General features: G+C 65.1%; 53 protein-coding genes and 1 tRNA gene (2 of these 54 cut by a window edge). 33 read left to right on the top strand and 21 right to left on the bottom strand.

Going from position 1 to position 55,823, the window contains the following annotated elements; genetic code table 11:
• Together ACIPPQ_RS16605 and ACIPPQ_RS16600 are read right to left on the bottom strand one after the other, a co-directional pair.
• A protein-coding gene (locus ACIPPQ_RS16605; RefSeq protein WP_446545173.1) for a TonB-dependent receptor domain-containing protein crosses the window boundary here: on the bottom strand, nt 1-1,421 show its beginning. It extends 1,657 nt beyond the left edge of the window; 1,421 of the gene's 3,078 nt are visible here — the first part of the coding sequence; it begins with the start codon at nt 1,419-1,421; its stop codon lies beyond the left edge, outside the window.
• Between the two features lie 40 nt (nt 1,422-1,461).
• A complete protein-coding gene (locus ACIPPQ_RS16600; protein ID WP_446545172.1) occupies nt 1,462-2,802 on the bottom strand; it encodes a dicarboxylate/amino acid:cation symporter in 1,341 nt (446 codons plus the stop codon).
• A gap of 199 nt (nt 2,803-3,001) precedes the next feature.
• Here ACIPPQ_RS16600 and ACIPPQ_RS16595 point away from each other — a divergent pair, with 199 nt between their 5' ends.
• Both ACIPPQ_RS16595 and ACIPPQ_RS16590 read left to right on the top strand, forming a co-directional pair.
• Entirely contained in the window at nt 3,002-4,756 is a 1,755-nt protein-coding gene (locus ACIPPQ_RS16595; protein WP_446545171.1) for a sensor histidine kinase, read from the top strand.
• Nucleotides 4,753-6,090, top strand: coding sequence for a sigma-54-dependent transcriptional regulator (locus tag ACIPPQ_RS16590; protein ID WP_446545170.1), 1,338 nt, complete (start codon nt 4,753-4,755; stop codon nt 6,088-6,090). Before ACIPPQ_RS16595 ends, ACIPPQ_RS16590 begins: the two co-directional genes overlap by 4 nt.
• A 32-nt stretch (nt 6,091-6,122) precedes the next feature.
• On the opposite strand, the gene ACIPPQ_RS16585 is transcribed toward ACIPPQ_RS16590, so the two are convergent.
• Both ACIPPQ_RS16585 and ACIPPQ_RS16580 read right to left on the bottom strand, forming a co-directional pair.
• Nucleotides 6,123-6,198, bottom strand: a tRNA-Thr gene (locus tag ACIPPQ_RS16585).
• 77 nt (nt 6,199-6,275) lie between these two features.
• A complete protein-coding gene (locus ACIPPQ_RS16580) occupies nt 6,276-7,148 on the bottom strand; it encodes a hypothetical protein (RefSeq protein ID WP_446545169.1) in 873 nt (290 codons plus the stop codon).
• A gap of 63 nt (nt 7,149-7,211) precedes the next feature.
• Between ACIPPQ_RS16580 and ACIPPQ_RS16575 the strand changes: the two genes are divergently transcribed.
• From ACIPPQ_RS16575 to ACIPPQ_RS16535, 9 genes are all read left to right on the top strand, one after another.
• On the top strand, nt 7,212-7,784 hold the full coding sequence (locus ACIPPQ_RS16575; RefSeq protein ID WP_446545247.1) for a NifU family protein: 573 nt from the start codon (nt 7,212-7,214) through the stop codon (nt 7,782-7,784).
• Between the two features lie 26 nt (nt 7,785-7,810).
• Nucleotides 7,811-8,404: a malonic semialdehyde reductase gene (locus ACIPPQ_RS16570; RefSeq protein ID WP_446545168.1), complete on the top strand. Its 594-nt coding sequence runs from the start codon at nt 7,811-7,813 to the stop codon at nt 8,402-8,404.
• A gap of 19 nt (nt 8,405-8,423) precedes the next feature.
• Nucleotides 8,424-9,041, top strand: coding sequence for a tRNA (adenosine(37)-N6)-threonylcarbamoyltransferase complex dimerization subunit type 1 TsaB (gene tsaB, locus ACIPPQ_RS16565; protein WP_446545167.1), 618 nt, complete (start codon nt 8,424-8,426; stop codon nt 9,039-9,041).
• Nucleotides 9,038-9,520 (top strand): GNAT family N-acetyltransferase, encoded by a 483-nt coding sequence (locus ACIPPQ_RS16560; protein ID WP_446545166.1) that lies wholly within the window; start codon nt 9,038-9,040, stop codon nt 9,518-9,520. The genes tsaB and ACIPPQ_RS16560 overlap by 4 nt, the downstream gene beginning before the upstream one ends.
• A gap of 108 nt (nt 9,521-9,628) precedes the next feature.
• Complete coding sequence (locus ACIPPQ_RS16555) at nt 9,629-10,063, top strand: MucR family transcriptional regulator (protein ID WP_446545165.1); 435 nt, start codon at nt 9,629-9,631, stop codon at nt 10,061-10,063.
• A 132-nt stretch (nt 10,064-10,195) separates the two neighbouring features.
• A complete protein-coding gene (locus tag ACIPPQ_RS16550) occupies nt 10,196-10,621 on the top strand; it encodes a Fur family transcriptional regulator (RefSeq protein WP_056369183.1) in 426 nt (141 codons plus the stop codon).
• Nucleotides 10,590-11,378: a lysophospholipid acyltransferase family protein gene (locus ACIPPQ_RS16545; protein WP_446545164.1), complete on the top strand. Its 789-nt coding sequence runs from the start codon at nt 10,590-10,592 to the stop codon at nt 11,376-11,378. Before ACIPPQ_RS16550 ends, ACIPPQ_RS16545 begins: the two co-directional genes overlap by 32 nt.
• 7 nt (nt 11,379-11,385) lie before the next feature.
• Nucleotides 11,386-12,735: a tRNA (N6-isopentenyl adenosine(37)-C2)-methylthiotransferase MiaB gene (miaB, locus tag ACIPPQ_RS16540; protein WP_446545163.1), complete on the top strand. Its 1,350-nt coding sequence runs from the start codon at nt 11,386-11,388 to the stop codon at nt 12,733-12,735.
• A 130-nt stretch (nt 12,736-12,865) separates the two neighbouring features.
• Nucleotides 12,866-13,873, top strand: a complete 1,008-nt coding sequence (locus ACIPPQ_RS16535; RefSeq protein ID WP_446545162.1) for a PhoH family protein — start codon at nt 12,866-12,868, stop codon at nt 13,871-13,873.
• Nucleotides 13,874-14,225: 352 nt separating this feature from the next.
• Here ACIPPQ_RS16535 and ACIPPQ_RS16530 read toward each other — a convergent pair whose 3' ends face one another.
• Complete coding sequence (locus ACIPPQ_RS16530) at nt 14,226-14,681, bottom strand: DUF2569 family protein (protein WP_446545161.1); 456 nt, start codon at nt 14,679-14,681, stop codon at nt 14,226-14,228.
• A 326-nt stretch (nt 14,682-15,007) separates the two neighbouring features.
• On the opposite strand from ACIPPQ_RS16530, the gene ACIPPQ_RS16525 reads away from it, so the two are divergent.
• Entirely contained in the window at nt 15,008-17,263 is a 2,256-nt protein-coding gene (locus ACIPPQ_RS16525) for a TonB-dependent hemoglobin/transferrin/lactoferrin family receptor (protein ID WP_446545160.1), read from the top strand.
• A gap of 23 nt (nt 17,264-17,286) precedes the next feature.
• Nucleotides 17,287-18,264 (top strand): DUF6607 family protein, encoded by a 978-nt coding sequence (locus ACIPPQ_RS16520; protein ID WP_446545159.1) that lies wholly within the window; start codon nt 17,287-17,289, stop codon nt 18,262-18,264.
• 53 nt (nt 18,265-18,317) lie between these two features.
• On the opposite strand, the gene ACIPPQ_RS16515 is transcribed toward ACIPPQ_RS16520, so the two are convergent.
• Entirely contained in the window at nt 18,318-18,809 is a 492-nt protein-coding gene (locus ACIPPQ_RS16515) for a hypothetical protein (RefSeq protein ID WP_446545158.1), read from the bottom strand.
• A 16-nt stretch (nt 18,810-18,825) separates the two neighbouring features.
• The gene (locus tag ACIPPQ_RS16510) at nt 18,826-19,203 is read right to left on the bottom strand and encodes a DoxX family protein (protein WP_446545157.1); all 378 of its coding nucleotides are present in this window, start codon (nt 19,201-19,203) and stop codon (nt 18,826-18,828) included.
• A gap of 140 nt (nt 19,204-19,343) precedes the next feature.
• On the opposite strand from ACIPPQ_RS16510, the gene ACIPPQ_RS16505 reads away from it, so the two are divergent.
• From ACIPPQ_RS16505 to ACIPPQ_RS16465, 9 genes are all read left to right on the top strand, one after another.
• A complete protein-coding gene (locus ACIPPQ_RS16505; RefSeq protein ID WP_446545156.1) occupies nt 19,344-19,802 on the top strand; it encodes a carboxymuconolactone decarboxylase family protein in 459 nt (152 codons plus the stop codon).
• Nucleotides 19,802-20,680, top strand: a complete 879-nt coding sequence (locus tag ACIPPQ_RS16500) for a sigma-70 family RNA polymerase sigma factor (RefSeq protein WP_446545155.1) — start codon at nt 19,802-19,804, stop codon at nt 20,678-20,680. Before ACIPPQ_RS16505 ends, ACIPPQ_RS16500 begins: the two co-directional genes overlap by 1 nt.
• 101 nt (nt 20,681-20,781) lie before the next feature.
• The gene (gene ybeY / locus ACIPPQ_RS16495) at nt 20,782-21,288 is read left to right on the top strand and encodes an rRNA maturation RNase YbeY (protein WP_446545154.1); all 507 of its coding nucleotides are present in this window, start codon (nt 20,782-20,784) and stop codon (nt 21,286-21,288) included.
• An 18-nt stretch (nt 21,289-21,306) separates the two neighbouring features.
• A complete protein-coding gene (locus tag ACIPPQ_RS16490) occupies nt 21,307-22,251 on the top strand; it encodes a hemolysin family protein (protein WP_446545153.1) in 945 nt (314 codons plus the stop codon).
• A 41-nt stretch (nt 22,252-22,292) separates the two neighbouring features.
• Nucleotides 22,293-23,450 carry a glycosyltransferase family 4 protein gene (locus tag ACIPPQ_RS16485; protein ID WP_446545152.1) on the top strand — a complete coding sequence of 386 codons (1,158 nt, stop codon included), beginning with the start codon at nt 22,293-22,295 and terminating at the stop codon, nt 23,448-23,450.
• A 7-nt stretch (nt 23,451-23,457) separates the two neighbouring features.
• Complete coding sequence (locus ACIPPQ_RS16480; protein ID WP_446545151.1) at nt 23,458-24,774, top strand: replication-associated recombination protein A; 1,317 nt, start codon at nt 23,458-23,460, stop codon at nt 24,772-24,774.
• Nucleotides 24,775-24,850: 76 nt separating this feature from the next.
• Nucleotides 24,851-25,597, top strand: a complete 747-nt coding sequence (locus tag ACIPPQ_RS16475; protein ID WP_446545150.1) for a hypothetical protein — start codon at nt 24,851-24,853, stop codon at nt 25,595-25,597.
• Nucleotides 25,598-25,611: 14 nt separating this feature from the next.
• Complete coding sequence (locus ACIPPQ_RS16470) at nt 25,612-25,965, top strand: MmcQ/YjbR family DNA-binding protein (RefSeq protein WP_446545149.1); 354 nt, start codon at nt 25,612-25,614, stop codon at nt 25,963-25,965.
• Nucleotides 25,949-27,325, top strand: coding sequence for a serine hydrolase domain-containing protein (locus ACIPPQ_RS16465; RefSeq protein WP_446545148.1), 1,377 nt, complete (start codon nt 25,949-25,951; stop codon nt 27,323-27,325). Before ACIPPQ_RS16470 ends, ACIPPQ_RS16465 begins: the two co-directional genes overlap by 17 nt.
• Before the next feature lies 1 nt (nt 27,326).
• Here the strand turns inward: ACIPPQ_RS16465 and ACIPPQ_RS16460 are convergent, their stop codons facing one another.
• Nucleotides 27,327-27,743 (bottom strand): GFA family protein, encoded by a 417-nt coding sequence (locus ACIPPQ_RS16460; RefSeq protein WP_446545147.1) that lies wholly within the window; start codon nt 27,741-27,743, stop codon nt 27,327-27,329.
• 124 nt (nt 27,744-27,867) lie between these two features.
• On the opposite strand from ACIPPQ_RS16460, the gene ACIPPQ_RS16455 reads away from it, so the two are divergent.
• From ACIPPQ_RS16455 to ACIPPQ_RS16440, 4 genes are all read left to right on the top strand, one after another.
• Nucleotides 27,868-29,559, top strand: a complete 1,692-nt coding sequence (locus ACIPPQ_RS16455) for a hypothetical protein (protein ID WP_446545146.1) — start codon at nt 27,868-27,870, stop codon at nt 29,557-29,559.
• Nucleotides 29,560-29,643: 84 nt separating this feature from the next.
• Nucleotides 29,644-30,903, top strand: a complete 1,260-nt coding sequence (locus ACIPPQ_RS16450) for a glycosyltransferase family 2 protein (RefSeq protein ID WP_446545145.1) — start codon at nt 29,644-29,646, stop codon at nt 30,901-30,903.
• Nucleotides 30,903-31,835, top strand: a complete 933-nt coding sequence (locus ACIPPQ_RS16445; RefSeq protein ID WP_446545144.1) for a glycosyltransferase — start codon at nt 30,903-30,905, stop codon at nt 31,833-31,835. The genes ACIPPQ_RS16450 and ACIPPQ_RS16445 overlap by 1 nt, the downstream gene beginning before the upstream one ends.
• On the top strand, nt 31,832-32,251 hold the full coding sequence (locus ACIPPQ_RS16440; RefSeq protein ID WP_446545143.1) for a GtrA family protein: 420 nt from the start codon (nt 31,832-31,834) through the stop codon (nt 32,249-32,251). Before ACIPPQ_RS16445 ends, ACIPPQ_RS16440 begins: the two co-directional genes overlap by 4 nt.
• Here the strand turns inward: ACIPPQ_RS16440 and ACIPPQ_RS16435 are convergent.
• The 5 genes from ACIPPQ_RS16435 to ACIPPQ_RS16415 all read right to left on the bottom strand — a co-directional run bounded on the left by ACIPPQ_RS16435 (nt 32,241) and on the right by ACIPPQ_RS16415 (nt 37,989).
• Nucleotides 32,241-32,936, bottom strand: a complete 696-nt coding sequence (locus tag ACIPPQ_RS16435) for a class I SAM-dependent methyltransferase (RefSeq protein WP_446545142.1) — start codon at nt 32,934-32,936, stop codon at nt 32,241-32,243. The two genes, ACIPPQ_RS16440 and ACIPPQ_RS16435, sit on opposite strands and share 11 nt — an antisense overlap.
• A gap of 2 nt (nt 32,937-32,938) precedes the next feature.
• Nucleotides 32,939-33,757, bottom strand: coding sequence for a 2OG-Fe(II) oxygenase (locus tag ACIPPQ_RS16430; protein WP_446545141.1), 819 nt, complete (start codon nt 33,755-33,757; stop codon nt 32,939-32,941).
• Between the two features lie 67 nt (nt 33,758-33,824).
• Nucleotides 33,825-36,122, bottom strand: a complete 2,298-nt coding sequence (ptsP, locus tag ACIPPQ_RS16425; RefSeq protein ID WP_446545140.1) for a phosphoenolpyruvate--protein phosphotransferase — start codon at nt 36,120-36,122, stop codon at nt 33,825-33,827.
• Nucleotides 36,123-36,208: 86 nt separating this feature from the next.
• Nucleotides 36,209-36,952 carry a hypothetical protein gene (locus ACIPPQ_RS16420; protein ID WP_446545139.1) on the bottom strand — a complete coding sequence of 248 codons (744 nt, stop codon included), beginning with the start codon at nt 36,950-36,952 and terminating at the stop codon, nt 36,209-36,211.
• A 32-nt stretch (nt 36,953-36,984) separates the two neighbouring features.
• Complete coding sequence (locus ACIPPQ_RS16415; protein WP_327452355.1) at nt 36,985-37,989, bottom strand: NAD(P)H-dependent flavin oxidoreductase; 1,005 nt, start codon at nt 37,987-37,989, stop codon at nt 36,985-36,987.
• A gap of 204 nt (nt 37,990-38,193) precedes the next feature.
• Here ACIPPQ_RS16415 and ACIPPQ_RS16410 point away from each other — a divergent pair, with 204 nt between their 5' ends.
• Entirely contained in the window at nt 38,194-38,364 is a 171-nt protein-coding gene (locus ACIPPQ_RS16410) for a YezD family protein (protein WP_446545138.1), read from the top strand.
• Between the two features lie 101 nt (nt 38,365-38,465).
• A complete protein-coding gene (locus tag ACIPPQ_RS16405) occupies nt 38,466-40,988 on the top strand; it encodes a TonB-dependent receptor (protein ID WP_446545137.1) in 2,523 nt (840 codons plus the stop codon).
• A 70-nt stretch (nt 40,989-41,058) separates the two neighbouring features.
• Here the strand turns inward: ACIPPQ_RS16405 and ACIPPQ_RS16400 are convergent, their stop codons facing one another.
• Nucleotides 41,059-41,214, bottom strand: coding sequence for a hypothetical protein (locus ACIPPQ_RS16400; protein ID WP_446545136.1), 156 nt, complete (start codon nt 41,212-41,214; stop codon nt 41,059-41,061).
• Between the two features lie 382 nt (nt 41,215-41,596).
• Here ACIPPQ_RS16400 and katG point away from each other — a divergent pair, with 382 nt between their 5' ends.
• Nucleotides 41,597-43,777: a catalase/peroxidase HPI gene (gene katG, locus ACIPPQ_RS16395; RefSeq protein WP_446545135.1), complete on the top strand. Its 2,181-nt coding sequence runs from the start codon at nt 41,597-41,599 to the stop codon at nt 43,775-43,777.
• A 250-nt stretch (nt 43,778-44,027) separates the two neighbouring features.
• A complete protein-coding gene (locus ACIPPQ_RS16390) occupies nt 44,028-44,444 on the top strand; it encodes a PaaI family thioesterase (protein ID WP_446545134.1) in 417 nt (138 codons plus the stop codon).
• 663 nt (nt 44,445-45,107) lie between these two features.
• On the opposite strand, the gene ACIPPQ_RS16385 is transcribed toward ACIPPQ_RS16390, so the two are convergent.
• Nucleotides 45,108-45,368, bottom strand: a complete 261-nt coding sequence (locus tag ACIPPQ_RS16385; protein ID WP_446545133.1) for a hypothetical protein — start codon at nt 45,366-45,368, stop codon at nt 45,108-45,110.
• Between the two features lie 70 nt (nt 45,369-45,438).
• Nucleotides 45,439-46,029 (bottom strand): TetR/AcrR family transcriptional regulator, encoded by a 591-nt coding sequence (locus ACIPPQ_RS16380; protein ID WP_446545132.1) that lies wholly within the window; start codon nt 46,027-46,029, stop codon nt 45,439-45,441.
• A gap of 107 nt (nt 46,030-46,136) precedes the next feature.
• Here ACIPPQ_RS16380 and ACIPPQ_RS16375 point away from each other — a divergent pair, with 107 nt between their 5' ends.
• Nucleotides 46,137-46,757: an inner membrane-spanning protein YciB gene (locus ACIPPQ_RS16375; RefSeq protein ID WP_446545131.1), complete on the top strand. Its 621-nt coding sequence runs from the start codon at nt 46,137-46,139 to the stop codon at nt 46,755-46,757.
• 35 nt (nt 46,758-46,792) lie between these two features.
• On the opposite strand, the gene ACIPPQ_RS16370 is transcribed toward ACIPPQ_RS16375, so the two are convergent.
• Nucleotides 46,793-48,040: an aspartate kinase gene (locus tag ACIPPQ_RS16370; RefSeq protein ID WP_446545130.1), complete on the bottom strand. Its 1,248-nt coding sequence runs from the start codon at nt 48,038-48,040 to the stop codon at nt 46,793-46,795.
• 160 nt (nt 48,041-48,200) lie between these two features.
• Between ACIPPQ_RS16370 and ubiG the strand changes: the two genes are divergently transcribed.
• Both ubiG and ACIPPQ_RS16360 read left to right on the top strand, forming a co-directional pair.
• Nucleotides 48,201-48,926: a bifunctional 2-polyprenyl-6-hydroxyphenol methylase/3-demethylubiquinol 3-O-methyltransferase UbiG gene (gene ubiG, locus ACIPPQ_RS16365; protein WP_446545129.1), complete on the top strand. Its 726-nt coding sequence runs from the start codon at nt 48,201-48,203 to the stop codon at nt 48,924-48,926.
• The gene (locus ACIPPQ_RS16360; RefSeq protein WP_446545128.1) at nt 48,914-49,516 is read left to right on the top strand and encodes a YdeI/OmpD-associated family protein; all 603 of its coding nucleotides are present in this window, start codon (nt 48,914-48,916) and stop codon (nt 49,514-49,516) included. Before ubiG ends, ACIPPQ_RS16360 begins: the two co-directional genes overlap by 13 nt.
• A gap of 10 nt (nt 49,517-49,526) precedes the next feature.
• On the opposite strand, the gene ACIPPQ_RS16355 is transcribed toward ACIPPQ_RS16360, so the two are convergent.
• The 4 genes from ACIPPQ_RS16355 to ACIPPQ_RS16340 all read right to left on the bottom strand — a co-directional run.
• The gene (locus ACIPPQ_RS16355) at nt 49,527-50,198 is read right to left on the bottom strand and encodes a glutathione S-transferase family protein (protein ID WP_058537165.1); all 672 of its coding nucleotides are present in this window, start codon (nt 50,196-50,198) and stop codon (nt 49,527-49,529) included.
• A gap of 77 nt (nt 50,199-50,275) precedes the next feature.
• Nucleotides 50,276-50,701, bottom strand: a complete 426-nt coding sequence (locus ACIPPQ_RS16350; RefSeq protein WP_446545127.1) for a hypothetical protein — start codon at nt 50,699-50,701, stop codon at nt 50,276-50,278.
• A 152-nt stretch (nt 50,702-50,853) separates the two neighbouring features.
• A complete protein-coding gene (gltB, locus tag ACIPPQ_RS16345) occupies nt 50,854-55,383 on the bottom strand; it encodes a glutamate synthase large subunit (RefSeq protein WP_446545126.1) in 4,530 nt (1,509 codons plus the stop codon).
• A gap of 28 nt (nt 55,384-55,411) precedes the next feature.
• Nucleotides 55,412-55,823, bottom strand: partial view of a DUF2059 domain-containing protein gene (locus ACIPPQ_RS16340; RefSeq protein WP_446545125.1) — the end only. The gene runs 761 nt beyond the window's last position; the window shows 412 of its 1,173 coding nt (coding positions 762-1,173); its start codon lies beyond the right edge, outside the window; it ends in the stop codon at nt 55,412-55,414.

Below are 55,823 nucleotides of genomic sequence, written 5' to 3'. Positions count from 1 at the left end.
CTGTCCCATTTGAAACCCGCTGCCTCGCCGCGCACGCCGATCAGGCCGCGCAACTGCTCGCCGGTCACCTTCACCCGCTGCGGCCCGGTATCGACAAAGCGATAGGTGGTGAGCAGCACCGGCAGGCCCGCGGCGGGCACGTTGGTCAGATTCGCGATGCGGTTGGGATTGGGCTGGCCATTGATCGTCGCCGCACCGAACGGATTCCAATAGTTGCTCGCCGGAATCCATATCTGGTTGAGGTTGATCACCGGCGGCTGGATGCGGATCGTGTTCGACCGGTAATAGCCGAACTCGCCGAACAGCGTCAGATCGTCGGTCAGGTCATAATGGCCGTTAGCGAAGGCGTTGTAGCGCTTCACGCTAGGCATCACCGTCGTGCCGACCGCGGTGTCGTAGCGCAGGTTGCGGAAGGCGCCCGTCGTCGCGAGCGCGGTGTTCACGAGGCAGAGGTCGGCGGTGAGCTGCTGGGTGCAGCCGCCGAGGCTGGTCGGGCGCACGGTGAAGGCGCCCGCCGCGGTGGTCAGGTTGGTCGTGCCGCGACGCGGCCGGCCGCCGGTGACCGGGACCATCAGAGCGGGCCAGGCGCCGCGCGTTGCGCGCGCATCGGGGGTCGTCGACCCGGCGAAGCCCGGATAGTCGGCGAACAGCGGGCGCAGGTCGGCCGAGGCCGTGAAGTCCTGATCTTCGGCGCGCAGCGCCGCGCGGTCGGTATATTCGAACGACACGGTGATGTTGCCGCGGTCGAAGCTCTTGCCGGCCAGGATATTGCCCTGGAATTCGCGCAGGTGCGTGCCCTCGGCACCGCCGTATTGGCCCTGGAGCCGGAGACCGTCGTAATTGTCCTTGAGCACGGTGTTGACGACGCCCGCGACGGCGTCCGAACCGTACAGCGCCGCGGCGCCGTCGAGCAGCACCTCGAGCCGCTGGAGCCCCGTCGTCGGGATCGCGTTCGAATTGTAGCTGAGCACCGGGACAGTGCCGGTATCCGACAGCCCCTGGCTCGCGGGATGGGTGACGATGCGGCGGCCGTTGAGCAACACGAGCGTGTTGCCGACGCCGAGCGAGCGCAGGTTGACCGAGCCGACGTCGCCGCGCGCCGCGTTGCTCGTCTGCGCATTGTTGCCGGGGTTGAAGCTGACATCGCCCATTTGCGGGATGTTGCGGAGCAGTTCGTCGCCGCTGACCGCGCCGATCGCGTCGATCCGGTCCTGTCCGACGACCACGACGGGCAGCGCTTCGGTGACGCGCGCGCCTTCGATGCGTGTGCCGACGACGACGATGTCGTTTGCGGCCGCGGTATCATCCGCTTGCGCTTCGCTGTCCGCTGCCGCGCCGCTGTCCTGCGCCCGGGCCGGCGCGCAGGCGAGCAGGCAGATCGCCGTGCTCGTCAGCAGCATTGCCGATTTCGTACCTCTCATTGTCATCCTCCCTGTTATTTTTTCCGGACCTCTTCGGCCCCTAATCCATATCCTGTTCGACCGGCGGCGCGGCGATGCCGGGCGCGGGCTGTCCGTCGAGCGCCAGCCGCAGCTGTTCGCGGTCGAGCGCATTGTCCCAGCGCGCGACGACGACCGTCGCGACGGCATTGCCGATGAAATTGGTGAGGCTGCGGCATTCGGACATGAAGCGGTCGATGCCGAGGATCAGCGCCATGCCCGCGACCGGGACCGACGGCACGATCGACAATGTCGCGGCGAGCGTGATGAAGCCCGCACCCGTCACCCCCGCGGCGCCCTTCGAACTGATCATCGCGACGAGGAGCAGCGCGACCTGATCGCCGAGCGACAGTTCGACATTGCACGCCTGCGCGATGAACAGCGCGGCAAGCGTCATATAGATGTTCGTGCCGTCGAGATTGAACGAATAGCCGGTCGGTACGACCAGCCCGACGACCGACTTTTCGCAGCCCGCGCGCTCCATCTTCTCGATCAGGCTGGGCAGTGCGGCTTCGGACGAGGAGGTGCCGAGTACGAGAAGCAATTCGGCCTTGAGGTAGCGGCAGAGCTTGAGGATCGAGAAGCCATTGAGCCGGGCGACCACGCCGAGCACCCCGAGTACGAAAATGAGCGAGGTCAGGTAGAAGGTCGCGACGAGCTGCCCGAGGTTGACCAGCGATCCGAGGCCATATTTGCCGATCGTGAAGGCGATTGCCCCGAACGCCCCGATCGGCGCGGCGCGCATCAGCACCGCGACGAGCCGGAAGACGACGATCCCGATCCGTTCGAGCAGGTCGAGGACGGGTTCGGCGGGCTTGCCGACCATCGACAGCGACAGGCCGAACAGGATGGCGACGAACAGCGTCTGGAGGATCGAGCCTTCGGTGAATGCCGACAGGAAGGTCGTCGGGATGATTTCGAGCAGGAAGCCCGTCAGGCTCGCCTCGTGCGCCTTTTTGTCGAAATCGGCGACCGCGCTCGCGTCGAGCGTCGCGGGGTCGATGTTCATGCCCGCGCCCGGCTGGACCAGATTGGCGACGATCAGGCCGACGATCAGCGCAAGGGTCGAGAAGAAGAGGAAATAGGCGAAGGCCTTGCCTGCAACGCGGCCGACCGAGGCGATTTCCTTCATGCCCGCGATGCCCGTGACGACGGTCAGGAAGATCACCGGGCTGATGATCATCTTTACCAGCTTGATGAAACCGTCGCCGAGCGGCTTGAGCGCTTCGCCCCAGACGGGCCAGAAATGGCCGATGATGGCGCCGAGCAGGATGGCCACAAGGACCTGGACATAGAGGTGGCGATAGAAGGGTGTCCTTCCCGCCGGCGTCTGTCCAATGTCCTGAATTGCGATTGCGGCCATGCGCTCCATCTCCCGGCACGGCTTTGCGCCGCTGCTTCGGGCGATTTTATGGGCGAGCTTGCGGGCACACCAAGCGCCTTCTATTTTCTAATCAATCATTTGATAAATAAAGAATAATGTTGAATTTTGATAGAATGGTTGCGGTGATTTGTGTGATTTTCCGCTTAGTCATTCATCATTTGTGCGATAATCCGCACAAATGATGAATCCGCTCCAGCCGATTGATTCGCGTGCGCCGGGTGCCGGGCGGCGGCTTGGCTGGGCCGCGGCATTGGCGGCGCTGCTGCTGGCGGCCATCGCCTTCGCGGCCTTCGGATGGGCAGGGGGGCACGCGCGTGTTGCATCGGACATTGCCGCGGCGCAGCAGGCGCGAAGCGCGGCCAGCCGCCTCGCGGGCGAGCTTCAGAAATTCCGCCTGCTGCCGCTGGTGCTGATCGAATATCCCGATGTGCACGACGTGCTCGGCGGCGGCGACGCCGCGACGGTCCGTCGCATGAACAGCAAGCTGGAGCTGCTTGCCGAACGGACCGATGCCGCGGTTATCTACCTCATCGCGCACGACGGCCGGACGATCGCCGCCAGCAACTGGCGCGAGCCGCAGAGCTTTGTCGGGCAGAATTACGGCTTTCGCCCCTATTTTCGCGACGCGATGGCCAAGGGCGGCGCCGAATTGTTCGCGCTCGGCACGGTCAGCGGTCGCCCCGGCCTGTTCATCGCGCGCCGCGTCGAAGAGGCGGGGCGGACATTGGGGGTGATCGTCGTCAAGGTCGAATTCGACCGGCTGGAGGCCGAATGGGCGCGCCAGCCGCTGTCGACCTTCGTCGCCGACGACCATGGCGTCATCATCATCACCAGCCGCGACGACTGGCGGTTCCGGACCCTCGCGCCGATCGACGCGCCGACCCGGGCGGCCATCCGCGCCGCCTTGCAGTTCGGCAATCTGCCGCTCACGCCGCTGCCGCTGACGCGCGACGGGGGCACCTGGACCGGCCCCGCTGTCCGTTATCGCGAGGCGGCCGTCGCGGTGCCGATGGCGGGGGCGCGGCTTTATGCCTTCCAGCCGCTGGCACCCGCCGAAGCCAGCGCGAACGCGACCGCGCGGACGGCGATATTGATCGCGTTCATCCTGCTTGCTGCGCTCCTGATCTGGGTGTTTCGCGCGCGCGAAAAGCGGCGGTTGCAGGCGGAGGCGCGCCATATGCTCGAGATCGAGGTGGCCGCGCGGACCTCCGATCTGGTCGACGCGAACCGGCGTTTCCGGGCGGCGCGCGAAGAACTGGCGCAGGCGAGCCGGCTTGGTACGATCGGCCAGATCACCGCGGGCGTCGCGCACGAGATCAACCAGCCGGTCGCGGCTATCCGTGGCTTCGCGGAAAATGCCGGGAAATTCCTCGATCGCGGCGACGCGGGCAAGGCGCGCGACAATCTGGGGACGATCGTGTCGCTGACCGAGCGGATCGGTGCGATCATCGCCGAATTGCGCAGCTTCGCCCGCCGCACCACACCGACGATGGGGCCGGTCGAGATCGACCCGGTTATCGACGGCGCGCTCCTGCTCGTCGGCGATCGCATCCGCGAAAATGGCGTGATGATCGAGCGGGTGGGGGAAACGGCGGGACTTCGCTGCATCGCCGACCGCGTGCGGCTGGAACAGATCCTCGTCAACCTGCTCCAGAATGCGCTCGATGCGCTTGCTGGCCGTGCCGATCCGCGCATCCGGATCGAGACGGCGGCGGAAGCCGAGGTCGTCATCACTGTCGCCGACAACGGGCCGGGGGTCGATCCCGACGTCGCCGACAATCTCTTTACCCCCTTCGTCACCGGCAAGGCCGACGGTCTGGGACTGGGATTGGGGATCGCGCGCGATATTGCGCGCGAATTCGGCGGGACGCTCGACCATATCGCCTCGCCGATGGGCGGCGCCGCGTTCAGGCTGGTGGTGCGCCGGGCATGAGCGCGTTCGTCACCCGCCAGCACATCATCTTCGTCGACGACGATGACGCCTTGCGCGCGGCGACGACCCAGTCGCTCGAACTCGCGGATATCGAGGTCCGCGCCTTCGCCGAGGCCGGGGCGGCGCTGGCGGAAATCGACGAAGGCTTCGCGGGTGCCGTGATCACCGACATCCGGATGCCGCGCATCGACGGGCTCGAGTTTTTCGCGCGCATCAGCGCGATCGATCCCGACATCCCGGTCATCCTGATCACCGGACACGCCGACGTCCCGATGGCGATCGGCGCGCTCAAGGGCGGGGCCTTCGACTTTCTGTCCAAACCCTATGCGACCGATCATCTGGTCGCGTCGGCGCGCAAGGCACTCGAAACGCGGCGGCTCATTCTCGACAACCGGATGCTGCGCGCCGCCGCCGAAACGAGCGTCGACAGTCCGCTGATCGGCGACAGCCCGGCGATGGCGCAGTTGCGCGCGACCATCCTGCAGATCGCGCGCGCCGACATCGACGTGCTGGTCGAGGGCGAAACCGGCACCGGCAAGGAACTTGCGGCGCTGCTTCTCCATCGCAAGGGGCCGCGTTCGGGGCGCCCGTTCGTTGCCGTCGATTGCGCTGCGCTCCCCGAACAACTCGCCGAAGTCGAGTTGTTCGGCCACGATCGGGGTGCCGCCGGTTACGGCCCGGTCGCGCGCGAGGGGCGGATCGAGCAAGCCGATCGCGGCACTTTGTTTCTCGACGGCATCGACAATATGCCGCTCGCGATCCAGGCGAAGCTGTTGCGTGTGGTCGAGGAGCGGAAGGTGCAGCCGATCGGTGCGACCGAGCCGCGATCGGTCGACCTTCGTATCGTCGCGTCGGCGCGGAGCGACTTGCACGAGGCGGTTCGCGCGGGGACGTTTCGCGAGGATTTATTCTATCGCCTCAACGTCGTCCGGCTGCGGATGCCGCCGCTCCGCGAGCGAAGGGCCGACATCCCGCAACTCTTCGCCCACTTCGTTGAGGAGGCGGCGGGGCGCATGGGAGGGCAGGATTTCAACATGGGCGACGTCGCCCGCCGCCACCTGATCGAGCATGACTGGCCGGGGAATGTCCGTGAGCTGCGCAATTTCGCCTATAGCGAAGTGCTCGGTATCGCGCCGCGTGTGGCCGCGACCAGCGAGGCGATGCCGACGCTGCCCGAACGTGTCGCGCAGTTCGAGGCACACGCGATCCGGGACGCGCTTGCGATCACCGGTGGCGATGTGGCGGCAACGCTGGCGATATTGCGGGTGCCGCGCAAAACGCTGTACGACAAGATTGCGCGCCACGGGATCGAGATCAAAAGCTACCGGCAATGACGATCGATGGGGAGGCCGCGCGGGGCGGGAACTGGTGCCGGCTGTCAGACTCGAACTGACGACCTACCGCTTACAAGGCGGTTGCTCTACCAACTGAGCTAAGCCGGCGCTTCTGCGCCCCCCTAAGCATTTTTCGGCCGGATGGAAACATCTGACGTTCGCAAAATGCGGGAAGCCGGAAAGCCTCAAATAATGCCAAAGGTCCAGCCTTCGGTTTTTGCCAGCGCGTCGGTGAGTGGGGCGGGACTCCAGCGTGCCGCATCGGTTGCGATCGCGCGCAGCCAGGCGGCGGTCAGCAGCGCGTCGCTCGCATGGTCGCTGACGGGGCCGCGAAGGCCGGTTGCCGGTGATCCCAGAATCGCCAGCGCGCCGTCGAGCGCCGCGCCGTCACGGATCTTGCTGCGCCCCGCCGGCACGCCCGCCGCGCGCGCCGCTAGGCTGGTGTAGATTTCGACGAGCAGCGGGCCTCGGTCAGGTACGGGGTCGATCGGCCAGAGCGGTATCCGGCCACCCAGCCGGTGCAGCAGGCGCATTCCCGTAAGGCTCGCCTTGCCGACCTGGGCCGCGCCGACGAGGTTGAAGTTGCTGACGCTCGCGGCCTGCTTCGTCGCACGCTGATGCTGTTCGACGACGCGCAAACGGCCCGCGCCGGCCTCGAACAGGTCGCCGACGTCGCCCCGGCCGTGGCGGAAATGCCGGTGCGCTTCAGGGTGCGCGAGGAAGCCGCCGATTTCATGGTGCGGATCGGCATGGGCAAGCCGCTCGACGAGTGACCACAATGTGCGGATATCGCCCGGGCTCGCGGGCCATTCGGGAAAATAGGCGCGCCGGTCGGCGAAGGCGAAAGCGGCCGAAAAATCAAAGCCGATCAGCATGTCTTCGCCCGCCGCGGCCATGCTCTCCAGCCAGTCCAGCACTTCGGCTCGCGACCAGATATGCCCCGGCCGCACCAGCGTGGGCGCCGCCGCGCCGCTCGCAACCGCGAGTGCGATCCCGCGCTGACGCGCGCCGCGGGCGCCCGACCAGTCGATGGCGGCGAAATGGGTGAAACGGCGCATGGGCGCGCCTTAGCGCATCCAACTCATCTTGCACAAAGCCACTCTGCGCCCCACATGCACCCCATGCTCATCGAAACCGAATCGACGCCCAATCCTGCGACGCTCAAATTCCTGCCCGGCCGGGCGGTTATGGAGGCGGGAACCCGTGATTTTGCGAGCCCTGAAGAAGCCGAGGCGTCGCCGCTTGCGAGCGCGCTTTTCTCGCTCGGCGACGTGACGGGCGTCTTCTTCGGCCGCGATTTCGTCTCGGTGACGATCGCGCCGGGCGCCGAATGGGTCGATGTGAAGCCCGACGTGCTCGGGATCGTGATGGATCATTTCCTTGCCGACGTGCCGCTGTTCAACGCGGCGAGCGCGGGTTTTTCGGTTCCGGCCGAGGATGAAGGCTTTGCCGACGACCCCGCCGACGCCGACATCATCGAGCAGATCAAGGAACTCATCGAAACGCGCGTCCGCCCCGCGGTCGCCAACGACGGTGGCGACATCGTCTATCGCGGTTTCGACAAGGGCAATGTGTACCTCAAGATGCAGGGCGCCTGCGCCGGATGCCCGTCGTCGACCGCGACGTTGAAGAATGGCATCGAGTCCCTCTTGAAACATTATGTTCCCGAGGTAACGGCAGTTCACGCCGTCTGACCAATTCCACTCCAGGAGATTGCCCCATGAGCGAGCCGCTTTCCGACAGCGCTCTCGACCAGCTGTTTCGTACCGCGCGCACCTATAACGGCTATCTCGACAAGCCGGTATCGGAAACGCAGCTGCACGCGATCTGGGATCTGGTGAAGTTCGGCCCGACGAGCGCCAACAGCCTGCCGGCGCGGATCGTCTGGTGCGTGAGCGACGCGGCGAAGGAAAAGCTGGCGGCGCTTGCGATCCCGGGGAACGAGGAAAAGATCCTGAAGGCGCCGGTCACCGCGATCATCGCGAGCGACAATGAATTTTACGAACATCTCCCCGAATTTTTCCCGCACACCGATGCGCGGAGTTGGTTTGCGGGCAACGAGGCGCACGCCGCCACGACGGCCTTTCGCAATTCGAGCCTTCAGGGCGCCTATTTCATCCTGGCCGCGCGCGCGCTCGGCCTCGACACCGGGCCGATGTCGGGCTTCGACAATGCCGCGGTCGACGAGGCTTTCTTTGCCGACCAGCCGAATGTGAAGAGCAATTTCATCTCGACCCTCGGCTATGGCGACCCGGCGAGCATCTTCGAGCGCAGCCCGCGCCCGGATTTCGCGCGCTTCAACCGCATCGCCTGAGCGAAGCGTTCTCCGACCCATGCGGCACCTGGTCATCGATTCGGCGAGTGAGGCCTGTTCGGTGGCGCTGATCGAGGCGGGGACAGTCGTCGACCATCGTCACGAGGTCATCGGGCGCGGTCACGCCGAACGGCTCGTGCCGCTGATCGCCGAACTGGCCGATGGCGGCCGCGCCGATATCATCGCCGCGGGGTGCGGCCCGGGCAGCTTTGCCGGGGTCCGCATCGGTGTCGCCGCCGCGCGCGCACTCGCGCTTGGCTGGCAGGTTCCGGTGTGCGGGTTTTCGACCCTCACGCTGGTCGCTGCGAGCGCCGCCGACGCTATCGCCGCGGCGGGCGGCGGGCTGGTGGTGATGGAGGGCGGCCATGGCCAATGGTTCGTGCAGCCTTTTGCCGCCGATCTTTCTCCGCGCGCTGCGTTTCGCTCGCTCCTGCCCGACGAAGCCGTCCTGCTCGCCGACGAACTGGTCGTCGGCAACCGCGCCGAGCCCTTTGTGGCGCGCCGCGGTTCGGGGTGCGCGCTCGCCATCCTTCCCGACGCGCGTGCCTTTCTGCGGCTTCCTCCCGGCGCACTGATCGACCAGCCAAGCCCGATCTATGGCCGCGCGCCCGACGCCAAGCCGATGGCGCCGGCATGACGGGCGAGATCCGCCTCGCTACCGCCCGCGTCGGCGACCTTGCCGCGGTGATGCGCGTGATGGATGCCGCTTTCGAGCCCGCCTATGGCGAAGCATGGAGCGGGGCGCAGTTGCTCACATTGTTCGCACTGCCCTCGGCGCGCGTGTGCCTCGCATGGGACGGTGAACAGGTGTGCGGCTTTTCCGCCGCGCGTATCGCCGGGCCGGAAAGCGAATTATTGTTGCTGGCGGTCGACCCGCATTTTCGCGGGCGCGGTATTGGTGCATTATTGTTGAAGGACTGGCAGGCGTGGGCCGCCGGCGAAGGCGCCGAAGACTATTTCCTTGAAATGCGCGCCGACAATGATGCCGTTCATCTTTACGAGCAGTCGGGCTTTTCGGAATGCGGCCGGCGGACGGCCTATTATCGCGGCAATGACGGCATGGTTCGCGACGCGATCACGATGCGGCGATCGGGCGATGGCGGCACCGCAAACTGATCGATCATTGCGGAATTGCATCCAGAGTGGCAGTAATCGCGTCGGCGAAAGAAAAAATCCAATATTTGCCAGTCGCTCTTCTGGGTAAGATAAGCAAGGAATAGTCTCATGTCCGATCAAGCCGATACCAATGAGATGCTCGTTACGCTGACCGCCGACATTGTCGCGGCGCATGTCAGCAACAACAGCGTCGCCATTTCGGATCTCTCCATATTGATTAACAACGTCCATGCCGCTTTGTCGGGCCTGGGAAGCGATCCGGTTGTCGAGGAAAAGCTGGTGCCCGCGGTGTCCATCCGCACTTCGGTCAAGCCCGATTATATCGTCTGTCTCGAAGACGGCAAAAAGCTGAAGATGCTGCGCCGCCACCTGATGACGCATTATGGCATGACCCCCGACGACTATCGCGCGAAATGGGGCCTGCCCGCCGACTATCCGATGGTCGCGCCCAACTACGCCGAAAAGCGCCGCGCGCTGGCGAAGGAGATTGGCCTCGGTACCAAGGGGCGCGGCGGCGGGCGCAAGCGCAAGGCGAAGGTCTGACCTTCATAATTTTTCGCCCGCACGGGCAGGGGAGGGCGGCCTTGAAGGGGGCCGCCCTTGTCCTATCGGTGGCGGGTGCCTATACAGTTTGTAACAAAGACAGACACGACTGCACCTGCAGGAAAGACAAGCATGTCCGGTAATATCGATCTCGAAGCCCTGTGCCACGAAAAGGGTCTGCGCATCACCGAGCAGCGTCGCATCATCGCGCGCGTGATCTCCGATTCGGAGGATCACCCCGACGTCGAAACGCTGTATGAACGCGCGTCGAAGGTCGATAGCGGCATCTCGATCGCGACCGTTTACCGCACCGTTCGCCTGTTCGAAGAGGCGGGCATCCTCGATCGCCACGATTTCGGCGACGGCCGTTCGCGCTACGAAGCCGCGCCCGAGGCGCATCACGACCATCTGATCGACGTTGAAACGGGCAAGGTGATCGAATTCGTCGATCCCGAGCTGGAGGCGTTGCAGAAGGTGATCGCCGAACGGCTGGGCTTCCGCCTCGTCGACCATCGCATGGAGCTTTATGGTGTCGCCATCGATCGCAAGCGCGACTGATCGCGCCTCGATCACCTGGCGGACGGTCGCCCGTCTCGCCCTGATGGTGCTGGCGCTGCTTTTCCTGATCGTCCCGCACCTGCTCTATCGCGCCGCCGGCCGCCCGTCGCCGATGGTCATGGCTTTTCTCAACGCGGTCGGCTGGATCGCCGGACTGCGCGTGCGCGCCACGGGTACACGGCTGCGGCGCGACGTTCTCTTCGTGTCGAACCATGTCAGCTGGCTCGATATCCTTGCGCTCGGCGGTGCCGCGCGCTCGGCTTTCGTGTCGAAGGCGGAGGTCGGCACGACGCCGCTCGTTGGCTGGCTCGCCGACCAGAATCATACCATCTATGTCCAGCGCGACGCGAAGCGTGAAATCCACAATCAGGCAAATGACCTCCGCAACGCGCTTGCACGCGGGCGTCCTGTAACGCTGTTTCCCGAAGGAACGACCGGACCCGGCGACGGCCTGCTTCCTTTCCGCGCCTCGCTTTTCCAGGCGATCATCCCGACGCCGCCGAACCTTCGGGTCCAGCCGGTCTTCCTCGACTATGGCGCCGAGGCGAACGATATCGCGTGGCTCGACCCCGAATCCGGGCTCGGTAATTTCAAGCGGATCCTGGCGCGCAAGCGCCCCGTCGCGCTGACCATCCATTATCTCGACCCGCTTCCGCAAGAAGCCGAGCATGACCGCAAGGCGATCAGCGAGGCGGCGCGGGCGGCGATCGCCGCCGAAATTGCGCGGTCTTCCGCCGCGGCGCCGCATCGCCTATAGCGCGCCGATGAAATCCGACTCTCCCCAAAGTCCTCAAAAGACATTCCACGTCAAATCCTTCGGCTGCCAGATGAACGTCTATGACGGCGAGCGCATGGCCGAGATGCTGGGCGCTGAGGGCTATGTCGCCGCCGCGGACGGCGCCGACGCCGACCTCGTCGTGCTCAACACCTGTCACATCCGCGAAAAGGCGGCCGAGAAAGTCTATTCGGACATCGGGCGGCTCAAGCGCGCCGACGGCAGCCGCCCGACGATCGCGGTCGCGGGCTGCGTCGCGCAGGCCGAGGGCGCCGAGATCGCGCGCCGCGCGCCCTCGGTCGACGTTGTGGTCGGCCCGCAGGCCTATCACCGCCTGCCCGACCTGATCGCGCGCGCCGCGAAGGGCGAGAAAGCCGTCGACCTCGACATGCCGCTCGAAAGCAAGTTTGGCGCACTGCCCAAGCGCGCGGGCGGCCAGCGCCCGACCGCCTTCCTCACCGTTCAGGAAGGTTGCGACAAATTCTGCACTTACTGCGTCGTGCCCTACACGCGCGGCGCGGAGATCAGCCGGCCTTTCGCCGACCTGATCGCCGAGGCGCGCGCGCTCGTCGCGGGCGGCGTGCGCGAGATCACCCTGCTCGGGCAGAACGTCAATGCGTGGGACGGCGAGGACGACAAGGGTCGCGCGATCGGCCTCGACGGGCTGATCCGCGAACTCGCGCGCGAGGACGGGTTAGAGCGAATCCGCTATACCACCAGCCATCCCAACGACATGACCGAGGGACTGATCGCCGCGCATGGCGAGATCGACAAGCTGATGCCCTTCCTCCACCTGCCGGTGCAGGCGGGCAGCGACCGCATCCTTGCGGCGATGAACCGCAGCCACAGCGTCGAAAGCTATCTGAAGGTCATCGAACGTGTTCGCGCGGTGCGTCCCGACATCGCGATCTCGGGCGACTTCATCGTCGGCTTTCCCGGCGAAAGCGACGCCGATTTCGAGGCGACGCTCGATATCGTCCGCGCCACCAATTATGCGATGGCGTATAGCTTCAAATATTCGCGCCGCCCCGGCACCCCCGCGGCGACGATGGACGGCCAGATCGACGAAGCGGTGCTCAGCGAGCGCCTCCAGCGTCTCCAGGCGTTGCTCAATGAGCAGCAGCAGGCGTTCAACGAGGCGACCGTTGGCCGCACGACGCGTTTGCTCCTCGAACGCAAGGGCAAGCTCGATGGCCAGCTGATCGGCAAGTCGCCTTGGCTCCAGTCGGTGCATGTCATCGCACCGGGGCTCCAGATCGGGGACATGATCGATGTGCGCATCACCTCGGCCGGCCCGAACAGCCTCGGTGCCGAAGCCTTGATGGAAGAGGTCGCTTAGTGCGCTTGGTGGGAGCTGTCTCCCCGAAGACACACTCGGCCTCCTTCTGTCGCATTCGCAGCCTGCAAGTCATGGACTCCCGTAGTGGCGGGAGTACAGTCATGCTGTCGATCGAAGGAGCCTTGCTTATATGTCCAAACGCCCGCTGACCGCCTCCGCCCCCGCCGAACCCGGCGACCGCGTCCGACTGACGGCGGAATTTGAGCGAACGCAGCTTTTGGGCATTCTCTTCGGCGAGTTCGACCGCAACCTCGTGGCGATCGAAAACCGCCTCGGCGTCTATATCTCGGCGCGCGGCAACCGCGTGCAGATCGAGGGCGAGGCCGAAGCCGCGGCGCGCGCCCGCGACGTGCTCACCGAACTCTACAACCGCATCGAACAGGGGCAGGAGGTCGACGCCGGCCTTGTCGACGGGGTGATCGCGATGTCGGCGCAGCCGACACTCGACGGCATCATCCGCCACGACAAGGACGAAGCGCCGCCGATCATGATCCGCACGCGCAAGAAGACGATCGTCCCGCGCGCGCCGTCGCAGGTGCCCTATATGCAGGCGCTCGCCCGCGACGACGTGATTTTCGCGCTCGGCCCGGCGGGTACGGGCAAGACCTATCTCGCGGTCGCGCAGGCGGTGGCGCAGCTCATCACCGGCAGCGTCCAGCGCCTGATCCTCTCGCGCCCCGCGGTCGAGGCGGGAGAAAAGCTCGGCTTCCTTCCCGGCGACATGAAGGAAAAGGTCGATCCCTATCTGCGGCCGCTTTACGACGCGCTCCACGACTGCCTGCCCGCGGAGCAGGTCGAGCGCCGTATCGCGTCAGGCGAGATCGAGATCGCGCCGCTTGCCTTCATGCGCGGGCGCACGCTTGCCGACGCCTTCATCATCCTCGACGAAGCGCAGAACACGACGATCCCGCAGATGAAGATGTTCCTGACCCGTTTCGGCATGAACAGCCGCATGGTGATCTGCGGGGACCCGAAACAGGTCGACCTGCCGATCCCCGCAACCTCGGGGCTCGCCGACGCGGTCGGCCGGCTCGAAGGGCTGGAGGGCATCAACGTCAGCTATTTCACCAGCGCCGACGTTGTCCGCCACCCGATCGTCGGACGGATCGTTGACGCCTATGAAGGGCCGGGAGCTTAGCGCGCGGACGGCGTCGGCATAGGGGCAGGAAGCCGCCCTGGTCTTCTTTCGTCATCCGCGCTGGATCTGCGATCGGGTCGGCGCAAGGGCCGCGTGATATTCCAAAGTTCAGTAAAGTTCGGCCCTGTGCGCGCCCCGATTTAGAGTTCGCGGCGTGCTGGATGTACCCGGCACGCTCCGCAGTGGTCGCACCCGCAAGCCGGGCAGCGACCGCCTTTATCCACCAAATGAAAGAGCCGGATGAAGGCTGGCACAGCCGGATAATGTAGGAAAGGCCTATTCGAAGGCGATGCCTGCTTCGGAGTGGTGAGCGGCCGGACCACTTTCGGTCGTCGTTCTGCTGACGCAGAATCTACGATGTTCCGTAGGTCGAAGCCACCCGTTTGGATCGAAGCAAATACGCTGTCGCAATGACGCATATCAGTAGAGACCAAAATAGACTCACCATTGCTCCGCTGTAAGATACCGGCCCCAATATCATAGAGGCGGTAATTGCCATGCTGACCATCGCCAGCAAGATGAGTGCAACCCATATTCCGATAATGGCACGCCTCGGAGTAGAAGGGCGTTTTTTGTTCAACAGCAAATCTGCCACGTACAAGCAGATAGCAGCTCGGACGGCCCCGACCGTTGATGCGAGGCCAAAATAAACTGACCAGTTATCGCCGAAGCGTGACTCCAGGACAGGCGCTGCGTTCCAAAGCTTGATGAAGCTGCCAAGCTGGCCAAGCGGCATAAGCAGCCCGACGACCACTATTAGAACCATCAACCAACCTTTTGCGCCTTCGTTTACCGATGCTTTTGACATTGTCGCCCCTTTGAATTCCCCAATTGCGTATGGGAGTTCGATATGCTGATCGCAAGTAGGTCGGCTAATAGCCACCGGACATCGGATTTTGGGGAAGTAGCCAAGATCGTTGGATGTCCATTCCTGGTCGAAACCCGTCTTTCATAGTTCAGAGATTGTGTCTGCGTTCGCTACGCCTTGGGCGCGGTGGTGTCGCGCGCCGCCGTGTTGCTATTTTTCGAGAACGATTCGCAATAGCATATTGACCCCCTGAAAATGCGCGCCTAGGGCGACGCTATTGCGAGTCAGTCGCATCATTCAGGGGAAGAAAATTGAACATCCGAAATTTGCCGTCGATATCCCGCCTTGCCGCAGGCACCGCGCTGGGCCTCGCGCTCGCCGCGACCGCCGCGCCGGCCTTTGCGCAGGACAATGACGGCGACTATTGGGTGGCTCGCAAGAACCAGATCGTCGTCACCGCGACGCGCACCGCGGTGAAGGCCGAGGATATTCCGGTCACCGTCACCGTGCAGAGCGACGAACAGATCGCCGACGAGATGGTCACCGACATCCGCGACCTCGTTCGCTTCGAACCCGGCGTCAGCGTCCAGCGCCAGCCCGCGCGTTTCGGCGCCGCGCTCGGCGCGACGGGTCGCGCGGGCAATGACAGCTTCAATATCCGCGGCATCGGTGGCAACCGCGTGCTGATCCAGGTCGACGGCGTCCGCGTCCCCGACGGCTTCAGCTTTGGCGCGCAGGCATCGGGGCGCGGCGACTATGTCGACCTTGGCCTCGTCAAATCGGTCGAGATCCTGCGCGGCCCGTCGTCGGCGCTCTACGGCAGCGACGGCCTGGCCGGCGCGGTGAGCTTCATCACCTCCGACCCCGCCGATTTCCTCGAGGCGGGCAAGACTATCGGCGGTCTCCTCCGCGCGGGCTACAGCAGCGCCGACGAGGAATTCAGCGAAACCGCGATCCTCGCGGGGCGCAGCGGCGACTGGTCGGTCATGGCGGCCTACACCCGCCGCGATTACAAGGAACTGGAGAACCAGGGCAGCCTCGGCACAGCGAACGGCATCGGCCCGACGCGCACGCTTGCCAACCCGCAGGACGGCCGCTCGGACGCCGCGCTCGCGCGCATCGTCTATGATCCAGCGAACGGTCACAAGCTGCGGCTGACCGGCGAATATCTCGACACGCGCCTCTATACCAACGGTCTCAGCGGCCTCGGCCCGAACGGGCTCGGCGCGGTCGTCGACCGCCTCGAAGGCTTCGACACCGGCGAGCGCAAGCGCGTCTCGCTCGATTGGAGCTGGGAAGGCGAGGGGACGATCGATTTCGCGCGCGTCGCGCTTTACTGGCAGGATGGCGAAGACCGGCAATATACCGAGGAAGATCGCACCCCGTCGGTCGACCGTACGCGCCTCAACACCTTCGAGAACCGCGTCTTCGGCGCCTCCGCCGACGCGCGCGCCGATTTCACCACCGGCGCGATCACCCACCGCCTCGTCTTCGGCGGCGACATCAGCAAGACGCGCCAGCGCGGCCTGCGCGGCGGCACCGTCCCGCCGGCGGGTGAGACCTATCCGACGCGCGCCTTCCCGAGCACCGACTTCACCCGCGCCGGGCTGTTCGTGGGCGACGAAATCTCGGTCGCCGACGGGCGTCTCCTCCTCTACCCGGCGCTACGCTTCGACTGGTTCGACCTGTCGCCCGACAATGACCCGCTGCTGCCGACCTTCCGCGGCGCGAAGCAGGACGGTTCGCGCGTCTCGCCGAAATTCGGCGCGGTGTGGAAGATCACCGACGATGTCAGGCTGTTCGCCAATTATGCGACCGGCTTCAAGGCGCCCGAACCGGGGCAGGTGAACCAGTTCTTCGAAAATCTCACCTCGCCCTTCTTCTCGTACCGCACGCTTCCGAACCCCGATCTCGGGCCCGAGCGCAGCGAAAGCTTCGAAGGCGGCGTGCGCTTTTCGAGCGATGCGGTCAGCCTCGACGTCACCGCCTTTTCGGCGCGGTACAAGGATTTCATCAGCCAGGAACAGGTCGGCGGCACCGGCACGATCGCCAACCCCATCCTCTATCAATTCGTGAATCTCGATCGCGTCCGGGTCAAAGGGGCCGAGGCGCGGTTCGAGGGGCGAGCGTCGTCCGGCCTGTATACGACGCTCGCCCTATCCTATGCGAAGGGTGACATCATCGACCCCGACGGCGTGCGCTCGCCGCTGTCGTCGATCGATCCGCTCAAGCTCGTCGCCGGGGTCGGCTATCGCGAGCGCGAAGGGCGCTTCGGCGGCCAGATCATCGTGACGCACGCGGGGCGCAAGGAAGCGTCGCGCACGACGGGGCTCTGCACCCCCACCTGCTTCCGTCCCGACGCGTTCACCATCCTCGACGCGACGGCCTTCGTCCGGGTGATGGACAAGCTCACGCTGCGTGCGGGCGTCTTCAACATCCTCGACAAGAAGTACAGCTGGTGGAGCGATGTGCGCGGTCTCGCGATGGGCGGAACCGTAGACGCGCCGACGGTCCCGGCGAGCGCCGATGCCTATACCCAGCCCGGCCGCAACGCGAGCGTGTCGCTGAGCTTCCGCTTCTAAAAACAGAAAGAAGGACTGCACCGATGAAAACATATCGCAAGATTGCCGCCAGCCTGTTGCTGCTCACCGCCGCGATGCCCGTCGCCGCATCGGCTCATCCGCCGATCGCCGCCGAGGCAGCCGCTGCCAATTTCGAACAGGACCGCGCCGACATCCTCGCGATGGCGGGCAATTACCGCGTCAGCTTCAACATGCAGGAATCGACGCGCTGGGATCCGGCGTACGAGGTTCTCGAACCCAAGCGTTCGGGCGGCAACGAGGTCGTGCGCGTGATCGAGGATACGGGCCGCAAGATCAGCCTGCAGCATATGCTCGTCATCACTGGCGACGACGACAAGAGCATGATCATCAAGCATTGGCGCCAGGACTGGGAATATGAACCCGCCAAGGTGCTGGTCTATTCCGACCGCAACGCGTGGACGTGGGAAGATGTCCCCGAAAAGATGCGCACCGGCCGCTGGTCGCAGACCGTTTATCAGGTCGACGACAGCCCGCGTTACGGCGGCTGGGGCCAGTTCGAAACGCAGGGGGGCGTACGCCGCTGGCGCTCGAACTGGACGTGGCGCCCGCTCGCACGCCGCGATGCGGTGCGCAATCCCGTCTACGATCGCTACCTGTCGATCAACCGCCACCAGCCCTCGCCCGACGGCTGGGTCCACTGGCAGGACAATACGAAGATGGGGACGAAGGACGGCAAGCTGGTTCCGATCGTCCAGGAATATGTCCTCAACACCTATATCAAATATGACCAATATGACGTGAAGGCGGCCGACGATTATTGGGCCGCGACCAAGGAATATTGGGCCGCGGTGCGCGCCGAATGGGACCGTGTTGCCGCCGCCAAGGGCGGCATCGCGATCGACGAAAAGGCCGACACCGGCACCGTGATCAGCGGCCGCCTGCTCGAAATGGCCGACGAGGTCCAGGAAAAGAAGCTGACCACCGCGAAAGCCATCAGCGAAGCGAAGAAGCTGATCGAGACGAACACGCGCAAGCTTTGAAGACCTTCACCATGTGAAGCCCGAAACTGGGGGCGGTCCGAAAGGGCCGCCCCCTATTTTGTTTGAGCCGCTTTGGTCGGTTTGTGCGGCTCACGGAATATCGGTTCGGGATTGCCGTCGGGGCATGATTCAGCTGGTGGATCGTCCCTGAAGCGCGTGGGCCAACCGGGCAGGCACATCATCTCGCCCGTATCCATGCCTCGCGTAATCGCCAGCGACATCGAATGCGCGCGTGCTTCACCAATCAGGCAATTCAGATTGGCTACCGGGGTAGAATCGATCCTGATGAAGGACGATCCGGTGTGGTCCAGTTGCATGCTGTCGATTGTGAAGGCTTTTATCCCGCAGCTTCGGATCAGGCGGGCGCTGGTCAGGCCATCCTTGGCCTCGAACTCCGGATTTTCAAACGTCTCGTGATAGTTATCGTCCGAAATCCGCAGATAGAGTGGCACAGGGCGGTCCCTGAGCCAGATGCTGGCAAACGCGGCGCCAGCCAATGCCAGCGCCGCGCCCAATACCATGCCCCACAGCAACGATCGGCGCATAGGCCTTTGTCGTCGTCTATTTCTTCGCCCCCTCGACGCTCCAGATACCCGCGCCGCGCGTCGCGACGAACAGGAAGATGAAGCAGTAGAGCGCGATCGTCTCGCCGCCATTGGCGATCGGGAAGGCGCCCTGGCTGCCGTGGGCGACCCAATAGCCGACCGCCGACATGCCGCTGGCGACGAATGCCGCGGGGCGGGTGAACAGGCCGATGACGATCAGCCCGCCTGCGATCAGTTCGATCGCCCCGGCCGCTTGCAGCATCGGGTTGAGCTCCATCGGGAATTTGACCGGGAAGTTGAAGAATTTCTGCACGCCATGCGCAAGGAACAACAGGCCCGCGACGATGCGCAGCAGCGCATAGGCCTGTTCGCCGAAACCATCGAGAAACTTCATGATTTTCCCCCTCATTCCGATTGTCGAGGCGGAGAGGCTAACCGATTTTCCGGATCCGCGCGAAATTTTTTTGCGATCGATGTCACAGCCGCCGATCCTGTCTCGTCAAGTCGGTACAACCCGCCCAAAGGAGACATGACATGACCAAGGTAACCGACCCCTTCGCCGCCTCGCCGCAGCTCATGAAGCAGTGGATGGCGGTCAGCCTCGCGGCCGAAAAGAGCCTTGAGACGAGCCTGATCGAGCTGGTGAAGATCCGCTCGTCGATCCTCAACGGCTGCGCCAACTGCATCAACATGCACACTGCCGACGCGCGCGCGAAGGGCGAGACCGAGCAGCGCATCTACCTGCTTGCGGCGTGGGCCGACGCCCCGGTCTATACGCCGCGCGAACGCGCCGCGCTGGCGTGGACCGACGCCTTGACCCGCCTGTCGCAGGGCCACACACAGAAGCAGGCGCGCGAAGCGCTCGACGCGCATTTCACCGCCGAGGAACAGATGAACCTGACCGTGATGATCAACGTCATCAATGGCTGGAACCGCATCGCGGTCGGCTTCGACCTCTGGTACGAAGGCGGCGCTCCGGCGAAGGCCGCCTGATGACCCCCGAAGGCATCCGCGGCGACAGCGATGCGGCGGCAGACGCAGCGGCCAGTTTCGACCCGCTGCGCCCGCTCCTCACCCGCGTTGCCTACCGTATGCTCGGCTCGGTCGCCGATGCCGAGGATGTGGTGCAGGATGCCTTCATCCGCTGGCTCGGCACCGATCGCGATGCGGTGCGCGAGCCTGCGGCGTTCCTCCGCCGCACGGTGACGCGGCTCTGCCTCGACCAGATCAAGTCGGCGCGGAACAGCCGCGAGACTTATATCGGCCCCTGGCTCCCCGACCCGCTGGTCGAGGAGGAGGAAGAGGATGATGTGACGCTGCCGCTGATGCTCGCGCTCGAACGGCTCTCCCCCTTGGAGCGCGCTGCTTTCCTCCTTCACGACGTCTTCGGCGTCGGTTTCGACGAGGTCGCGAAGACCATCGACCGCGATCCCGCCGCGACGCGCCAGCTCGCGGCGCGGGCGCGCACCCACGTCCGCGACGCGCGCCCGCGCTACAAGCTCGAAAAGGAGCAGGGGCTCCAGATCGCCGACGCCTTCTTCGCCGCATCGCGCAGCGGCGACATGAGCGCGCTCGGCGCGTTGCTCGCCGCCGATGTCGGCATGTGGGCCGACGGCGGAGGCAAGCGCCCCGCCGCATCGGGCCCGGTGCTCGGCTACGACGTCGTGCTGAAACTGCACCGCAGCCTCGCGGTGCTGTTCGGCAAATATGGCTCGACGCTCGTCCACACGGGCATGATCAACGGCCTGCCGGGCTTCGTCACGCGCGAGGCCGACGGCGAACTGCAAACCACCGCGCTCGAGATCGAGGGCGGCAAGGTCACCGGCATCTATGTGATGCGCAACCCCGACAAGCTGCGCCACATGCATTAAGCGGCGCGAAGCGCCCCGGCGAACCCCTGCAAATATCGCTGTCTTATGAAATCGCGCCGCGATAACGAGGCGGGCATGTTCCTTGAGCCTTACCTGCAGCGATGCTGAGCGTCGAAACCTATGCCGCGACGCCGTGGCCCGACGCGATCGACTGGGAGGCCAGAGCAAGCGAGGCGGTCGCAGCCGCGCTGGCGTTGACGCCTTATGCCTCGCTCGCCGACGCGGCGCCGCTCGTCGAGGTCGCGGTGCGGCTGACCGACGATGCCGAGGTCCACACGCTCAACCGCGACTTTCGCGGAAAGGACAAGCCGACCAACGTGCTGTCCTTTCCACAGGTGCAGCACGACCTGCTCGAAGGGCTCGCGAACAGCGATGATGGCGAGATATTGCTCGGCGACATCGTGCTGGCGCGCGAAACCTGCGTGCGCGAGGCGGAAGAGAAGGGGATTGCGATCGTCGATCATGCAACGCACCTGATCGTCCACGGCGCGCTCCATCTCGTCGGCTATGATCATATGGACGATGCGTCCGCCGCCGCGATGGAGGCGCTGGAGGTGAAAGCGCTTGCATCGCTGGGCATCGCCAATCCATATGCGGATCAGGATTAACAGGGAAAAGCAGGAAATATGCCCGACGACCAGGGATCTTCGAACCGATCGGAAGAGGACAGTAGTAGACCCGGGCTGCTGTCCGGGCTGAAGACCCTGTTGTTCGGAGGCGACAAGGAACCGTCGCTGCGCGAACAGATCGAAGAAGTTATCGACGAGGCCGAGGAAGAGGGCGAGGACCGTGGCGGCAGCAATATCGTCGGCGACCTGTCGCAGATCGAGCGCAAGATGTTGCGCAACCTCCTCCATTTCGGCGAACAGACGGTCGACGATGTCGCGGTGCCGCGCGCCGACATCATTGCGATCCCCGAAAGTGCGAGCTTTGCCGAGGTGGTCGCCCTGTTCGTCGAGGCCGGGCACAGCCGGCTGCCGATTTACCGAGAGAATCTCGACGAAGTCGTCGGGATGATCCACGTCAAGGACGTGTTCGCGGTGCTGGCCGACGGCCGCACCCCGCCGCCCCTGCTCGACCTCATCCGCCAGCCGCTTTATGTCCCGCAATCGATGGGCGTGCTCGACCTGCTCGCCGAAATGCGCGCCAAGCGCACCCACCTTGCGATCGTGATCGACGAATATTCGGGCACCGAGGGGCTGCTGACGATCGAGGATCTTGTCGAGGAGATCGTCGGCGAGATCGAAGACGAGCATGACGACGAGCCGACCGCGCTGTTCGCGCCCGGCGAAGGCGGGTGCTGGGACGCTGATGCGCGCGCCGAACTCGACGATGTCGGCGAGGCGATCGACCCGCGGCTTGCCGAGATCGAGGAAGATGTTGATACGCTCGGCGGCCTCGCTGCCGTGCTTGCCGGGCATGTCCCCGAAGTCGGCGAAATCCTCGTCCATCCGAGCGGCTGGCGTATCGAGGTGACCGAGGCCGACGAGCGGCGCGTGCATCGCCTGCGCCTGCATCCGCCGGTCGAAGTCGATCTGGAAGCGCCGTCGGAGCGTAGCGAAGAGTTCTGACCCAATTGCCTTTGCGGGGTTAAAGGACTAGGCGAGGCCGGATGGAAGTTTCCGACCTTCGCATCGCCCTGTTCAGCGGCAATTACAACATGACCACCGACGGCGCCAACAAGGCGCTGAACCGCCTCGTCGGTTTTCTGCTGGCGCATGGTGCCGCGGTGCGCGTCTATTCGCCGACCGTCGCCAACCCCGATTTCGAGCCGACCGGGGACCTCGTGACCGTGCCGTCTTTCGCGATTCCCGGGCGCAGCGAATATCGCATTCCGGTGTCCTTCTCGTCGCGCGTTCGCGAGGATATCGTCAATTTCGCGCCGAATATCGTCCACATCTCCAGCCCCGACCGCGTGTCGCGGCAGGCTGCGGCGTGGGCGCGGCGGCGGCGGCTTCCCGTCGCCTGTTCGGTGCACACGCGCTTCGAGACCTATTTCCGCTACTATAACCTGTCGTTCCTCGAACCCGTCGTCGTGGCCTGGCTGCGCAAGCTTTATCGCAAGTGCGACGCGCTGATCGCGCCGTCCGAAAGCTTTGCGCAGGTGCTGCGCGACCAGCGGATGAATTACGACATCGGCATCTGGACCCGCGGCGTCGAGCAGGTGATTTTCAATCCCGCCCGCCGCGACATGGACTGGCGCCGTTCGCTCGGGATCGAGGACGACGTGCCCGCGATCGCCTTCCTCGGCCGGCTGGTGATGGAAAAGGGGCTCGACGTCTTCGCCGACGCGATCGACGTGCTCCAGCGGCGCGGCGTGCCGCACAAGGTCGTCGTGATCGGCGAGGGGCCGGCGGGCGAATGGTTCGAATCGCGCCTGCCGAACGCCAAGTTCGTTGGTTTCCAGGGCGGCGCCGACCTCGCGCACGCGCTGGCGTCGTGCGACATCTTCTTCAACCCGTCGGTGACCGAAACCTTCGGCAATGTCACACTGGAAGCGATGGCGTGCGGGTTGCCCGTTGTCGCGGCGCGCGCGACCGGCAGCGCGAGCATCGTCAAGCACGGTCAGACGGGCTATCTTGTCGCACCGGGGTCGATCACCGGCTTTGCCGATCACTTGCAGCGCTATTGCCGCGATATCCAGTTGCGCGCCGAACATGGCGCGGCGGCGGTGATTGAAAGCGGCTCCTATGACTGGGATGCGATCAACCAGGCGGTGGCCGACACCTATATCCGCCTGATCCGCCAGAAACAGCGGCACCGGGGCTGAACGTCCGATGGCGGATCTGTTCGGCGGCGATGTACCGGCAGAGCGCGACAGCGGTGCATCCGGCCCGGTGCCGCTCGCCGAACGGCTGCGCCCGCGCACGCTCGCCGAGGTGGTCGGGCAGGAGCATCTGACGGGGCCCGAGGGCGCGATCGGCCGCATGGTCGCGGCGGGCCAGCTGGCGTCGATCATCCTCTGGGGCCCGCCGGGTACCGGCAAGACGACGATCGCGCGGCTCCTTGCTGAAGCGGTGGGAATGCGCTTCGCGCCGCTGTCGGCGGTCTTCTCGGGCGTCGCCGATCTGCGCCAGGCCTTTGCCGACGCCGAAAAAATGGCGGCGGCGGGGAAGCGCACCTTGCTCTTCGTCGACGAAATCCACCGCTTCAATCGCGCGCAGCAGGACGGATTCCTGCCCTATGTAGAGCGCGGCACCGTCGTGCTCGTCGGTGCGACGACCGAAAATCCCAGCTTCGCGCTGAACGCCGCGCTTTTGAGCCGCGCGCAGGTGCTGGTGCTGAACCGGCTCGGCGAAGGCGCGCTGGGCACGCTCGTCGAACGCGCCGAGGCCGAGGTCGGCCAGCGCCTGCCGGTGACCGACGAAGCGCGCGCGGCGCTGATCGCGAGCGCCGACGGCGACGGGCGTTTCCTGCTCAACCAGGTCGAGACGCTGTTCTCGGTAACGATCGAGGCGCCGCTCGATCCCGCCGAGCTGGCCGGGTTCCTCCATCGCCGCATGCCGGTCTACGACAAGGACCGCGACGGCCATTACAACCTGATTTCGGCGCTGCATAAGGCACTGCGCGGGTCGGACCCGCAGGCGTCGCTCTACTGGCTCGCGCGGATGCTCGTCGCGGGCGAGGAGCCGCTCTACGTCCTCAGGCGAATCACCCGCTTCGCGAGCGAGGACATCGGCCTCGCCGATCCGCAGGCGCTGGTGCAATGCCTCGCCGCAAAGGACGCCTATCAGTTCCTCGGCTCGCCCGAAGGCGAACTCGCGATCGTGCAGGCGTGCCTCTATTGCGCGACCGCACCCAAGTCGAACGCGGCCTATGCCGCGCAGAAGGCGGCGTGGGCGGCGGCGCGCGAAACCGGCAGCCTCGCGCCGCCGGCGAACATCCTCAACGCGCCAACCAAGCTCATGAAAGATTTGGGTTATGGCGCGGGCTACAGCTATGACCATGATGCGCCCGACGGCTTTTCGGGCGACAATTACTGGCCCGACGGCATGGCGCCGGTCGACTTCTATCGCCCCGTCGATCGCGGTTTCGAAAAGCGGATCGCCGAGCGGCTCGCCTGGTGGGACGCGCGTCGCCACGCGAAAGACTGAACCCGGCCTTGCCTCGCCCCGCGCGCGGGTATAGTTTTTCGCCAGCACGGGTCGCGCCGGAACTGGGGTGGTCATCATGGCATTGGCGCTTGTCCTTGCCGCCGCAGCGACACCGATCCTGTCCTGTCCAGGCGGCACCATCGAAACAAAATGCACCGCCGCAGAGGTGTCGGCGAAGATCGCGCTGACGCGTGCGCGCGTCTCCAGCATCGCGCAGCGATGCCTTTACGACTTTGGCGGGAAATGCAGCGTCGAGGCGAGCGGGCGGATCAATACCGCCGATCGCGGCGCGCCTTTGCTATGGCAGAAGATGCTTCTGGCACCGCGCGACGGGCCGCAGACGCGGATGCTCGTGCTGCTGTCGCAAGACAAGGCGGGCAAGACGACGCTCGCCGGCTTTGCCGAAAGTTCGGGATCGATCGGGACACCCGATCTGGTGGTGGACGGCGACAAGCGGCGGCTGGTCCATGTCGGCGGCACGCTCGCCGGCAGCGGAGGCGGCAACGCCGATGCGCTGTTCGTCAGCGACGCCATCACGCCCAAATGGCGCCGCGTCGACCTCTCCGACTGGTCGGAGCAGGGGAGCAAGATGTTGCCGACGGGCTATTGGCTGTGCGGGCCGGCGCAATTCGCATTCGGCGAGATGTTCGCCTCCGTGCCCGTCGCGCGCGACGGCGACGGTAATTGTTGCCCGCGCGGCGGCAACGCGTTCTATGACCTTGACATTCAGGGCGACCGGCTGGTGTTGACCCGCCTTCGCTTCCAGCCCATGCAGCCATTGGGGCGCGACATAGAGGTCACCGCCGGGACATTGGAAGACTGAGTCAGGCCGATAATATGGCGCCGAAATTCGACAGCTGGGACGATGTCGTGGCGTTCGCCTGTGCGCTTCCCGATGTCGAGATGCTCTCCTTTTATGGCACCCCCTGTCCCAAGCTCAACGGCAAGGCGCTCGCATCGCCCGGACGCGAGCCCGGCAGTTTTGCGGTGATGTGCAAGCCCGACGAAAAGGAAATCCTGCTTGAAACCGATCCCGACACCTTCTGGCAGACGCCGCATTATGAAGGCTGGCATGCGCTCCTCGTCCGTTTCGGGTCGGATGACCCCGAGCGTGTCGCCAATGTTCTCCGCCGGGCCTGGTGGGATCGCGCGAAAAAGCCGCAGCGGCAGGATTTTGGCGATCGTCCCTGATTTTCGTCTCCTCGTCGGTGCGGCGCTTCTTGCCGGTGCAGTCCCGGCGCAGGCGCAGGCGCCGAAGCCCAATGCCGAACTGAACCGCGCATGGGCGGCGGGTTACCGCGCGGCCTTCGTCTGTTCGTCGCTGTGGAATGGGGCGGGCAAGCCGCTCGACGCGATCGAGCGCGACGAACTCACGGGCATCTATCCCGAGATCGAGGCCGACGTTCGCGCGCTCAAGGCCGACGTCGACGCGACGGGGAAACGCGTCAGCGTGCGCTATCGCGACGATATGCCGCCGCGCGTCGCCGCGTGGAGCGGCCGCGAGGGCTGTGTCACCTTGCCGATCGGCGCGCAGCCGGTGGACGCCGTCGCTGCGGTCGGGCGGCGGGCCGATCTTGATGGCCGGCCATGGCCGCTCGGCGACAAGGGTGCCCGCTGGCCGATCCCGAAGGGGATGACCAAGTTCGAGCGGGCGGTGATGAATATGGAGGGGTTTGGCGGCCGCACCAGTTCGTTGCTGATCGTCAAAAAGGGCCGGATTTCGCTCGAGCGCTATTGGGGTGGCCACGACCTTCATACGGCGCAGCGGACCTTCTCGGTCGCCAAGTCGATTGCGGCGACGTTGATCGGACACGCCGTGCAACAGGGCCGGATCGACGTCACGAAGCCCGCGATGATTGCCGACTGGCAGACGCAGGGCGATCCGCGCGGGGCGATCACGACCGAACAGCTGATGCGCATGGCGAGCGGGCTTGCCAGCGACACCGCGGGGAATCGCAGCGACGCCGTTTATATGGGCGGCGCGTCGGTGCGGCAGTGGACGGTGCAGTGGCCGCTGCTCAACCCGCCGAACACCCGCTATCGCTACGCCAACAACGACACGCTGCTGGCGACGCTGTCGCTGAAGGCCGCGCTGGCGAAAGCGGGCACGCCGCTCGACCCGGCTGCCTTTTTCGACCGTCTCGGCATGACGCGGACCTTTGTCGAGCATGACAAGGATGGCGACTATATCCTGTCGAGCCAGGTCTGGACGACCGCGCGCGATCTGGCCCGGCTCGGGCTGCTCTACCAGAATGACGGGATGTGGCAGGGCGAGCGCTTGCTTCCCGCCGACTGGCGCCGTTTTGTCACGACGCCGAGCGGCCCGCAGCCCGACGGCGCGTTTGGTTATGGCGCGGGCTTCTGGCTGTTCAACAAGTCGAAGGGCATCCCCGCCGACGCCTTCGGCGCCTTCGGCAATCGCGGCCAATATGTCGTCGTCATCCCGTCGCGCGACCTGGTGATCGTCCGGCAGGGATATGACGACGACAAGAACCGCCTCGACATCGCAAAGCTGGTCGAAGCAGTCGTTGCCGCCGACGATATGCGCTGACCTATTCGAAGGGCGGGTAACGCTCGAACGACGGCAGTTCGCCGAGCGTTTCCATCCAGCCGATGCGATCGGCGGTCTGGATCTGCGCCTGCGCGGGGATCAGGTCGGGATCGTCGAGCGTTGCGGTCTGCACGTCGATCTGGCCCGGAAAAATTGCCTCGTTCGTATAGAAAAGCCCGGTGCCGCAATCGCCACAGAAATGGCGCCGGCCATGTTCGGACGAGGCGTAAATCTTGGCCGTGCCGCTGATCTCGATCGCGTCATTGCCGACCAGTCCCCATCCGACCATCGGCGCGCCGGCATGACGGCGGCAATCGGTGCAGTGGCACAGCGCATGATGTTCGACCGCGGTGGACATCGAATAGCGGATCGCGCCGCAATGGCATTGGCCGCTGGCACGGGGGGCTTGCTCGGTCATGACTCTCTCCTCGAGGAATTGAAGTGAGAACATATCAGAAACATGTCGCTGTGCCAAAAGTTTTGCCAAGATGGTTTTCCGCTGAGTTAACGCTGAATTATCCATGATCTGCCAAAGGCCGGATATGACAAGAAAAGAGCTTCTCGGACTGACGGTGCAGCGACCGGTGGTGTTGGCGGTCATGGCCTTTGTGCTGGCCGCGCTGATCGCGTCCGACGTCAGTTTGACGTTCCTTTTCCTGCACCGGCAGGATCGCTGGCTGTTGCTCGCCGGCGCGCTGCTACTCGCAATTTGTATCTGGCGCCTTCCGGCGCGCGAGCAGCCCTTCGCCGGCGGCTGGCGATGGCCCGTCGCCGTCGGGGCGGCGATGGCGATCGGCACCTTTGCGGGCCATTACGCGATCCTGTCGGGGCACGACATGAGCCGCGACGAGCAGATGGCGACTTTCGATGCGGCGATATTCGCCCGCGGCCAGCTCGTCGCGCCGCTGGACGCGGTGTGGCGCGACCATGCTGCGGCGCTCAACACGATGTTCATGTATCCGGCCAGCGAGAGCGCGGCGTGGGTCTCGACCTACCTGCCGTTCAATGCGGCGTTTCGCGCCCTTTTCGGGTTGCTCGGCGACCCGGCGCTGACCGGCCCGGCGATGACTCTGCTCGGTGCGGTGGCGCTGTGGGGATGCGTGCGCCGTATCTGGCCGGGTAACCGCGAGGCGTCGGTCGTCGCGCTGCTGCTTTACCTCGGATCGGGGCAGATCTGGCTCAACGGCATGACGGCCTATGCGATGCCCGCGCATCTCGCGCTGAATCTGTGCTGGCTCTGGCTGTTCCTGCGCCGCACGCCATGGGCCGACATCGCAGCGCTGATGATCGGCTTTGTCGCGGTCGGGCTGCACCAGCCGATCCTGCATCCGATGTTCGCCGCCCCGATCCTGTTCCTTCTCGTGCTCGAGCGCGACTGGCGCCGCGCCGCCCTCTATTTTGCGGGATATGCCGCAATCGGGGCATTCTGGATATGCTGGCCCGGCTGGATGTGGTCGCTGGTCGAGGCCGGTGCCGGGGCCCCGCAGGCCGCAGGCGTCGATTTCTTCAGCCGCATCGCGCTGGCGATGAAAGGAAGCACGGGCGGGCTGGCGCTTATGGTGGCGAACCTGATCCGCTTCGCCGCGTGGCAACACCTCCTGTTGCTACCGCTGCTCATCGTCGGATTGCGGATTGCGCGGCGTGACCGGATGGCCGGCGCGCTGGCGGGAGGGATCCTCCTCACCTTGGCGGTCGTCACGGTGATCCTGCCCTATCAGGGGCATGGCTTTGGTTACCGCTATCTCCACGGGTTGATCGGGAACTGCATTCTGCTCGCGGTCTATGGCTGGGTGTCGCTCGGCGACCGGTTCGGCCCATGGCGCGCGCTGCTGATGCGCTCGACGGTGACGGGCCTCGTTGTCCTTCTGCCCATTCAGGCGTGGATGGCGCACAGTTTCTATGCGCCGCCGGCGCATGTGTCGAAGCGGCTTTCGGCAGTCGACGCCGATTATGTCGTGGTCGGGGCAGGCGACGCGCCCTTTGCCGCGGACCTTGTGATCAATCCGCCGATGCTGGACGAACGGCCGATCCGGTTGCTGCGCGAGATACTGAATCCCAAGCTGATGTACGCGACTTGCGTGTCCCGGCCGCGGGTTGCGCTGACCGGATCCCGCGAACTGGCGCCGATCCTTGCCTATTACCATATGGCTTCACCCCGCGCCGCCGATGCTGCGAATGCGGTGCTTGCCGACGATCTCCGGCGCGCCGGTTGCCGGGTCGTCCCGATCGGGTGAAGGCGCGTCGCAAAGGCGGTTTTTATCGAATGTTAACCACAAGTTCCTAAGCCCGGTAGGACATGGCTTTGTGGGGAGTTTTCGATGTATCAGCAGCGGGCCGAGGCACTGGCGCTCGATCAGGCGCAGGTGCTGGGCGTGACGATCGTCATGCCTTGCCTCAACGAAACGATCAGCCTGCCGCATTGCATCGCCAACGCGCAGGACGCGCTGCGGATGATCGAGGACCGGTTCGGGTTGGCGGGCGAAATCGTCATCGCCGACAATGGATCGACCGACGGTAGCCAGGCGCTTGCCGAATCGCTCGGCGCGCGGGTCGTGCCGGTCGCGCGGCGCGGCTATGGCGCGGCGCTCATCGGCGGCTGCGAAGCCGCCTATGGCGATTATATCCTGATGGGCGACTGCGACGGCAGCTATAATTTCACCGAAGGCGTCGCGATGATCGGCAAGCTGATCGAGGGGCACGACCTGTGCATGGGCTCGCGCTTCGACGGCGGGATCGCCCCCGGTGCGATGCCGTGGAAGAACCGTCACATCGGGAACCCGGCGCTGACGGGTATCCTCAACCTCTTCTTCCGTTCGGGCATCAACGACGCCCATTGCGGATTGCGCGCGATCAGCCGCGATGCGTTCGCGAAGCTGGGGCTTTCGGGCGAAGGCATGGAATTCGCGAGCGAAATGGTGATCAAGGCCTCACTCAAGAAAATGCGTGTCGTCCAAGTCCCCGCGACCCTGTCGGTCGACCTGCGCGATCGCGCGCCGCACCTGCGCCCCTGGCGCGACGGCTGGCGGCATCTGCGCTATCTGCTGATGCTCAGCCCGACCTGGGTGTTCGGCGTGCCGGCGATGCTCGCGATGGGGATCGCCATGGCGCTGCTGTTCAGCGCCGGCTTGCACGCGCTCGGTATCCTTCCCGGCACCGGGCGTTTCGGGACCAGCTGGACAATCGTCGCCGGATTCCTCTTCACGCTGGGGCATCTGTCGCTCATCATGGCGCTCGCGACCCACTTGTTCGGTGTCCGTCAGGGATATCGGCGGCTGCGGCCCGCGATCGATCGCTTGTCGAACATATTGACGCTGGAGGTCGCGCTGGTCCTGGGTTCGTCGCTGATGACAATTGCCGCGGCCGCTTTCGTCGGCATCGGCATCCATTGGTCGGCCATCAACTATGCCGCGCTCGAAAATACCCTGCCGCTCGTCCTCGCTGCGGTGACTGGTGTGGTGGGCGCGCAGACCGTGCTGGGCGGCTTTCTGCTCGCGATCATCGGCGGCCATGATGCGCGCTTCACGCCTGCCTTTCCCGGGGACCGCTTGCCGGCGAACGATGCTGCGAAGAGGGCGTGATGGCTGAACCGTGGCTGACGGTCGCATTACCCGTTCATAACGGCGAAGCCACGCTTGCCGCGACGCTCGAAAGCGCCGCGTCGGAGTGCCCGGACGGGGTCGAGTTCATCCTGCTCGATAGCAGCGCAGGCGATGGCTGCCGGCAAATCGTGGAGACCTTCTCCTCGCGCATGAACATCGCGTACCGGCACGCCCCCGACATCCTGCCCTGGACCGCCAAGACGAACGAAGCGATGCGGATGGCACGCGGCGATCATGTCGCGATGCTGCATCAGGACGATTTGTGGATCAAAGGCCATTTGCGGAGTGTCCGCGCCGCGATCGCGGCGTTTCCCGATGCGGCAATGCAGGTCGGATCGAGCCGTCTGATCGACCTGCGCGGCCGGATCGTCGGCGACTGGAATTGCGGACTTGCCGATGGGGCGATCGAAGGAAAGGCGGCCGCAAAGCACCTGATCGTCCAGAACGGCATCGCCATCCCGAGCCCGGTCATCCGGCGCGACGCCTGGAACCGGGTGGGCGGGCTGGATCCCGCGCTCTGGTATACGGCCGATTGGGACCTCTATCTGAAACTGGCGCTGCTCGGCGATATCGCGGTGCGGCCGGAAAAAACGACGGCCTTTCGTATCCATGGCGGGTCGCTGACGATGACGGGGCGCATGGAAAAGGGCGCGTTCAAGGAGCAGATGGACATCGTGCTGTCGCGCTATTCCCACGCGGTCGGGGCCGGCGAACGGGCGAGGGCAGAAGCCTCCATCGCCGTGAATGTATCGCTCGCCGAGGCATCGACCGGGAAAATTTCGGCGCTGTCCGGCGCGATCATGGCGATGGCGCGGCTCGGGCCGGTCGAGGCCCTCCGCTACGCGCGCGAAGCCCGGCTCGTCGAGCGCATCTGGCCGCGGCTGCGATTGAAGCTGGCGCGCGGGTTATGACGCTGAACGCTTTGCTCGACAGCAGGCCCGCTCGCTACCTTGTCGTGGGCGCGGTCAGTGCGGCCGCGAACAATGTCATCATGATCGGCGGCGATGCGGCGGGGCTGCATTATTGGGTGGCGGTGCTGCTGACATTCATGGTCGTGCCGCCGAGCTATATCGCCCATGCGCTCTGGGTGTTCAGGGTTCGCACATCATGGGCGGCCTTTGGCCACTACGTGGCGGGGACGATATCGAGCTTCCTCGTTATGGTGCTGACGATCGGGTTGCTTCGCGGCGTGCTGCTGCTGCCGATGGTAGCAGCAGCGCCGATCGCGACGCTGGTGATGGTGCTGTATAATTATCTGATGACACGCTGGGCGGTGTATCGCGGTTGTGACCGCGCCACGCCGTCTTTCGCTGATCCTACAGCGTGATCCGTACGACGTAGCCAAAGCTGCGCAGCGGGAAAATGCTCTCATAGGCGCGGATGATGGCTTCGACCGCCTTTACGGCAATTCGCTTGGGCCCGGTCGACTGCAACAGCATTTCGGTTGCATAGAAGCGATAGGGAATGATCTCCCAGTCGCGGCAACCGGCACGCTGGCACAGAGTGTTCAGCGTCTTGTAGGTCGAGGTCAACAGATGGTCGCGATGCTGTGCCTCGCGGCCGATCGTGCCGAGCAGGGCGTTCGCGAACGAGACGCCGTTTGGGGTCGAAATCACCATTTCGCGGCCGGGATAGGACAGCCTCATCCTCGAGAGAAATTGAAGCGGATTCTCGATATGCTCAATGAATTCGCCGGCCACGATGATGTCGACAATCTCCGGCGCGACATCGGGATTTGTGCCATCGCCCTTGATGATACGGGAATTGGGCCCGGTCACCAGTCCTTCGGCGGGCAAATGCTCGGACAGGTCGACGCCGGTCACCTGCGTGGCGAGCGCCCCGATCCGCTGGTGAAGCCATTCGTTCGTGTTCTGTTTGTCGAGTGCCGTCTCGTCGAGACAGCCGATGTCGAGCACGCGTTTGCCGCGGCAGCGTTCGGCGATGAAGCTGACGCGCTCGACGGGGCGGCTGACGCGCAGGCGCTCGAGCGTCTGATAGGCGAGTTGCGGCACGATCAGTGCTTGTCGCGCTGATAGACGTGCGGGTTGCGCCAAAGCGTGCCACCCGCTGAATTCAGGATGGTGGTGCGGAGCGCATTGTCGGCGCGCATGGCGATGTCCGCGAGACCGCGGCCATGTTCGGCGCGAAAGGTCGTGGCGTGCGAATAGTTCGTTGCGCCGGGCGCCTCGCGGGAAAAATAATAGTTGGAGACGCAGCACCGGCGCCCGTCGTGCCGGACCTCGTTGACCGAATGCCATGACTGTTCGTCGGTCAACATGATGACGAGGCTGTTGAACAGGCTGGGAATGGTGCGCGGTTCCCCGCGCGGGCCGTCGTCCCAGAGCTGGAGCGAACCGCCAAAATCCTCGCTCCATCCGGGCGTGACATAGAATAGCAGGTTGAGCGCGCGATAGCGTTTGCGGTCCTTGTCGTGCGAATTGTCGAGATGGGGACGCAAATAGGCGCCTTTCGACATGGCGCTGATCCCGCCGGCATAGAGATCGGCGTCGGGTTCGAGGGTGGAGAGGCCGGTGATGCTCGCGATCAGATCGACGACGCGCGGGTCCTGGAACGCATAGACGACCTCTTCGAGGAGCGGGTCATGCTCGTCCATCTGCGCGACGACGTGCTTGTTTTCCTTGATCGAGCGTTTCAGGACCATGCGATCCGACGCTGGAAACGCGCGAAAGACGCGCTCGACCAGATCGGCGGGGAGGAGATCGGTCGCCTGGCACGCGGCGATGCGGCCTGCCGTCCCGAATTCTTCGCGCAGCCGTCCGGCTTCCGGAGCCAGTCGGGCAACGATCAGGTCGGCGATTTGGGCGCGGTTCATCATGGTGGTCCTCTACGCCCCGGTTGACCATGATATGGTTAAGGAATCGCTAAATCGGCCCCGCGGCTCAGTCGCCGAGATCGACCTGGTGCTGCTGCGCCCACGCCTGGTATTGGCCGCGCGGGTCGGACGACGGCTGGGCGAGGATCGCCGGCATGTCGGCGCGCAGCGCGCCAAGGTCGAGCGAGCGGATCATCGCCTTGACCGGCCCGACCCCGGCGGGGGTGATCGACAGCCGTTCGATCCCGACGCCGAGCAGCGCCATGGCCTCCAGCGGGCGTCCGCCCATCTCGCCGCAGACGCCCAGCGCGATCTTCGATCCCGAGACGATCCGCACGACGCGCGCGAGGTAGCGCATGACCGTCGGCGACAGCCAGTCATAGCGTTCGGCAAGGCGCGGGTGCGCGCGGTCGGCGGCGAACAGGAACTGGGTGAGGTCGTTGGTGCCGATCGACAGGAAGTCGAGGTGCGGCAGCATCAGGTCGAGCGTTTCGACGAGCCCCGGCACCTCGAGCATCGCGCCATAGCGGATCGCGACCGGCAGCTTCTTGTTGTGACTCGCGAGCCACGCGCGCTGCGCGACGAACAGGCTCCGCGCCGCTTCATATTCCCACGGTTCGGACACCATCGGGAACATGACGTTGAGCGTCCGCCCCGCGGCCGCCTCCATCAGCGCGCGCGCCTGGACCTTGAGGAGCCCTTCGCGTTCGAGCGCGAGGCGGAGCGCGCGCCAGCCCATTGCCGGATTTTCTTCCTGCAAGGTGTCGCGGACATTCATATAGGGCAGCGCCTTGTCACCGCCGATGTCGACGGTGCGGAAGATCACCGGCCGGTCGCCCGCGGCGTCGAGCACGTCGCGATACAGCCGCTGCTGGCGATCGCGCGACGGCAGCGTCGCCGATACGAGGAACTGGAATTCGGTGCGGAACAGCCCGATGCCGCGCGCCCCCGTCAGGTCGAGCGCGGCGACATCTTCGCGGAGGCCCGCGTTGATCATCAGCTCGATCGGCACGCCGTCCTTGGTGACCGCGGGCAGGTCGCGCAGCGAGGCGAGGTTGGCGCGGCGCTTCTGCGAAATCTCCAGCTTGGCGTCGAACGCATCCTGTACCGCCTGCGTCGGGCGGACGTGCAACTGGCCTGCCGTCGCGTCGAGCAGCAACAGGTCGCCTTCGCGGATCGACGCGCGCACGTCGCTGACGCGGCCGATCACCGGGACCCCCATGGCACGCGCGACGATGATGACGTGCGCGGTGAGCGAGCCTTCCTCGAGCACGACGCCTTTCAGGCGGCGGCGGTCATATTCGAGCAGTTCGGCGGGGCCGAGGTTGCGCGCGATCAGGATCGAATCCTGCCGCAGACCCATCTGGGCGGCGGTGCCCATCTGTCCCGACACGATGCGGATCAGCCGGTTCGACAGATCTTCGAGGTCGTGCATGCGGTCGCGGAGCAGCGGATCGTCGATCTGGCGCATCCGCATCCGCGTGCGCTGCTGGACGCGTTCGATCGCCGCTTCGGCAGTGAGGCCGCTGTCGATCGCCTCGTTGATCCGCCGCGACCAGCCTTCGTCATAGGCGAACATCTTGTAGGTCTCGATGACCTCCTCATGCTCGCCGCCGACGCCGAAATCGGCCGAGCTCGCCATGCGGTCGATCTGCTCGCGCATCTTGTCGAACGCGGCGTAGACGCGGTGGCGCTCGGCCTCGGTATCGTCGGCGACGGTGTGCTCGATCGTGATGCGCGGCTGGTGGAACACCGCGACCCCGGCGCCCATGCCGTCGACCAGCTTCTGGCCGTTCAGCCGCTGCGCCGACTGGTCCGCGGCGGCGGCATCGGTGCGCGCCGCAGTGTCGACGAGGTCGGCGTTGGCGATCAGTTCGGAGAGCACCATCGCGACGGTCTGCAGCGTTTCGATTTCGATATCGTCATAGCGGCGCGGGTCGCTGTGCTGGACGCACAGCACGCCGACCGCGCGTTCGCGCCGGATGATCGGGACCCCGGCAAAACTGTGAAACAATTCTTCGCCCGTTTCGGGGCGATAGGAAAAGTCGGGATGCGCCGCGGCTTCGTCGAGGTTCAGCGTCTCGATCTGGTCGGCGATCATGCCGACCAGCCCTTCGCCGAGGCCGAGGCGCGTGACGTGCACCGCTTCCTGCTTCAGCCCGCGCGTCGCGTAGAGTTCGAGCGCGCCGTCGCGCAGCAGGTAGATCGAACAGACCTCGCTATCGAGGCATTCGCCGATGATGCCGACGACCTGGTTCAGCTTGCCCTGTGCGTTGGAACGCGATGCCATCACCTCGTGGAGCCGGGTCAGGATGGTGCGCGCCGACTGGGCGGCCGAAGAGGGCGGTGGCGGGGCGTTGGTCATCGCAATCCTGCTAACAGAAGGATGCGGCGAGCGCCAATACCCCGCGAACGATTGTCTATTCTATTCTTGTGCCCGCCAACCGGTCGTCAATGATTCCCGGTCGGATTGGTCGAAACCGTCGATGCGGCGGTCGGACCGACCGGCGAAGCCGGTGCCGGCGTGCCAAACGCAGGCACGGCCGCCGGGCGCGGCGCATATTTGGCATCCCACGCGACGACGTCGGCCTGATATTTGGCATAGGCTTCGTAGAAATCGTGGAACGGCTGGTCGAGCCGCGCGAGATGTCCGGGGGCCTGTTCGACGAGCTGCGCGGTCGGCGTCGACGAGACGACTTGCGCGATCTCGTTGGCGCGCGAGCAGAAGGCGCGCTGCGCCGGCGGCTGGGCGAAATAGTTGAACAACTGCGTCGACAGGCGATCGCGCGGCGCGATGCCGTTGTTCCTGTTTTCCTTGCCGAGCTGCGTGATCACCGATTTTTCGGTCGACTTGATCACCTTGCCATGCGCCTTGATGATATTGTTGTACGCCGACACGAGCGTCGTTTCTTCCAGTCCGCGACAGCCGATCGCCGCGACGTTGAGCCCGATCTTCAGCTGCCAGAAGGCGCGGTCGCCGGTGACATTGCTGTTGGCGGTGACGAAGTGGCCGTCGATCGCGCGTCCGGGCAGGATTTGCGTCAGCGAAGCGTTACCCGGCGGCAGCGGGCGCGGCGGGATGATGACCGCGACGGGAGGCGGCGGCGGCGGGGGAGGCGGCGGGGGCGGCTTGGGCGCACAGGCGGCAACGCTCGCCAGCAGGCCAGCCAAGATGATCTTCCGCGACAAATTCATATTCCACTCCCCAGCCGCACGATCATGCGGCATCAACCCCGAGCCTGCAACGCGGCTTCGGCCTGTTGCACCAAAGATGCGACGATTGCAGCCGCACTCTCCTCTTCGGATACCATACCGACAGATTGCCCTGCCATTAACGAACCATTTTCGACATCGCCGTCGATGACCGCGCGGCGCAGCGCACCCGCCCAATAATGCTCGATTTCGAGCTGGGCTTCCATCATGTCGACCTCGCCCTGGTCGAGCTTGTTCGCGACTTCGCGCTGCTTGGCGGTGAAGGCTTCGGTGCCGGCGTTCTTGAGCGCGCGGACCGGGATGACCGGCAGGCGCGGGTCGATCTGGACGCTCGCGACCGCTTCGCGTGCCGAGGCGCGCATGAAAGCCTTTTTGAAATTGGGATGTGCGATGCTCTCGGTCGCGCAGACGAAGCGCGTGCCGAGCTGGACCCCGGAGGCGCCCATCTCCAGATAGGCGGCGATTGCTTCGCCGCGGCCGATCCCCCCGGCGACAAACACCGGAACTTCGTCGGCGAGCGACGGCAGGATTTCCTGCGCCAGCACGCTCGTCGAAACCGGGCCGATATGGCCGCCGGCCTCCATGCCCTCGATGACCAGCGCATCGACGCCCGAACGCACGAGCTTCTTCGCGAGCGCGAGGGTCGGCGCGAAGCAGATGACCTTCGCGCCCGACGCCTTGATCGCCTCGAGGCTGCCCTTCGGAGGCAGGCCGCCCGCGAGCACGACATGGCCGACGCGATGTTTCGCGCACACGTCGATCAGCTCGAAGAGTTGCGGGTGCATGGTGATCAGGTTGACGCCGAAATTGCGCGTCGCGAGCGCTTTAGTGGCCGCTATCTCGGCATCGAGAAGTTCGGGCGTCATCGCCCCGCACGCGATCACGCCGAACCCGCCGGCGTTGCTGATCGCGCTGACCAGATGGCGTTCGGAGACCCAGCTCATCGCACCGCAGAGAATGGCGTAGTCGCTGCCGAGAAGCTCGGTTCCGCGGGCCATCAGATCGTTAATTTTGCTCATTGAGCCAGCCTTTGCCAGCACTGGGACTCGCGCGCAATCCCTGGCGTCGTTGTGACTGTCGGCCCGTCGCACGCCTGAATCCGTTCGGCGCGGTCCGTTTGGCGCAACAACCGAACCTTTCGGCGCACAAAGCAAAACAATTATTGTCTACTAATTTACTTGGAATATGCTTGCGCCACGAATCCACGAGGGAAAGGAATGATCATGAGCGCTATCAAGGACGTCGCAAAAAGCGGCTCCGAAGAGGTGCCCCGCGCCATCCAGACGGTGCTCGAGGCACTCGACAAGCTGAAGTTCGGTGCGATCCAGCTGACCGTGCACGAGGGGCGTCTTGTGCAGGTCGATGTGACCGAGCGGCACCGCTACCCCAACTGAACGCAACAGCTCCCAGCGAGGGGTAACCCCTCATCCTGCCGCAGACCGGACCGCCGGATGTGGCAATTTTCGTATGACTTCAAAGCAACAGGAAAATTGTCATGACCGCAAAATACCCCTCCGTCCGTCGCCGCGTGCCGGCGTCCGCACTCACACTCTCCCTTCTCCTCGCGTTCGGCGCGGCGCCTGCGTTTGCCGCGGAAACCGGGGCCGACGAGGCCGCTGTCGCTGCCGCCGGAACGGTCGACACGGCCGATCAGGCCGACGATAACGCCAGCCGCGGCGACATCATCATCGTTACGGCCCGTCGCCGCCAGGAGACCGCACAGGAAGTGCCGGTCGCGATTTCGGTGATCCGCGGCGATTCGATCGAAGCCACCGGCAACTTCAACGTCGTGAAGCTCCAGCAGCTCGCGCCGACGCTGCAGGTCTATACCACCAACCCGCGCAACACGTCGGTCAACATCCGCGGTCTCGGCGTGCCTTACGGGCTGACCAGCGACGGTTTCGAACAGGGCGTCGGCATCTATGTCGACGACGTCTATAATTCGCGCGTCGCCGCCGCGACCTTCGACTTCCTCGATGTCGACCAGGTCGAAGTGCTGCGCGGGCCGCAGGGCACGCTGTACGGCAAGAACACCACCGCTGGCGCGATCAACATCACGACCAACCAGCCGACCTTCGATTTCGAGGGACGCGCAGAGGTGAGCGTCGGCAACCTCAATTACCGGCAGGCGAAGGCCGCGGTTTCCGGGCCGCTGTCGGAAACCATCGCCGCGCGCCTCGCCATCGCCGCGACCAGCCGGCGCGGCACGATCTTCAATGTCACGAGCGATCGCTGGATCAACGAACAGGATAATCTGGGGCTTCGCGGCCAATTGCTGTTCAAGCCCAACGACGATCTCAGCATCACGCTGTCGGGCGATTACAGCAAGCAGGATCCCGAAGGCTATGGCACGTCGTTCGTGCGTGTCGGGCGGACGCAGCGGGCGCTCGACCGCCAGTATGACGCGCTGATCGCGCGGTTGAACGCCGCCAATCCCGGGCAGAATTTTTCGGTTCCCAGCCGCAATGTCTATGACCGCCTGACCGACATCGACGCCAGCCTCAACGCGGGCAACAAGATCGGCGGCGCGTCGGTGAAGGTGAAGTGGGACGTCGGTCCCGGCACTTTCACCTCGATCTCCGCCTGGCGCTTCTGGGACTGGCAACCCGAAAATGACCGCGACTTCACGGGCGCGTCGATCGTTTCCAAATCGCAAAACCCGTCGCAGCAGGACCAGTATAGCCAGGAATTCCGCTACAATTATTCGGGGGACAAGCTTGATTTCGTCGTCGGGCTGTTCGGCTTCAAGCAGCGGATCGACACGCAGGGCACCGAGCAGCAGGGGCCGAACGCGAGCCTGTGGAGCCTGACGGCGGCGCAGGGCAGGGACAATCCCGCCATCCTCAACGGCCTCACGGCAACCAACACGCAGTTCCTGAAGAGCACCAGCGCGGCACTCTATGGCCAGCTCAGCTATAAATTGACGCCCGAATTGACCATCCAGCCGGGTATCCGCGTCAATTACGACAAGAAGTCGGGCTTCTACCAGCGCGTCGTGACCAATGGCGCGGGCCAGGTCATCAACTGCACCCCGCCGCTGGCTGCGAACAGCGCGCTTGCCGCCCAGTGCGGCGTCTATCAACCGCAGAGCACGTCGCCGTCGGTCAGCGACTGGAACTTCAGCTACGACCTCAATGTGAACTACAAGGTCACGCCCGATATCCTCGCTTATGCGACCTATGCGAAAACCTTCAAGACGGTCGGGATCAACCAGAACGGCCTGCCGCTCAACAGCGCCACCAATCTTCCCGAACTGTCGGCGAGCACGGTGAAGCCGGAATCGGTCAACCACTTCGAGATCGGCCTCAAGACCTCCTTCTTCAACCGCCTCGCGACGTTCAACCTCTCGGCCTTCCGCACCGAGATCAAGAATTTCCAGGCGACGGTGAATGGCGGCCAGTTCGGCACCGTCCGCGGCTATCTGGCCAATGCGGAGAAGGTGGTTTCGCAAGGCATCGAGGCGGATTTCAAGATCCGCGCCAGCGACCGCTTCACCGCCTATGCGAACGGGGCGTATACCGACGCTAAATATAAGAAGTTCGTCAACGCACCGTGCCCGCCCGAACTGTCCGGCGGCACGCTCCAGCCGGCGGGCGCTGCGCCCGACTATTCGCAGCCGGGCGTCCCCGGCGCTCTCAGCCCGCGGCAGTGCGACATTTCGGGTTTCGACCTGCCCGGCGTATCGAAATGGGCCTTCTCCTACGGTGCCGAGGCCAACGCTCCGGTCTCGCTGCTGTCGAAGGATGGCCAGATCTATGTGGGCGTCGACGGCAGTTATCGCTCGCACTGGAATTCCAATGCGTCGCCGTCGATCTACACCGACGTCAAGGGTTATGCGCTGACCAACTTCCGCGTCGGCTTCCGCGCCGACGGCCTCGATGTATTCGGCTGGGTCCGCAACGCCTTCGACGTCAATTACATTGAGACGCTCCAGGTCGCGCCGGGCAATGTCGGGCTGATTGCCGGCCAGCCGGGCGATCCGCAAACGTGGGGCGGAACGGTCAAGTTCAGCTTCTGACCCCGCACCCCCTGGACAAAAGAAAAGGGCCGCCCGCGAGGGCGGCCCTTTCTCATGCAGGCTGACGGCGTCAGCGCTGCTGCGGGTTCTGGCGGCCCTGATCGGGACGCTGGTCGCTGCCGGGCTGGCGATCCTTGCCGCCCTGCTGCTGCTGCTGGCGGCGCTGTTCTTCCTCGCGGTCCGCCTGCGGTTTCTTCTCATTCTGCTGGTTGGGGTTGTTAGCCACTTTCCATCTCCTTGCGCCGCTTACGATATAATCATGCGGCATCCGGACAACCCGCAGCCGGGGCCGGATGTTCCGCCCTGCGGCGCGCGTTCGCCGGGGCGTGGCGCTTCCGCGATGAACGCAGCGAACATTCGGCGCGATGCCGGCGTTTCTAATCGGACCACTCAATCACTGAATTCAGCTTATTCGGTTAGGTCGATGGGTGGGCGCGGCCTATCCTGCCTTGGTCAGAACGAAAGGATGACGGCATCGACTCGCAGCGTGCCCGTGCGACAAGCCACCCGCGACCGCAACGTCGTCCGTTCGTCATGCGCCGGTCATCGGCCCGCGCGAAACTTTCCAGCAGACCTGAAGGCCCTAAAACCACAAAAGGAGAGACTGCATGAACGACCCCACCCCCATCGGCAGCGGTTGCCCGATCCACCAGCCCGGCGGCGTCCGCGGCCTGCTCGGCCGCACCAACAAGGATTGGTGGCCGGACATGCTGGCGACCGAAATCCTCAACCCCAACGGCTCCTCGAACCCGCTGGGCGACGAATTCGATTACGCCAAGGCGTTCAAGTCGATCGACTATCAGGCGCTGAAGGATGACCTCACCGCGCTGATGACCGACAGCCAGCCGTGGTGGCCGGCCGACTATGGCCATTACGGTCCCTTCTTCATCCGCATGGCGTGGCACGCCGCGGGCACCTATCGCACCGCCGACGGGCGCGGCGGCGCCAACAGCGGGCAGCAGCGCTTCGCACCGCTCGACAGCTGGCCCGACAATGGCAACCTCGACAAGGCGCGCCGCCTGTTGTGGCCGATCAAGCAGAAATACGGCAACAAGATCAGCTGGGCCGACCTCTTCATCCTCGCCGGCAATGTCGCGATCGAGAGCATGGGCGGGCCCGTGTTCGGTTTCGGCGGCGGCCGTGCCGACGTGTTCGAGCCCGAACGCGATATTTATTGGGGCTCGGAAGAGAAATGGGTCAATCAGGGCGTCCAGACGCGCATCGATCCGGGCAAGGGGTTCGACAATATCGAAGGTCCGCTCGCGGCGATCCAGATGGGCCTGATCTATGTCAATCCCGAGGGGCCGCAGGGCAATTCGCACGACGATGCGGGCATGGCGCGCGACATGAAAGAAACCTTCGCGCGCATGGCGATGAACGACGAGGAAACCGTCGCGCTCACCGCCGGCGGCCACACCTTCGGCAAGGCGCACGGCAATGGCGACGCGTCGCTGCTCGGCGCCGCGCCCTCGGGCGGCGACTTGGCCGCGCAGGGCTTCGGCTGGGTCAGCGGGCACGAGAGCGGCGGCATCGGCGAACATACCGTCACCAGCGGCCTCGAAGGGGCGTGGACCAACACGCCCGACAAGTGGACCGACAATTTCTTCCGCCTGCTGTTCGACTATGATTACGAGCTGGTGAAGTCGCCCGCGGGCGCCAACCAGTGGCAGCCGATCGACCAGAAGGAAGAGGATATGGCCCCCGCGGCCTGGGATCCGAACCTGAAGGTCCCGACGATGATGACCACCGCCGACATGGCGCTGAAGCGCGACCCGGCGTATCGCAAGATCAGCGAGAAGTTTCGCAACGATCATGACGCGTTCCGCGACGCCTTCGCGCGCGCCTGGTTCAAGCTGACGCACCGCGATATGGGGCCCAAGGTGCGCTACCTCGGCCCCGAGGTCCCCGCCGAAGACCTGATCTGGCAGGATCCGATCCCCGCGGGTTCGACGCCGTCGGACGCCGACGTCAAGGCGGTGAAGGACAAGATCGCCAATAGCGGCCTTACGGTGAGCCAACTGATCAAGGCCGCATGGGCGTCGGCGAGCACCTATCGCAAGTCGGACTTCCGCGGCGGTGCCAATGGCGCGCGCGTCGCGCTCGCGCCGCAAAAGGACTGGGAGGTCAACGAGCCTGCTACCCTTGCCAAGGTGATCGGTACGCTCAACGGCCTGCGCGGCTCTATGTCGCTGGCCGATGCGATTGTCCTCGGCGGCGTGGTCGGGCTGGAGAAGGCGGGCGCCACCAATGTGCCCTTCACCGGCGGCCGCGGCGATGCGACCGCCGACCAGACCGACGCCGACAGCTTCGCGGTGATGGAGCCCGAGGCTGACGCCTTCCGCAATTATGTCGGCAAGAAAAAGCTGGCCGTGAAGATCGAGGAAATGATGCTCGACCGCGCCTCGCTGCTCGGCCTGTCGGTGCCTGAAATGACGGTGCTGGTCGGCGGGCTGCGCGTCCTCGGCGCCAACCATGGCGACCGCGGGCATGGCCATTTCACCAAGCGGTCGGGGCAACTGACGAACGATTATTTCGTCAACCTGCTCGACATGACCAATGTGTGGAAGTCGGTCGACGGCTCCGACGACCAGGAATATGTCGCGACCGACCGCACCAGCGGCGGCGAGACGTGGCGCGCGACGCGCGCCGACCTGATCTTCGGTTCGAACGCCGAACTGCGCGCCGTCGCCGAAGTCTATGCGCAGTCCGACAATGGCGAAAAATTCGTCAAGGACTTCGTCAAGGCGTGGACCAAGGTGATGAACGCCGACCGCTTCGACCTCGCCTGATCCGGCGCCGCCGGTCCCGCATCATGCCGCGGGGCCGGCGGCGGCCAAAGGACGACGGGTCGCGGACCCGCCCCCGGGGACATGGGCCTGGGGGCGGGTCCTTTCTTTTTGGGCTTAGCCACAAAAGCCCCCGCACGGGTGGTCATAAGCGGCGCGGCCTTCTCGCGCAGCGCAGGGCGAACGATAATCATGTCCGTGCCGAATGCGGCGCGGTATCGGCGAGCGGGTCTGTAACGAACGGGAATGACATATGACACTGGCGAAGGTGCAGGAAATGATCGCGGCCGGCGGGCAACCGCCGATCGGTGAGACGCTGGGCTTTCGACTGGTCGAATGCGGCGATGGCTTTGCCGTGTTCGAAGGCGATCCCGGCCCCGAAACATATAACCCCATGGGCACTGTGCATGGGGGCTATGCCGCGACATTGCTCGATTCGGCCTGCGGTATCGCGGTCGTGACGCGGTTGCAGGAGGGGCAATCGATGACGACGCTCGAACTCAAGATCAGCTATCTGCGCGCCATGACGGCGAAGACGGGCCGGGTGCGGGCCGAGGGGCGCGTGATATCGTTGGGGCGGCGCGTTGCCTATGTCGAAGCGAAGCTGACCGACGTAGCCGGGCGGCTGATGGCGACCGCGACATCGACGTTGCTGATCATCGAAGGGTAAAAGGGTGGATTGGCGGCCGGGAGAGGGACCGGATTGGGGTGGAAAGCGGACGCTGAAGTGATACTGACGATTGATGCATAACGGCAAAATCGAGTGGGGCCGATCCGACCTTGAGTTGATGCAACACTCAGCGGTTAAACTGTTTTGGCAACCGCGCATCCTTCACGAGGCCCACGAAGCCCTCGCGAACCTTTCATATCAGATCACCACCATTAGCTGTGCGGGTGGATGGGAAACATTCCAATCGCAGATGTCAGAGCTTCTCAGGTGGGAGGAACAATTTGGCTACGCGCCTTGGACCGGCAATCTCGATGCGCTAAACGACGGGCTCGTTGGTTATCCATTTCCCGCAAGTGACCGGGCCGCACTTGTGTTCACAGATTTTCATGAACTAGTTCGCGGTGACGAGCGTGCGAGTCATATCGTGCTAGACTTGCTCGAGGCTCACTCGCGCGATTTCCTCCCGTTTGCCAAGAGACTTATCATCCTTGTCCAAACGAATGATAATCGGTTCCATTGCGAACCAATTGGCGCCCGACCAGCACTGTGGAACGGCAAAGAATGGTCGGATCAAAGCCGGGGCCTCTGAACGGCAAGCTTCGGTCGATTGCTGCCATCGCATCGTGATCGCGGCCGACGACGCAAATGGGTGGGAAGCGGACTTTAGTCGACCGGCCATACCTCGGTGCCGATCGGCACTTCCAAAGTCTCGACGCCCTTCAGAAGGCAGGCCCAGCGACGCTCCTCTGGCGGAGGTGTTTGAAATACTTCTCCCATCCGCAAAACTGCCGACGCAGTTGAGCCATCCGGCCGCCTTAGCAGTACTGCACCTTCAGGCCGGGGTGGGCCACTGATAACCAGTGGCCCGGGAACAACGATCAGACCACCCCAGCTCGGGATATCGAACACATCTTCGACGGTCATGAGAGGCTCCATAGAGCCATTCATATACGAGTAGTGAACGTCCGCAACCGGTCGAAAGCGGACATGCCCGCTAATCCATCGCCAGCATGTCGTCGAGCAGCGCCAGTGCGTCGGCGCGCGGTGAACCGGCGTCGAGCAACGGGTTGAGCCGGTCGTCGAGCAGCAGGATCGCAAAGCCGTGGACCATGCTCCACGCGCGCGCGGCATGGGCGCGGGTGGCGCGCGCGGCGTCGGGGTCGCCTCCGTGGGTGGCGGCGACCGAGCCGGTCAGCGTGCCGAAGGCGCGCAGCATCGCCTCGTGCAGCGCGGGGCGCGTCTTGTCGAGCCGCTCGCCGCGGAACATCAGCTGGAACAGCCCCGGTTCGGCGAGCGCGAATTCGACATAGGCGCGGCCGATCGCGTTGAGCTTGTCCCGCGGGTTGGCTTGGCTAGCCGCCGCCGCCTGCATGCGGTCGGCGAAGCGGTTGAAGCCGACCGCCGCCAGTTCGCTGACGAGCCCGGTCAGGTCGTCGAAGTGATTTTTGGGAGCGGCGTGCGAGGCGCCGACCTCGCGGGCGACCCCGCGCAACGTCAGTCCCGCGACGCCGTCGCGGTTCACAATCTCTTCGGCGGCGGCAAGCAGCGCCGCGCGCAGGTCGCCATGATGGTAAGGCCTAGTCATGCGACCGCTTAAACGCGCAATGTTGACGCTGTCAATTTAATGCTTGACTTCGGCTGCCGCGATCATCGATATTGACAGTGGAAATATTGAGTCGAAAGGAACGGCGGATGAAAACCCTGCTTTATGCCATCGGACCGATGCTGTTCGACTCGCTCGGCGTGCTTGTCTTTGCGGTGCTGCTTGCCGCCGGCGCGGGCATCGTTCCCGCAGTCGTCGCGGGGACCGTGGTTGCGGTCACGGTGATCGGATACGAGCTGGTGCGGGGCCGCCAGATTGCAGCGTTACAGTGGATCAGCCTCGCATCGGTGCTGTTCACTGCCGCCGCGACCTTGCTGACCGGCGACCCGCGCTTCGTGATGGCGAAGCCGACGATCGTCTATCTGATCGTGGGCAGTGTGATGCTGCGCAAGGGCTGGCTCAATCGCTATATTCCGCCCGAACAGCTCGCGATCGTCGGCGATGTGATGGATCGCTTCGGCATGATCTGGGCAGCGCTGATGTTCGCGAGCGCGGGGCTGAACCTCGCCATCGCGCTCTTTTTTACCGCATGGTGGCCGCTGTTCATCGGGATATTCCCGCTCGCGTCGAAGTTCGGCCTGTTCGCGATCCATGTCGCGGTGGTGCACTTCGTCACGCAGGCGCGGCTGCGCCGCCGCGCTGGCGGCGAGCTGCAGCCGGCGCCATCCGTCATCCCAGCGAAAGCTGGGATCGCTGGCGGCGTAGAATGACGATAGCGGCCCCAGCTTTCGCTGGGGCGGGGTGATTAGTCGGCGTCGAGCCCGTAGGCGGTGTGGAGCACGCGCACCGCGAGTTCGGTTTCGTCCTCGTCGATCAGCACGCTGACCTTGATCTCGCTGGTCGAGATCGCCTGGATGTTGATGCCGCGGTCGGCCAATGCGCGGAACATCGTGCTCGCGACCCCGGCATGGCTCTTCATGCCGACGCCGACGACGCTGATCTTCGCGACCTTGTCGTCGCTGATGATGCGGTTGAAGCCGATCTTGTCCTTCGCGCCTTCGAGGAGGTCGATCGAGCGGAGGAGGTCGGTGGCGGGAACGGTGAAGGTCACGTCGGTCTCGCCCTTTTCGCGGCCGACATTCTGGATGATCATGTCGACGTTGATCCCGGCCGCGGCGAGCGGGCCGAAGATGTTCGCGACCGCGCCCGGCTTGTCGGGCACGCGCGTGACGATGATCTTCGCTTCATTCTTGTCGTGGGCGATGCCGGTGATCAGCTGCCGTTCCATCTGATGTTCCTCTATTTCCTCGTCGCTGACGATCATCGTGCCTTTTTTCGGAGCCTCGTCGCCCTCGACGAAGCTCGAAAGAACCTGCACGCGCACGCCTTCTTTCATCGCGAGCCCGACCGAGCGCGTCTGAAGCACCTTGGCGCCGACGCTCGCGAGTTCGAGCATTTCCTCATAGGTGACATAGTCGAGCTTGCGCGCGCGCGCGACGATGCGCGGGTCGGTCGTGTAGACCCCGTCGACATCGGTGTAGATGTCGCAGCGGTCGGCCTTGAGCGCGGCGGCCACAGCCACAGCACTTGTGTCCGAGCCGCCGCGGCCGAGCGTCGAGACGCGGCCGTCGTCCATCATGCCCTGGAAGCCCGGGATCACGGCGACCTCGCCCTTCGCCATCGCGGCGCCGAGTGCCCCGGTGTCGATGTCGGCGATGCGCGCGCGGGAGTGCGCTTCTTCGGTGCGGATCGGGAGCTGCCAGCCGAGCCAGCTGCGCGCGGGGGTGCCCATCGCCTGCAAGGTGAGCGCGAGGAGGCCCGAGGTCACCTGTTCGCCGGCGGCGACGACGACGTCATATTCGGCGGGGTCGTAACGCGGGTTCGCTTCGCGGCAGAAATTGACCAGCCGGTCGGTTTCGCCCGCCATCGCCGAGACGACGACGGCGACTTCATTGCCGTTGGCGACTTCGCGCGCGACGAGTTTCGCCACGGTGCGAATCCGCTCGGTGCCCGCCATAGACGTGCCCCCGAATTTCATCACGATCCGCGCCATCTCGCCCCGCTTTCCTGAATAAGTTTCAACCGCAACTTTCCCGTGGATTTCTGCGGCGCTCGCGCTGTTAGGCAAGGGGGCGGGCGATGGCAAGACCGGCTTCGTATGCGGCGGATAGAATTTCTTGCATGGCGCGAGGCACGGTGCCACATCGCGGGGCATGAGCGCTGCCACGATCAATCCGCACGAAGCCGCCCATTTCGGGGCGCTCGCCGCCGACTGGTGGGACCCGCACGGGTCTTCGGCAATGCTGCACAAGCTCAACCCGGTGCGGCTTGCCTATATCCGCGACCAGATCGACGCGCACTGGCACGTCGATGCGCGTGAGCGTCATGCGCTCGCCGGGCGCAGTGCGATCGATGTCGGGTGCGGGGCGGGCCTGCTCGCCGAGCCGCTGGCGCGGATGGGCGCGGCGGTGACGGGCGTCGATGCCGCGCCGGAGAATATCGCCGCGGCGCAGGGACATGCGGCGGGGCAGGGGCTTGAGATCACCTATTTCGCGGGCGAGCTCGCCGTGCTGCCGCTCGCGACCTTCGACCTCGTCACCTCGATGGAGGTCGTCGAGCATGTGACCGATCCCGCGGCCTTTGTCGGCGAGCTTGCGGCGCGGCTGGCGCCCGGCGGGCTGATGATATTGTCGACGCCGAACCGCACGATGTTGTCGAAGCTGCTGCTCGTCGAGGCGGCCGAACGCATCGGCGCGGTGCCGCGCGGGACGCACGACTGGGACCAGTTCCTGAAGCCCGAGGAGCTCACGAAATTGCTCGAAGGCGCGGGGCTCGAGGTGATCGACCGTACCGGTCTGTCGCCGTCGGCGGCGAAAGGCTTCAAGCTCGGCGGCAGCGAGGCGCTCAACTATCTGGTCGCGGCACGGTGGCCAGCCTGAGCCGCGATCCGCGCGTCGACGCCTATATCGCGAAGGCGCAGCCCTTTGCGCAGCCGATCCTGACCCATTTGCGCGAACTGGTGCATAGCCATGCGCCGGGCGCGCAAGAGACGCTGAAATGGGGCGTGCCGCATTTCGTGCTGAACGGCCGGAATCTCGCAGGCATGGCGGCGTTCAAGGAACATGCGACCTTCGGCTTCTGGCGTGACGAGGAGGTGACGGGTTCGCCGCGCGATACCGGCGCAATGGGGAGCATGGGGCGACTCGCGTCTCTGACCGATTTGCCCTCGGACAAGGCAATGGCCGCATTCATCGTGAAGGCAGCGGCGCTCTGCGCCGAGGACAAGCCCAAGCGCCCGGCGCCGACGCCCAAGGCCGCGCTCGACCTGCCCGTCGATCTCGGCGCGGCGCTGAAGGCGAACGCAGCGGCGCAGGGCCATTGGGACGCCTTCTCGCCCGGCAAGCGGCGCGATTATATCGAATGGGTGCTCGAGGCGAAGCGTGAGGAAACGCGCGTGAAACGCATCGAAACGATCGTCGCGCAGGTCGCCGAGGGCAAGGACCGCAACTGGAAGTACAAGAACTGCTGACGGCTTTGCGTCAGAAGTCGACGTCCTCATAATATTTCGGCGGCGTCACGATTTCCATCCGCTCGGCGAGCAGCGGGCGGAAGCTCGGGCGCGATTTCAGCCCCGAATACCAGCCCTTGGTCTGTTCGTGCCCGGTCCAGTCGATGCCGCCAAGATAGTCGGCGACCGAGATATGCGCTGCCGCGGTCAGGTCGGCGAGGCTCATCGTCGCGCCGGCGAGCCAGGTGCGGTGGTCGATGAGGTAGTCGACATAGTCGAGATGGTTGTTCGCGGCCTTCATCGCCTCGCGCAGCGCGCCGCCGTCGGGCGGCTGGCGGTGGACGATGCGCTTTTGCATGCGTTCGAACAGCAGGGGGCCGGTGACCTCATAATAGAAGTCATGATCGAACCACGAGGTCAGCCGGCGGATTTCGGCGCGGTTGGCGGCCGTGCCGTTGATCATCGCCTTGCCTTCGACGGTTTCCTCGAAATATTCGGCGATCGCCATGCTGTCCATCAGCACCTGGCCGCGCGCCTGGTCGACCATGACCGGGGTGCGCCCGGCGGGATTGAGGTCGATGAACTCGTCGCGGCGCTCCCACGGCGATTCGCGCACCAATTCGTAACCGACGCCCTTTTCGCCCAGCAAAAGGCGGACCTTGCGCGAAAAGGGACAGAGCGGGAATTGATAGAGTTGCCACATGCCCCCGGCATAGCGGCAGCGGGGCGCCGCGCGCAACGGCTATGGCGCGCGCAGGCCCAGCGATTGTGGATTAAGCTTCAGCGGCGCGAAGCTTCGCGCTCGCGTTCCCATTGCGCCGCAAAGTCGCGCGCCATGTCCTTGAGCACCGGCGCATAGGCGGCGAGCGCCGAGGCGGCGTGTCCCGCCATACGCGTGCCCGCACGGACGTCGGCGCCCATGCGCTCGGCATATTCGGGATCGCGCCCGGTCACTTCGCCGAGCGTCGCGTCGGGAGGGATATAGGCGGCGTCGGATTCGGGGTCGATCTGCGCCACGGCCTTGGCCAGCGGGCCGACCTGCATCTGCATCAGCGCGCCCACCATCGCGGTGATCGTGTCGGCCATCCGGTCCTGCGCCGCGGGGTCGTTGAGTGTCGCGACAGTGCCCCGCATGTCGTTTGCGGCGGCCGGAAGCGGCGCGGCGAGTGCGAGCAGGGGAAGGGTGATCAGCGCGAGACGGGTCATAGTTCCATCCTTTCAAAGGACGTATGGTTCATCAAAGCGGCGTCCATAGCGGATCGACGCTTTCGCCCCGGTGAACGCGCCGGGCTATGCGATGAAGCGTCTCGCGAATGCGACCAATCCTCCCCATGGCGTCGCCACGGGGAGGATCCGGGTTATTCGGCCGCCACCACCTCGGCTTGCGTCTCGCTCAGCGGATGCGCGAGACGGGTCAGCATTTCCTTCGGGCAGACCTGCCAGAACTGGTCCTTCCAGCGATCCCAGTCGGCGAGGACTTCGCTCGACCATTTGCTGCCGGTGGCCTGCGCATGATCTTCGACGAGTTCGCGCACCACGCCTTCCCAATGCGCGCTGTCGATCCGCTGCCAAACGATCGATTCGGCATTGGCGCGGCGTTCGAACTGGCCGTCGGTGTCGAGGATGAACGCCATGCCGCCGGTCATGCCCGCGCCGAAGTTCGAGCCGACGGGGCCGAGGATCACCGCGGTGCCGCCGGTCATATATTCGCAGCCGTTGGCGCCGCAGCCTTCGACGACCACCTTCGCGCCCGAGTTGCGGACCGCGAAACGCTCGCCCGCCTGACCCGCCGCGAGCAAGGTGCCTGCGGTCGCGCCATAGAGGACGGTGTTGCCGATGATGCTGTTGTGCTGGCTGACTAGCGGGCTCGACACGGTCGGGCGCACGACGATGCGGCCGCCCGAGAGGCCCTTGCCGACATAATCGTTCGCGTCGCCGAACACTTCCAAGGTGACGCCCTGGCAGAGGAAGGCGCCGAGCGACTGGCCCGCGGTGCCGCGCAGGCGTACCTGCACATGATTGTCGGCGAGGCCTTTCATGCCGAAGCGCGCGGTGACTTCGGCCGACAGGCGCGTGCCGACGGCGCGGTGCGTGTTGCGGACATTGTACGTCAGCTGCATGCGCTCGCCGCGCTCGAACAGCGGCTTCGCGTCGTTGAGGATCTGTGCGTCGAGGCTGTCGGGCACTGGGTTGCGGAAGTTCGGGCCCTGCGACCGGCGCTGATCGTCGGGGGCGTCGACCTTGGCGAGGATCGGGTTCAGGTCGAGGTCGTCGAGATGTTCGGCGCCGCGGCTGACCTGACGCAGCAGTTCGGTACGGCCGATCACCTCGTCGAGGCTGCGGCAACCGAGCTTGGCGAGGATTTCGCGCACTTCCTCGGCGATGAAGGTCATCAGGTTGATCACCTTCTCGGGGCTGCCCGTAAACTTCTGGCGCAGCTTCTCGTCCTGCGTGCAGACGCCGACGGGGCAGGTGTTGCTGTGGCACTGGCGCACCATGATGCAGCCCATCGCCACGAGGCTCAGCGTCCCGATGCCATATTCCTCGGCGCCGAGGATCGCGGCGATCACGATGTCGCGCCCGGTCTTGAGTCCGCCGTCGGTGCGCAGGCGGATACGGTGGCGCAGGCCGTTGAGCGTGAGGACCTGATTGACCTCGCTGAGGCCCATTTCCCACGGCGTGCCGGCATATTTGACACTCGTTTGCGGCGAGGCGCCGGTGCCGCCGGTGTTCCCCGCGACGAGGATGACGTCGGCGTGCGCCTTGGCGACGCCCGCGGCGACGGTACCGATGCCCGCCGAGCTCACGAGCTTCACGCAGACGCGCGCCTTCGGGTTGATCTGCTTGAGATCGTAGATGAGCTGCGCGAGATCCTCGATCGAATAGATGTCGTGGTGCGGCGGCGGCGAGATCAGCGTCACGCCGGGTGTCGCATGGCGCAGGCGCGCGATGAACTCGGTGACCTTGAAGCCCGGAAGCTGACCGCCTTCGCCGGGCTTGGCGCCCTGTGCGACCTTGATTTCTATCTCGTCGCACGCGCCGAGATATTCGGCGGTGACGCCGAAACGGCCGCTCGCGATCTGCTTGATGTTGCTGTTGGCGTTGTCGCCGTTCGCATAGGGGCGATAGCGTTCGCTCGCTTCGCCGCCTTCGCCCGACACCGCCTTCGCGCCGATGCGGTTCATCGCGATCGCCAGCGTCTCGTGCGCCTCGGGCGACAGCGCGCCGAGTGACATGCCGGGGGTGACGAAGCGCTTGCGGATTTCGGTGATCGCCTCGACGCTGTCGAGCGCGACCCCCTGATTGGGGTAGTTAAACTCCATCAGGTCGCGCAGATAGATCGGCGGCAGGTCGGCGACCCCGCGCGCGAATTGCAGGTAGGTCGAATAGCTGTCGGTCGCGACCGCGGTCTGGAGCAGGTGCATAAGCTGCGCCGAATAGGCGTGCGCCTCGCCGCCAGCGCGCTGGCGATAGAAGCCGCCAATGGGCAGGGTGGTGACGCGCTTGTCGAACGCCGCCTCATGCTTCTCGGTCGCGTTGATGAAGAGCGATTGATAGCCTTCGCCCGAAATCTTTGCCGGCATGCCGGGAAAGAGGTCGTTGACGAGCGCGCGGCTGAGGCCGACCGCCTCGAAATTATAGCCGCCGCGATAGGAGGAGATCACCGCGATCCCCATCTTGGCGAGGATCTTGAGCAGGCCGTCGTCGATCGCCTTGCGGAAACGCAGGCGGCAGTCGTCGAGCGACAGGTCGCCGAACAGCCCGCGCCCCTGCCGGTCGGCGATCGCCGCTTCGGTCAGATAGGCGTGCACCGTCGTCGCGCCGACGCCGACGAGAACGGCGAAGGCGTGGGTGTCGAGCACTTCGGCCGAACGGACGTTGATCGAGGCGTAGCTGCGGAGGCCCTTGCGGACGAGATGCGTGTGGACGGCGGCGGCGGCGAGCACCATCGCGACGCCGACGCGGCCGTCGCCGATATTCTGGTCGGAGAGGAAGAGTTCGGAGCGCCCGGCGCGCACGGCTTCCTCGGCCTCGCGGCGGACGCGCGCGATGGCTTCGCGCAGCGTCGATGCGTCGCCGCCCGCGGCGAAGGTGCAGTCGATGTCAGCGACCGCATCGCCGAAATAGGCGCGCAAGCGGTCCCAGTCGTCGCCGACGAGGACGGGGCTGTCGATCACGAGCACGTGGTCGCTTTGCCCCTTTTCATCGAGGATGTTCGCGAGGTTGGCGAAGCGCGTCTTCAGGCTCATCACATGCCGTTCGCGCAGAGAGTCGATCGGCGGGTTGGTGACCTGGCTGAAGTTCTGGCGGAAGAATTGCGCGACGTGGCGCGGCTTGTCGGAGATGACCGCGAGCGGCGTGTCGTCGCCCATTGAGCCGATCGCTTCCTTCGCATCCTCGACCATCGGCGACAGGATCAGCTCCATATCCTCCATGGTCAGCCCCGCGGCGACCTGGCGGCGCAGCAGCTCTGGGCGATCGAAGGAGGGCAGGCTCGACTTGCCGCCCTTCGGCAGGTCGGCCATCGTGCGGAAGCCCTTGACGCGCGAGGCATAGTCGGCGGCGTCGGCAATCTTGTCCTTGATCGCGAGATCTTCGTAGAGCGTGCCGTCGTCGAGATCGACCGCGATCATCTGGCCGGGGCCGAGGCGACCCTTCTTGCGGATGCTGGCTTCGGGCAGCAGCACCATCCCGCTTTCGGAGCCGACGACGAGCAGGTTGTCGGCGGTGAGCGTGTAGCGGAGCGGACGGAGCGCGTTGCGGTCCATGCCGGCAACCGCCCAGCGGCCGTCGGTCATCGCGAGCGCGGCGGGGCCATCCCACGGCTCCATCACGCTGGCGAGATAGCTATACATCGCGCGGTGGTTGTCGGGAACGTCGCATTCGGTCGTCCACGCCTCGGGGACGAGGATCAGCTTCGCGGTCGGCGCGTCGCGGCCGGCGCGGCACAGCGCCTCGAACACCGCGTCGAGCGCGGCGGTGTCCGATGCGCCTGCAGGGATCACCGGCTTGATGTCTTCCGAATGCTCGCCGAAGGCGAGGCTCGCCATCTTGATCTCGTGGCTCTTCATCCAGTTCTTGTTGCCGCGGATCGTGTTGATCTCGCCATTGTGCGCGAGGCAGCGGAACGGCTGCGCGAGCCACCATTGCGGGAAAGTGTTGGTCGAATAGCGCTGGTGGAAGATAGCGACCCGGCTCTCGAACAGCTTGTTCGTGAGGTCGGGGAAGAAGTCCGCGAGGCTCTCGGCAAGGAACAGGCCCTTGTAGATGATCGAGCGCGCCGACAGGCTGCAGATATAGAAGTCGGCGATCTGCGCCGCGATCACCTTTTTCTCGATGCGGCGGCGGACGAGATAGAGCTGCTTTTCGAACTCGGCGATCGATTGTTCGTCGGGCAAGGGGCCGGCGATCATGATCTGCTCGATCTCGGGGCGCGTGCGCTGCGCCTTGTCGCCGATCACCGACACATCGACCGGAACCTGGCGCCAGCCATAGATAGTGAAGCCCGCGTCGATGATCTCGGCCTCGACGATCGTGCGGCATTCCTCCTGCGCGCCCAGGTCGGTGCGCGGCAGGAAGACCATGCCGACCGCGAGGCGGTTCGGGCGCACCTTGTGCCCCGACGCCGCGATCGCATCGTCGAAGAAGCGCACCGGCAGGTCGACATGGATGCCCGCCCCATCCCCGGTCTTGCCGTCGGCGTCGACCGCACCGCGGTGCCACACGGCACGCAGCGCTTCGATCGCCGCCTCGACGACGCGGCGCGACGGCTTGCCGTCGGTCGCCGCGACCATGCCGACGCCGCAGGCATCGGATTCCATGTCGGGGCGGTACATGCCTTCGGCTTCGAGCCGCGCGTGATCGGGGGTGGGGTAGTGGGTCATCATTGTCGTTCCTGACGGGATAGGCCGGGGCCTATTCGGAGGGGGTCTTTTCCAGCCGCTCGCGCGCCTTTTCGACGGCTGCGGCTTCGGCTTCGAGATAGGCGGCTTCGAGTTCCTCGACGCGCTTGCGGTCGGCTTCGGACCAGTTGCTGCGGTCGTACTCGGTCGCCTCGACCGCGACGGCGGCATCGGCGGCGGCCTCTGCCGCGTCAGCCGCGGCTTCGGCGCCCGCCACATCGACGGCGGCGTCGACCGCTTCGGCGGCCTCGGTCGCTTCGACGCTGTCCGAATTCCACATGTCGCGCTGTTCCTTCAGCACCTTCACGTCGACCTTCATGAGCTTGGCGAGCTTCGCGAGATCCTTGTCGGTGAAGTCGGAAAGCTGCTTTTCCTTCGGCAGTTCCTTGAAATCCTTCTCGATCTCGGGCGCGCGATCGATGAAC

The sequence above is a fragment of the Sphingopyxis sp. LARHCG72 genome (assembly GCF_052871675.1).
This window is presented reverse-complemented; position numbering and strand designations above follow the sequence as displayed.

Bases quoted from the DNA above. Each gene is read 5' to 3' on its own strand.
- ACIPPQ_RS16600 (WP_446545172.1), bottom strand. From the start codon at position 2,802: ATGGCCGCAATCGCAATTCAGGACATTGGACAGACGCCGGCGGGAAGG.
- ACIPPQ_RS16595 (WP_446545171.1), top strand. From the start codon at position 3,002: ATGATGAATCCGCTCCAGCCGATTGATTCGCGTGCGCCGGGTGCCGGG.
- ACIPPQ_RS16590 (WP_446545170.1), top strand. From the start codon at position 4,753: ATGAGCGCGTTCGTCACCCGCCAGCACATCATCTTCGTCGACGACGAT.
- ACIPPQ_RS16580 (WP_446545169.1), bottom strand. From the start codon at position 7,148: ATGCGCCGTTTCACCCATTTCGCCGCCATCGACTGGTCGGGCGCCCGC.
- ACIPPQ_RS16575 (WP_446545247.1), top strand. From the start codon at position 7,212: ATGCTCATCGAAACCGAATCGACGCCCAATCCTGCGACGCTCAAATTC.
- ACIPPQ_RS16570 (WP_446545168.1), top strand. From the start codon at position 7,811: ATGAGCGAGCCGCTTTCCGACAGCGCTCTCGACCAGCTGTTTCGTACC.
- tsaB (WP_446545167.1), top strand. From the start codon at position 8,424: ATGCGGCACCTGGTCATCGATTCGGCGAGTGAGGCCTGTTCGGTGGCG.
- ACIPPQ_RS16560 (WP_446545166.1), top strand. From the start codon at position 9,038: ATGACGGGCGAGATCCGCCTCGCTACCGCCCGCGTCGGCGACCTTGCC.
- ACIPPQ_RS16555 (WP_446545165.1), top strand. From the start codon at position 9,629: ATGTCCGATCAAGCCGATACCAATGAGATGCTCGTTACGCTGACCGCC.
- ACIPPQ_RS16550 (WP_056369183.1), top strand. From the start codon at position 10,196: ATGTCCGGTAATATCGATCTCGAAGCCCTGTGCCACGAAAAGGGTCTG.
- ACIPPQ_RS16545 (WP_446545164.1), top strand. From the start codon at position 10,590: ATGGTGTCGCCATCGATCGCAAGCGCGACTGATCGCGCCTCGATCACC.
- miaB (WP_446545163.1), top strand. From the start codon at position 11,386: ATGAAATCCGACTCTCCCCAAAGTCCTCAAAAGACATTCCACGTCAAA.
- ACIPPQ_RS16535 (WP_446545162.1), top strand. From the start codon at position 12,866: ATGTCCAAACGCCCGCTGACCGCCTCCGCCCCCGCCGAACCCGGCGAC.
- ACIPPQ_RS16530 (WP_446545161.1), bottom strand. From the start codon at position 14,681: ATGTCAAAAGCATCGGTAAACGAAGGCGCAAAAGGTTGGTTGATGGTT.
- ACIPPQ_RS16520 (WP_446545159.1), top strand. From the start codon at position 17,287: ATGAAAACATATCGCAAGATTGCCGCCAGCCTGTTGCTGCTCACCGCC.
- ACIPPQ_RS16515 (WP_446545158.1), bottom strand. From the start codon at position 18,809: ATGCGCCGATCGTTGCTGTGGGGCATGGTATTGGGCGCGGCGCTGGCA.
- ACIPPQ_RS16510 (WP_446545157.1), bottom strand. From the start codon at position 19,203: ATGAAGTTTCTCGATGGTTTCGGCGAACAGGCCTATGCGCTGCTGCGC.
- ACIPPQ_RS16505 (WP_446545156.1), top strand. From the start codon at position 19,344: ATGACCAAGGTAACCGACCCCTTCGCCGCCTCGCCGCAGCTCATGAAG.
- ACIPPQ_RS16500 (WP_446545155.1), top strand. From the start codon at position 19,802: ATGACCCCCGAAGGCATCCGCGGCGACAGCGATGCGGCGGCAGACGCA.
- ybeY (WP_446545154.1), top strand. From the start codon at position 20,782: ATGCTGAGCGTCGAAACCTATGCCGCGACGCCGTGGCCCGACGCGATC.
- ACIPPQ_RS16490 (WP_446545153.1), top strand. From the start codon at position 21,307: ATGCCCGACGACCAGGGATCTTCGAACCGATCGGAAGAGGACAGTAGT.
- ACIPPQ_RS16485 (WP_446545152.1), top strand. From the start codon at position 22,293: ATGGAAGTTTCCGACCTTCGCATCGCCCTGTTCAGCGGCAATTACAAC.
- ACIPPQ_RS16480 (WP_446545151.1), top strand. From the start codon at position 23,458: ATGGCGGATCTGTTCGGCGGCGATGTACCGGCAGAGCGCGACAGCGGT.
- ACIPPQ_RS16475 (WP_446545150.1), top strand. From the start codon at position 24,851: ATGGCATTGGCGCTTGTCCTTGCCGCCGCAGCGACACCGATCCTGTCC.
- ACIPPQ_RS16470 (WP_446545149.1), top strand. From the start codon at position 25,612: ATGGCGCCGAAATTCGACAGCTGGGACGATGTCGTGGCGTTCGCCTGT.
- ACIPPQ_RS16460 (WP_446545147.1), bottom strand. From the start codon at position 27,743: ATGACCGAGCAAGCCCCCCGTGCCAGCGGCCAATGCCATTGCGGCGCG.
- ACIPPQ_RS16455 (WP_446545146.1), top strand. From the start codon at position 27,868: ATGACAAGAAAAGAGCTTCTCGGACTGACGGTGCAGCGACCGGTGGTG.
- ACIPPQ_RS16450 (WP_446545145.1), top strand. From the start codon at position 29,644: ATGTATCAGCAGCGGGCCGAGGCACTGGCGCTCGATCAGGCGCAGGTG.
- ACIPPQ_RS16445 (WP_446545144.1), top strand. From the start codon at position 30,903: ATGGCTGAACCGTGGCTGACGGTCGCATTACCCGTTCATAACGGCGAA.
- ACIPPQ_RS16440 (WP_446545143.1), top strand. From the start codon at position 31,832: ATGACGCTGAACGCTTTGCTCGACAGCAGGCCCGCTCGCTACCTTGTC.
- ACIPPQ_RS16430 (WP_446545141.1), bottom strand. From the start codon at position 33,757: ATGAACCGCGCCCAAATCGCCGACCTGATCGTTGCCCGACTGGCTCCG.
- ptsP (WP_446545140.1), bottom strand. From the start codon at position 36,122: ATGACCAACGCCCCGCCACCGCCCTCTTCGGCCGCCCAGTCGGCGCGC.
- ACIPPQ_RS16420 (WP_446545139.1), bottom strand. From the start codon at position 36,952: ATGAATTTGTCGCGGAAGATCATCTTGGCTGGCCTGCTGGCGAGCGTT.
- ACIPPQ_RS16415 (WP_327452355.1), bottom strand. From the start codon at position 37,989: ATGAGCAAAATTAACGATCTGATGGCCCGCGGAACCGAGCTTCTCGGC.
- ACIPPQ_RS16410 (WP_446545138.1), top strand. From the start codon at position 38,194: ATGAGCGCTATCAAGGACGTCGCAAAAAGCGGCTCCGAAGAGGTGCCC.
- ACIPPQ_RS16405 (WP_446545137.1), top strand. From the start codon at position 38,466: ATGACCGCAAAATACCCCTCCGTCCGTCGCCGCGTGCCGGCGTCCGCA.
- katG (WP_446545135.1), top strand. From the start codon at position 41,597: ATGAACGACCCCACCCCCATCGGCAGCGGTTGCCCGATCCACCAGCCC.
- ACIPPQ_RS16390 (WP_446545134.1), top strand. From the start codon at position 44,028: ATGACACTGGCGAAGGTGCAGGAAATGATCGCGGCCGGCGGGCAACCG.
- ACIPPQ_RS16385 (WP_446545133.1), bottom strand. From the start codon at position 45,368: ATGACCGTCGAAGATGTGTTCGATATCCCGAGCTGGGGTGGTCTGATC.
- ACIPPQ_RS16380 (WP_446545132.1), bottom strand. From the start codon at position 46,029: ATGACTAGGCCTTACCATCATGGCGACCTGCGCGCGGCGCTGCTTGCC.
- ACIPPQ_RS16375 (WP_446545131.1), top strand. From the start codon at position 46,137: ATGAAAACCCTGCTTTATGCCATCGGACCGATGCTGTTCGACTCGCTC.
- ACIPPQ_RS16370 (WP_446545130.1), bottom strand. From the start codon at position 48,040: ATGGCGCGGATCGTGATGAAATTCGGGGGCACGTCTATGGCGGGCACC.
- ubiG (WP_446545129.1), top strand. From the start codon at position 48,201: ATGAGCGCTGCCACGATCAATCCGCACGAAGCCGCCCATTTCGGGGCG.
- ACIPPQ_RS16355 (WP_058537165.1), bottom strand. From the start codon at position 50,198: ATGTGGCAACTCTATCAATTCCCGCTCTGTCCCTTTTCGCGCAAGGTC.
- ACIPPQ_RS16350 (WP_446545127.1), bottom strand. From the start codon at position 50,701: ATGACCCGTCTCGCGCTGATCACCCTTCCCCTGCTCGCACTCGCCGCG.
- gltB (WP_446545126.1), bottom strand. From the start codon at position 55,383: ATGATGACCCACTACCCCACCCCCGATCACGCGCGGCTCGAAGCCGAA.